The 56,970-nt window shown below is 66.5% G+C and carries 55 protein-coding genes (1 of these 55 only partly in view); 18 read left to right on the forward strand and 37 right to left on the reverse strand.

Annotated elements, in window-relative coordinates:
• The 8 genes from GOOTI_RS16470 to GOOTI_RS16500 form a co-directional block, all read right to left on the reverse strand.
• The coding region (locus tag GOOTI_RS16470) for an NAD-dependent epimerase/dehydratase family protein (protein WP_007239747.1) at positions 1-529 on the reverse strand (529 nt) is incomplete at its 3' end.
• 110 nt (positions 530-639) lie between these two features.
• On the reverse strand, positions 640-741 hold the full coding sequence (locus GOOTI_RS25280; protein ID WP_003402602.1) for a 30S ribosomal protein bS22: 102 nt from the start codon (positions 739-741) through the stop codon (positions 640-642).
• A 271-nt stretch (positions 742-1,012) separates the two neighbouring features.
• The gene (locus GOOTI_RS16475; protein ID WP_007239748.1) at positions 1,013-1,243 is read right to left on the reverse strand and encodes a helix-turn-helix domain-containing protein; all 231 of its coding nucleotides are present in this window, start codon (positions 1,241-1,243) and stop codon (positions 1,013-1,015) included.
• 222 nt (positions 1,244-1,465) lie between these two features.
• The gene (gene proC, locus GOOTI_RS16480) at positions 1,466-2,302 is read right to left on the reverse strand and encodes a pyrroline-5-carboxylate reductase (protein WP_007239749.1); all 837 of its coding nucleotides are present in this window, start codon (positions 2,300-2,302) and stop codon (positions 1,466-1,468) included.
• 35 nt (positions 2,303-2,337) lie between these two features.
• A complete protein-coding gene (locus tag GOOTI_RS16485) occupies positions 2,338-3,189 on the reverse strand; it encodes a thioesterase family protein (RefSeq protein WP_007239750.1) in 852 nt (283 codons plus the stop codon).
• Positions 3,186-4,130: a sugar phosphate isomerase/epimerase family protein gene (locus GOOTI_RS16490; RefSeq protein ID WP_007239751.1), complete on the reverse strand. Its 945-nt coding sequence runs from the start codon at positions 4,128-4,130 to the stop codon at positions 3,186-3,188. Before GOOTI_RS16490 ends, GOOTI_RS16485 begins: the two co-directional genes overlap by 4 nt.
• A gap of 7 nt (positions 4,131-4,137) precedes the next feature.
• A complete protein-coding gene (locus tag GOOTI_RS26190) occupies positions 4,138-5,949 on the reverse strand; it encodes an Rv0497 family membrane protein (RefSeq protein ID WP_007239752.1) in 1,812 nt (603 codons plus the stop codon).
• Positions 5,950-6,057: 108 nt separating this feature from the next.
• Positions 6,058-7,071, reverse strand: coding sequence for a Ppx/GppA family phosphatase (locus GOOTI_RS16500; protein WP_007239753.1), 1,014 nt, complete (start codon positions 7,069-7,071; stop codon positions 6,058-6,060).
• Between the two features lie 128 nt (positions 7,072-7,199).
• Here GOOTI_RS16500 and GOOTI_RS16505 point away from each other — a divergent pair, with 128 nt between their 5' ends.
• The 3 genes from GOOTI_RS16505 to GOOTI_RS16515 all read left to right on the forward strand — a co-directional run bounded on the left by GOOTI_RS16505 (position 7,200) and on the right by GOOTI_RS16515 (position 10,397).
• Positions 7,200-8,024 (forward strand): DUF3109 family protein, encoded by an 825-nt coding sequence (locus GOOTI_RS16505; protein ID WP_039994259.1) that lies wholly within the window; start codon positions 7,200-7,202, stop codon positions 8,022-8,024.
• Positions 8,025-8,089: 65 nt separating this feature from the next.
• Positions 8,090-9,184, forward strand: a complete 1,095-nt coding sequence (locus GOOTI_RS16510) for a GGDEF domain-containing protein (protein WP_233425521.1) — start codon at positions 8,090-8,092, stop codon at positions 9,182-9,184.
• A gap of 94 nt (positions 9,185-9,278) precedes the next feature.
• Complete coding sequence (locus tag GOOTI_RS16515; RefSeq protein WP_051997995.1) at positions 9,279-10,397, forward strand: GGDEF domain-containing protein; 1,119 nt, start codon at positions 9,279-9,281, stop codon at positions 10,395-10,397.
• A gap of 28 nt (positions 10,398-10,425) precedes the next feature.
• On the opposite strand, the gene GOOTI_RS16520 is transcribed toward GOOTI_RS16515, so the two are convergent.
• The 7 genes from GOOTI_RS16520 to mshA form a co-directional block, all read right to left on the reverse strand.
• A complete protein-coding gene (locus GOOTI_RS16520; RefSeq protein ID WP_007239757.1) occupies positions 10,426-11,112 on the reverse strand; it encodes a winged helix-turn-helix domain-containing protein in 687 nt (228 codons plus the stop codon).
• The gene (locus tag GOOTI_RS16525; protein ID WP_007239758.1) at positions 11,109-12,557 is read right to left on the reverse strand and encodes a sensor histidine kinase; all 1,449 of its coding nucleotides are present in this window, start codon (positions 12,555-12,557) and stop codon (positions 11,109-11,111) included. Before GOOTI_RS16525 ends, GOOTI_RS16520 begins: the two co-directional genes overlap by 4 nt.
• 119 nt (positions 12,558-12,676) lie before the next feature.
• Positions 12,677-13,015: a GNAT family N-acetyltransferase gene (locus GOOTI_RS16530; RefSeq protein ID WP_007239759.1), complete on the reverse strand. Its 339-nt coding sequence runs from the start codon at positions 13,013-13,015 to the stop codon at positions 12,677-12,679.
• 121 nt (positions 13,016-13,136) lie between these two features.
• Entirely contained in the window at positions 13,137-13,883 is a 747-nt protein-coding gene (locus tag GOOTI_RS16535; protein ID WP_007239760.1) for a phosphoglyceromutase, read from the reverse strand.
• 186 nt (positions 13,884-14,069) lie between these two features.
• Entirely contained in the window at positions 14,070-15,677 is a 1,608-nt protein-coding gene (locus GOOTI_RS16540; RefSeq protein WP_007239761.1) for an AMP-binding protein, read from the reverse strand.
• Positions 15,678-15,873: 196 nt separating this feature from the next.
• Positions 15,874-16,521 carry a type III secretion system chaperone family protein gene (locus GOOTI_RS16545; RefSeq protein ID WP_007239762.1) on the reverse strand — a complete coding sequence of 216 codons (648 nt, stop codon included), beginning with the start codon at positions 16,519-16,521 and terminating at the stop codon, positions 15,874-15,876.
• Between the two features lie 42 nt (positions 16,522-16,563).
• Positions 16,564-17,901, reverse strand: coding sequence for a D-inositol-3-phosphate glycosyltransferase (gene mshA, locus GOOTI_RS16550; RefSeq protein WP_007239763.1), 1,338 nt, complete (start codon positions 17,899-17,901; stop codon positions 16,564-16,566).
• 183 nt (positions 17,902-18,084) lie between these two features.
• Here mshA and GOOTI_RS16555 point away from each other — a divergent pair, with 183 nt between their 5' ends.
• The 5 genes from GOOTI_RS16555 (at position 18,085) to GOOTI_RS16575 (ending at position 22,757) form a co-directional block, all read left to right on the forward strand.
• Positions 18,085-19,401 carry a cytochrome P450 gene (locus tag GOOTI_RS16555; RefSeq protein WP_007239764.1) on the forward strand — a complete coding sequence of 439 codons (1,317 nt, stop codon included), beginning with the start codon at positions 18,085-18,087 and terminating at the stop codon, positions 19,399-19,401.
• Entirely contained in the window at positions 19,398-19,976 is a 579-nt protein-coding gene (locus GOOTI_RS16560; RefSeq protein ID WP_007239765.1) for a TetR/AcrR family transcriptional regulator, read from the forward strand. Before GOOTI_RS16555 ends, GOOTI_RS16560 begins: the two co-directional genes overlap by 4 nt.
• A gap of 80 nt (positions 19,977-20,056) precedes the next feature.
• Entirely contained in the window at positions 20,057-20,974 is a 918-nt protein-coding gene (locus tag GOOTI_RS16565; RefSeq protein ID WP_007239766.1) for a metal ABC transporter solute-binding protein, Zn/Mn family, read from the forward strand.
• Between the two features lie 32 nt (positions 20,975-21,006).
• The gene (locus GOOTI_RS16570; RefSeq protein WP_051997996.1) at positions 21,007-21,834 is read left to right on the forward strand and encodes a metal ABC transporter ATP-binding protein; all 828 of its coding nucleotides are present in this window, start codon (positions 21,007-21,009) and stop codon (positions 21,832-21,834) included.
• Complete coding sequence (locus GOOTI_RS16575; protein WP_007239768.1) at positions 21,831-22,757, forward strand: metal ABC transporter permease; 927 nt, start codon at positions 21,831-21,833, stop codon at positions 22,755-22,757. The genes GOOTI_RS16570 and GOOTI_RS16575 overlap by 4 nt, the downstream gene beginning before the upstream one ends.
• 827 nt (positions 22,758-23,584) lie before the next feature.
• Here GOOTI_RS16575 and GOOTI_RS16580 read toward each other — a convergent pair.
• Positions 23,585-24,124, reverse strand: coding sequence for a DUF2599 domain-containing protein (locus tag GOOTI_RS16580; protein ID WP_039994247.1), 540 nt, complete (start codon positions 24,122-24,124; stop codon positions 23,585-23,587).
• A gap of 35 nt (positions 24,125-24,159) precedes the next feature.
• Here GOOTI_RS16580 and GOOTI_RS16585 point away from each other — a divergent pair, with 35 nt between their 5' ends.
• Positions 24,160-25,287 carry a hypothetical protein gene (locus GOOTI_RS16585; RefSeq protein ID WP_007239770.1) on the forward strand — a complete coding sequence of 376 codons (1,128 nt, stop codon included), beginning with the start codon at positions 24,160-24,162 and terminating at the stop codon, positions 25,285-25,287.
• 55 nt (positions 25,288-25,342) lie between these two features.
• Here GOOTI_RS16585 and GOOTI_RS16590 read toward each other — a convergent pair whose 3' ends face one another.
• The 4 genes from GOOTI_RS16590 to GOOTI_RS16605 are packed head-to-tail and all read right to left on the reverse strand — an operon-like array spanning position 25,343 to position 32,065.
• Positions 25,343-27,019 carry an ArnT family glycosyltransferase gene (locus GOOTI_RS16590; RefSeq protein ID WP_007239771.1) on the reverse strand — a complete coding sequence of 559 codons (1,677 nt, stop codon included), beginning with the start codon at positions 27,017-27,019 and terminating at the stop codon, positions 25,343-25,345.
• A complete protein-coding gene (locus GOOTI_RS16595) occupies positions 27,016-28,602 on the reverse strand; it encodes a glycosyltransferase (protein ID WP_007239772.1) in 1,587 nt (528 codons plus the stop codon). Before GOOTI_RS16595 ends, GOOTI_RS16590 begins: the two co-directional genes overlap by 4 nt.
• A complete protein-coding gene (locus GOOTI_RS16600; protein WP_007239773.1) occupies positions 28,599-30,137 on the reverse strand; it encodes a hypothetical protein in 1,539 nt (512 codons plus the stop codon). Before GOOTI_RS16600 ends, GOOTI_RS16595 begins: the two co-directional genes overlap by 4 nt.
• Positions 30,134-32,065 (reverse strand): hypothetical protein, encoded by a 1,932-nt coding sequence (locus GOOTI_RS16605; RefSeq protein ID WP_085949809.1) that lies wholly within the window; start codon positions 32,063-32,065, stop codon positions 30,134-30,136. The genes GOOTI_RS16600 and GOOTI_RS16605 overlap by 4 nt, the downstream gene beginning before the upstream one ends.
• Before the next feature lie 286 nt (positions 32,066-32,351).
• On the opposite strand from GOOTI_RS16605, the gene GOOTI_RS16610 reads away from it, so the two are divergent.
• Positions 32,352-33,170, forward strand: coding sequence for an alpha/beta fold hydrolase (locus GOOTI_RS16610; RefSeq protein WP_007239775.1), 819 nt, complete (start codon positions 32,352-32,354; stop codon positions 33,168-33,170).
• Here GOOTI_RS16610 and GOOTI_RS16615 read toward each other — a convergent pair.
• The 6 genes from GOOTI_RS16615 to GOOTI_RS16640 form a co-directional block, all read right to left on the reverse strand.
• On the reverse strand, positions 33,141-34,751 hold the full coding sequence (locus tag GOOTI_RS16615) for a carboxylesterase/lipase family protein (RefSeq protein ID WP_007239776.1): 1,611 nt from the start codon (positions 34,749-34,751) through the stop codon (positions 33,141-33,143). The two genes, GOOTI_RS16610 and GOOTI_RS16615, sit on opposite strands and share 30 nt — an antisense overlap.
• Before the next feature lie 63 nt (positions 34,752-34,814).
• Entirely contained in the window at positions 34,815-35,768 is a 954-nt protein-coding gene (gene rlmB / locus GOOTI_RS16620) for a 23S rRNA (guanosine(2251)-2'-O)-methyltransferase RlmB (RefSeq protein WP_007239777.1), read from the reverse strand.
• Between the two features lie 27 nt (positions 35,769-35,795).
• Positions 35,796-37,184: a cysteine--tRNA ligase gene (gene cysS, locus GOOTI_RS16625; RefSeq protein WP_007239778.1), complete on the reverse strand. Its 1,389-nt coding sequence runs from the start codon at positions 37,182-37,184 to the stop codon at positions 35,796-35,798.
• A gap of 56 nt (positions 37,185-37,240) precedes the next feature.
• Positions 37,241-37,705, reverse strand: coding sequence for a 2-C-methyl-D-erythritol 2,4-cyclodiphosphate synthase (ispF, locus tag GOOTI_RS16630; RefSeq protein WP_007239779.1), 465 nt, complete (start codon positions 37,703-37,705; stop codon positions 37,241-37,243).
• Positions 37,702-38,436, reverse strand: coding sequence for a 2-C-methyl-D-erythritol 4-phosphate cytidylyltransferase (ispD, locus tag GOOTI_RS16635; RefSeq protein WP_007239780.1), 735 nt, complete (start codon positions 38,434-38,436; stop codon positions 37,702-37,704). Before ispD ends, ispF begins: the two co-directional genes overlap by 4 nt.
• A 31-nt stretch (positions 38,437-38,467) precedes the next feature.
• On the reverse strand, positions 38,468-38,956 hold the full coding sequence (locus GOOTI_RS16640; RefSeq protein WP_005204805.1) for a CarD family transcriptional regulator: 489 nt from the start codon (positions 38,954-38,956) through the stop codon (positions 38,468-38,470).
• 353 nt (positions 38,957-39,309) lie between these two features.
• On the opposite strand from GOOTI_RS16640, the gene GOOTI_RS16645 reads away from it, so the two are divergent.
• The gene (locus GOOTI_RS16645) at positions 39,310-40,011 is read left to right on the forward strand and encodes a copper chaperone PCu(A)C domain-containing protein (RefSeq protein ID WP_227918999.1); all 702 of its coding nucleotides are present in this window, start codon (positions 39,310-39,312) and stop codon (positions 40,009-40,011) included.
• Between the two features lie 84 nt (positions 40,012-40,095).
• Positions 40,096-41,481: a DNA repair protein RadA gene (gene radA / locus GOOTI_RS16650; RefSeq protein ID WP_007239782.1), complete on the forward strand. Its 1,386-nt coding sequence runs from the start codon at positions 40,096-40,098 to the stop codon at positions 41,479-41,481.
• 70 nt (positions 41,482-41,551) lie between these two features.
• Here radA and GOOTI_RS16655 read toward each other — a convergent pair whose 3' ends face one another.
• Positions 41,552-42,100: a PaaI family thioesterase gene (locus GOOTI_RS16655; protein WP_039994248.1), complete on the reverse strand. Its 549-nt coding sequence runs from the start codon at positions 42,098-42,100 to the stop codon at positions 41,552-41,554.
• Between the two features lie 66 nt (positions 42,101-42,166).
• Between GOOTI_RS16655 and disA the strand changes: the two genes are divergently transcribed.
• Positions 42,167-43,267: a DNA integrity scanning diadenylate cyclase DisA gene (gene disA, locus GOOTI_RS16660; protein WP_007239784.1), complete on the forward strand. Its 1,101-nt coding sequence runs from the start codon at positions 42,167-42,169 to the stop codon at positions 43,265-43,267.
• Positions 43,268-43,289: 22 nt separating this feature from the next.
• Here disA and GOOTI_RS16665 read toward each other — a convergent pair whose 3' ends face one another.
• Positions 43,290-44,042, reverse strand: a complete 753-nt coding sequence (locus tag GOOTI_RS16665) for a hypothetical protein (protein WP_007239785.1) — start codon at positions 44,040-44,042, stop codon at positions 43,290-43,292.
• A gap of 129 nt (positions 44,043-44,171) precedes the next feature.
• Entirely contained in the window at positions 44,172-44,903 is a 732-nt protein-coding gene (locus tag GOOTI_RS16670) for a carbonic anhydrase (protein WP_007239786.1), read from the reverse strand.
• Here GOOTI_RS16670 and GOOTI_RS16675 point away from each other — a divergent pair.
• Positions 44,902-45,795 carry an HhH-GPD family protein gene (locus GOOTI_RS16675; protein ID WP_039994249.1) on the forward strand — a complete coding sequence of 298 codons (894 nt, stop codon included), beginning with the start codon at positions 44,902-44,904 and terminating at the stop codon, positions 45,793-45,795. The genes GOOTI_RS16670 and GOOTI_RS16675 overlap by 2 nt on opposite strands.
• A gap of 123 nt (positions 45,796-45,918) precedes the next feature.
• Entirely contained in the window at positions 45,919-47,145 is a 1,227-nt protein-coding gene (locus GOOTI_RS27065; RefSeq protein WP_007239788.1) for a hypothetical protein, read from the forward strand.
• 39 nt (positions 47,146-47,184) lie between these two features.
• Here the strand turns inward: GOOTI_RS27065 and GOOTI_RS16685 are convergent, their stop codons facing one another.
• On the reverse strand, positions 47,185-47,994 hold the full coding sequence (locus GOOTI_RS16685) for an alpha/beta fold hydrolase (RefSeq protein WP_007239789.1): 810 nt from the start codon (positions 47,992-47,994) through the stop codon (positions 47,185-47,187).
• A gap of 65 nt (positions 47,995-48,059) precedes the next feature.
• Here GOOTI_RS16685 and GOOTI_RS16690 point away from each other — a divergent pair, with 65 nt between their 5' ends.
• From GOOTI_RS16690 to GOOTI_RS16700, 3 genes are all read left to right on the forward strand, one after another.
• Positions 48,060-48,368, forward strand: coding sequence for an antibiotic biosynthesis monooxygenase family protein (locus tag GOOTI_RS16690; RefSeq protein WP_007239790.1), 309 nt, complete (start codon positions 48,060-48,062; stop codon positions 48,366-48,368).
• Positions 48,369-48,437: 69 nt separating this feature from the next.
• Positions 48,438-49,049 (forward strand): LON peptidase substrate-binding domain-containing protein, encoded by a 612-nt coding sequence (locus GOOTI_RS16695; protein WP_039994261.1) that lies wholly within the window; start codon positions 48,438-48,440, stop codon positions 49,047-49,049.
• 141 nt (positions 49,050-49,190) lie between these two features.
• Positions 49,191-50,684, forward strand: coding sequence for an aldehyde dehydrogenase (locus GOOTI_RS16700; protein ID WP_007239792.1), 1,494 nt, complete (start codon positions 49,191-49,193; stop codon positions 50,682-50,684).
• An 18-nt stretch (positions 50,685-50,702) separates the two neighbouring features.
• Here the strand turns inward: GOOTI_RS16700 and GOOTI_RS16705 are convergent, their stop codons facing one another.
• The 7 genes from GOOTI_RS16705 to GOOTI_RS16735 form a co-directional block, all read right to left on the reverse strand.
• Complete coding sequence (locus GOOTI_RS16705; protein ID WP_007239793.1) at positions 50,703-51,473, reverse strand: glucose 1-dehydrogenase; 771 nt, start codon at positions 51,471-51,473, stop codon at positions 50,703-50,705.
• Positions 51,474-51,542: 69 nt separating this feature from the next.
• Positions 51,543-52,313 carry an SDR family NAD(P)-dependent oxidoreductase gene (locus GOOTI_RS16710; protein ID WP_007239794.1) on the reverse strand — a complete coding sequence of 257 codons (771 nt, stop codon included), beginning with the start codon at positions 52,311-52,313 and terminating at the stop codon, positions 51,543-51,545.
• 263 nt (positions 52,314-52,576) lie between these two features.
• Positions 52,577-53,362, reverse strand: a complete 786-nt coding sequence (locus GOOTI_RS16715) for a hypothetical protein (RefSeq protein ID WP_007239795.1) — start codon at positions 53,360-53,362, stop codon at positions 52,577-52,579.
• Between the two features lie 5 nt (positions 53,363-53,367).
• Entirely contained in the window at positions 53,368-54,042 is a 675-nt protein-coding gene (locus GOOTI_RS16720) for an Rv1363c family protein (protein WP_007239796.1), read from the reverse strand.
• 77 nt (positions 54,043-54,119) lie between these two features.
• Positions 54,120-55,574: an MCE family protein gene (locus GOOTI_RS16725; RefSeq protein WP_007239797.1), complete on the reverse strand. Its 1,455-nt coding sequence runs from the start codon at positions 55,572-55,574 to the stop codon at positions 54,120-54,122.
• Complete coding sequence (locus GOOTI_RS16730) at positions 55,571-56,881, reverse strand: MlaD family protein (RefSeq protein ID WP_039994263.1); 1,311 nt, start codon at positions 56,879-56,881, stop codon at positions 55,571-55,573. Before GOOTI_RS16730 ends, GOOTI_RS16725 begins: the two co-directional genes overlap by 4 nt.
• Positions 56,881-56,970, reverse strand: partial view of an MCE family protein gene (locus GOOTI_RS16735; protein ID WP_007239799.1) — the final stretch only. Its footprint extends 1,185 nt past the window's final position; the window shows 90 of its 1,275 coding nt (coding positions 1,186-1,275); the start codon falls outside the window, past its right edge — the gene reads right to left on this strand; it ends in the stop codon at positions 56,881-56,883. Before GOOTI_RS16735 ends, GOOTI_RS16730 begins: the two co-directional genes overlap by 1 nt.

Raw genomic sequence — 56,970 nt, forward strand, 5'->3', positions numbered from 1 at the left:
CCGACGCGCGAGCCCCTCGCACATACCCCTCGACGTCGAGCATGTCGCGTCCGTAGCCGCGTCGTGGTTCACGTTTGGCCGGTGTCTCCTCGGTGAAGTGCGCAGGATCGCGCGGACTCGCACCGTAGACCATCGCCGTCGATCGCAGGACGAGGCGCTTGACCGAGGGGCTCCGCTGGCATGCTCCGCACACCTGCATCGCGCCGAACAGATTGAACTCCTTGATGGCGGCCGAATGGGGGGCCGTCTCCATGATCGACGTCGCCGCGTGCACCACGGTGTCGACCTCGTAGTGCGAGATGGCCTTGGCGATCGCAGGCCTACGGATGTCGAGACGCAGGAACTCCGCCCGCCCCATGCGACGCATCAGGTCCTTACGCGGCACCCGGGAGTCGACGGCGATGACACGCTCGACGTCCGGATTGGCCACGAGCGTGGCGACGAGGTAACCACCGAGGAAGGTCGACGCCCCGGTGACGAGCACCGTACGTGGGACCTGGCGTATGTCGGAGCGAGAACCGTCGGGCATGGTCGCAAGGCTAGTCGGACAAAAAAGAACCCGCACTCAGGCGGGTTCTTTGGTGCGCGGTCTACTGTGACCGCGATCGAGTCGGTGGCGCGCAACGGCACGCCGCCGACTCACTTACCGAGTTTGCGACGCTGCACGCGAGTCCGACGCAGAAGCTTGCGGTGCTTCTTCTTCGACATGCGCTTGCGGCGCTTCTTGATCACTGAACCCATCGGGGCACTTCCTTACCTACACGGTCTCACGCGGTTTCACGGCACGCTGTCGTCGGCACCCACCTGGTGGTGAGGCCTGCCCGCCGGAACCTTGCGGCGAGATCAGCTACGCGATCATCAACACTACCGGGCGGGGTCGCAAAGAGAAAAATCAGGTCGTATCCGGTGCACACCACAACTCCTGCCGACGACACGCGATGGTCGCTCGACAGGAGTCACGGACACGTCTCGATGCACCGGGCGGGCACGGACAAGCGCACCCGAACGGCAACTAGCCTGCGTCGAAGTAGGACGTCTCCAGGTAGTCGTGCACCGCCTTGGCGTGCACCCGAAACGAACGACCCACGCGCACAGCCGGAAGCTCTCCGCTGTGGACGAGACGATAAACGGTCATCTTCGAGACGCGCATCAGGGATGCGACCTCGGCGACGGTCAAGAACTGCGACCCTGAAGCCGCGTTGCCGACCGCGCCAGACCTGTCACCAGGAGTCTCTGCTGCCATGAGTTACTCATACCTCCGGAGCACGCGTCGCGGCCGCCGGCTTCCCCTCCGGCGGACACCAGACACGCACGTGCTTGAAGCAGCTTAGCGTGGCAGATGTGAAAAAAGCGACGTAAGTGGCCTGGATTTGCATTGTTCAACGCCACTGACCACAACATACTGGGGTTTTGGCAAGAAGAAACCCTAAATATTGGGTACTGGCCGTCGGGCGTGGCAGCCCGATCAGGCCCCTAAACCCTCAACGTCGGGTCGACGTCCCGCGCGTGCGCTGGCCTCCGCACAGGCCTCGGTTGCCCGATACATCGCTGCTCGTGCACCGTTTTCCTCCAGCACGCGGATCGCAGCCGCCGTTGTTCCGCCCGGCGATGTGACAGCCGCACGCAGGTCAACGGGCGAGATCCCGGAGTCGCTGAGCAGAATGCCCGATCCGCGGATGGTCTGCACCGCGAGTTCGCTGGCCTGCACGCGTGTGAGGCCGAGCGCCACACCCGCGTCGATCATCGATTCGGCGAGAAGGAACACGTACGCCGGTCCCGATCCGGAGATCGCGGTGACGGCATCCATCTGCTTCTCGGGTACGACGAGCACCTTGCCGACGCTCTCGAGCAGCCCCACGACGGCGGCGAGCTGCTCGGGGTCGACATGGCGTCCCGGCGACACGGCCGACATCGCCTCGTTGACGAGCATGGGGGTGTTGGGCATGACCCGCACGACCGGCACGCCCGCGGGCAGCGCGTTCTCGTAGCGCGCGATCGGTACGCCCGCGGCGAGGCTGACCGTGACGCGCTCGGTGTCGCCGTTGTCGTCGACGCGTGCGAGTTGACGCAGCACGGAGTCGACGATGTCGGGCTTGACCGCGACGAACACGTACTGGGCACCCTCGACGGCGGTGGGCACATCGGTGACCAGCACCCCGTACTCCTCGGCGAGTTCGCGGGCGCGCGCCTCGTTCGGCTCTGCGACCACCAGGTTCTTGGGCTGGTGCCCCGCTGTGACGAGCCCGGCGAGCAACGCCTCACCGATCTTGCCGCCGCCGATGATGGCGATCCGTTCACTCACGTCGTGCTGCCTTTCTGGTCAACCCGGGGGTCGGTTCAGTCCTGTCGCTGCGGTATCAGTGCAAGCTGACGTGACTGCGCGACCACGGTGCCTGTCGAGTCCACCACGAGATGGTCCTCCTCGAACATCCCGGGTCCCACCTCGGTGCTCGACGCGGCGAACCGCAGCCATCCCGCCGCGAGGCGTCGCCGCACGTAGGTGGTGAGCTGGACAGTCGGCGCCCAGCCGAAGAGCGCGAGGTTCATCACCACCGGTGGTGAGATGTCGCAGACGAGCACCGCGAACTCGACGTCGGGCTCGGTGTTCTTCGGTCGTGTCCACCCGCGGACCACCGGCTCTCCGGTCTCGCCACGGGCGACGGGAAAGCTGGTGGGGTCGAGCACGACGTCGAGGGCCGAACCGAGATGCATGACCTCGGCGATCGGCGACCCGTCGATCTCGATTCCGTCCGACGTCGGTTCGGGCTGCAGGTCGTCGAGGACCGACGGCGACGAGTGATGCGGCGTGCCACTGTCGGGACGTGCGAGCGTCACCGACGACGACACCATCAGTCGTCCGTTCTGACTGAGGCCGACGGTCAGCAGCGTGACGGTGCGACCGCGTTTGCGCAGCCTCACCGCGAGGTCGACGCCGGCGGGATCGGGTGCTGCGAGGTAGTCGCTGGCGATGGCGACGGGTACGAGGTCGCTCGCCGAGGGCCGGGACTCGTCGGCGTCGACGAGGTCGTCGTATGCCGTCAGTGCTGCGCGCGCGACGAGCATCTGCATCGAACCACCGTGCACCTTCGGGCCGATCGTGAATGCCGGGTCGATGACAGCGCGGTAGTTGACGTCGCCGGGACCGTCCGAAGGGTGCAGGGTCAGCAGTTCGGCGATCTTGTCGCTCATTCGGGGTCGGTCTCCTGGTTCGCGAGGTCGGGCTCTGGTGGCGGATTCGTCGGGGTGCGGCCGGCAGGGGGTGAGGTCGGGGCGACCTCTCGGCGCAGATTGGTGCGAGCGAAGTCGAGAGCTCGGGACAGGAGTGCGGCGCGTTCGGGTTTGGTGCGGGCCGACCCCGTGCTGACCTCGAGGATGACGCCGCCCGCGAAGTCGCTCGCGGCGAGACGGCGGCACACCTCGACGCACGGTTGCGAGCCGTCGCCGGGAACCAGGTGCTCGTCGGTTGCCGCGCCGCTGCCGTCGGCGAGATGGAGGTGTGTGAGCCGTGAGCCCATGCGCTCGAACAGCGCGACGGCGTCGACGCCCGCGGTCGCCGTGTGTGAGAGATCGAGGGTGTAGTGCGCGTACCCGTCGTCGGTGGGATCCGTCGACTTGCCGAACGCCGATGCCGCGCGTCCAGGTCCTCCCCCGCGTGCGTTCAGTCGCTGCGCGGACCGCTTGCCCGCGCCGAAGAGTCGGTCGCCGCGCATCGGGAACATGTTCTCCACCGCGACGGCGACGCCGGTGTTCTCCTCCAGTTCCGCCACGAGGTCGTCGAAGGCAGCGGTGTAGGCGCGTTGCCATCGGAAAGGCGGATGCACGACGACGGTCGGCGCTCCGAGGTCCTCGGCAGCCGCGACGGCGCGTGCCAGTTTGGCCTGCGGATCGCGGCCCCACACCCGCTGCGAGATGAGCAGGCACGGCGCATGGATGGACAGCACCGGCACCTGGTACCGCTCCGAGAGGTATTCGACGTGGGCGATGTCCTGACTGACCGCCTCACCCCACACCATCAGTTCGACACCGTCGAAACCCAACTCGGCCGCGTACGCGAACGCCGCCTCGGTGTTCTGCGGATAGACCGAAGCCGTCGACAGCCCGATCGGGATGTCGGCCATGGGGTTGATCATCAGGCGCTCACGTCGCGAGCAACACCAACGGACCGATGGTCACGATCAGGCCCACACCGAGCGCGAGCAAGGTGGTGAACAGATCACGCGAATGCCGGACGGCATGCGTGAACGAGACGATGCCGAAGATCACCAGAACCGCCAACACCAAAGCGAAGTAGACGTTCCAGCGCCAGAGTTCCGTAAATCCCCAGAACAATCCGACACCGACCGCGAGTCCGAGAATCGCCTCGCCGATGACCAGGAGCCATGCCTTCGCGGGCGATCGCTCGGCGGAGCCGGTCTTCGCCGCCGCGGAGTCCGCTGGTGCTGCCTTCTCTGTTGCTCCCCTGTCCGCTTCTCGCGTGCCGGCGGGCGCGTCGGCGGATTCTGTGTCGGCTGACGCCTTGGCCGCCGGCGTGGACGTCTCGGCGTTCTCGTGCGCGGTGGCGTCGACTGTCGCTGCCGAGTCTTCGACGTCGACGTTGCCTGCTACGGTGTCGTCGGCTGCGGTGTTGCCTGCTGCGGTGTCGTCGGCTGCGGCGTCGTCGGATGCGGTGTCGTCTCTGTCGGGATGGGGGTCGAACGCGGAGTAGGCGTACGAGTGCGGGGCGGTCTCGCCGATCCGATCCGCGGCGGGTGTCACGTCGAGCGTGTCCTCGACGATCTCCATCGCCGTCGTCTCCTCCAACTCTGCAGCGCGCCGGCCCTCTCCGGGTTCGTCGTGCCGATCGTCGGCGAGCGGGGCGGCGTCTCCGCTGTCGGCGACGCCAGCAGCCGGGGTCCGCGCGACGGCCGTGTGGACCTGATCGTCGGACTTCCGGTCGCCGGGGGTCTGGGGGTCGGGTGTCTGGGCGCCGGGGGTCTGGGCGCCGGGGGTCTCGACGTTGCCGACACGCGAGTCGGAACCGAGATCGCTGCGAGGCTCGTCGAACCTGTTCTCGGTGGTGCCGGTCCCGGTCGTGGCAGCCTCGGTGGTGTCAGCCTCGCGCTTTGCAGCCTTGCGCTTGGCGGCCTTGCGCGCGAACCATCCGCGCTTCTTCCTCGGCTTGTCGCCGCCTCGGGCGTCCCGCGCGGTGGAGCGCTTGCGACGCTTCGCGTCGGTGTCGTCATCGTCGTACTCCGAGAACGAGCGGTAGGCGTCGAAATCGTCGTCGATGACGTCGGCGAAGCGTCCCGGCCTGGCGGGCGGCGCGTCGAGTTCGACACCCACGAGGTCGTCGGCCTCGACCAGCCGCACGTCCTCGTCGCGCGGGTCCCCACCCTGCAAGTCACCGCCCTCTAGGTCACCGCCGTGCACGTCGTCGCCGCCGACGATCGGGATGATCCCGGTGACGGCATTGGCGTGCTCGTCGTCGGCGGTGTCGGGAGTCCGCGGGGCCGGAGGCGAGGGGCGGACGCCGGACGTGGGCTCGGTGCGCGAGACCCGCTCGGCGACGGCGGCAGCGTTGAAGTCGCGAGTCTGGGGTGGGGCGTCGTAGACCGACCTGTCGAATCCCGTGGTCGACCCCGCGGGGTCGGCCGAATCCTGCAGCGGCCGGCTGTCGGAGGCTCGGCGCGGGACCGGGCTCGACGATCGGGGGAAATGCTCCGCGGCGTCGGACGTGGTCGGCGACGTCGGGGCGTCGGTGATGCGCGGGATCTCTCCGGTCAGTTCCGACACCGACACCGAGCCGTCGCGACCCGCGCGCCGTCTGCCACGTCCCTCGGCGCGCTTCTCACGCTCCTCGTCGGCAATGGCGGCGTCGCGACGCGCGAGGAGTTCGGACACGGAGATCGGGCGCGATTCCGCCGCCGAATCGCCTGATCCGCCAGAGGGTGACCCCGGTTGCTTGGCCATCGAAATTCGCTCTCCGTCCTCGCCGTCGTCGTGACGACCGCTTCGCCGCAGCCGTGTCAACCGCGCCGTCCGTCCGTGCAGGCAGCTCCGGCGCAGCGTCCTGAGCGCCTAGCGGGAGCTGTTGGTCGCGGCTGGTACCGAACCCGCCGACTCTGCAGTCTCTGTCTGTTCTCTGGTGTCCGTGAACTCCGTGTCGAGGAACTCGGTGTCGAGACGACGCAGGATCACACCCTCACGCAACGCCCACGGACAGATCTCCAGTGTATCGACCGACAGTGCGCGCATCGCCGCCTCCGCGACCAGCGCGCCCGCGACGAGCTGACCGGCTCGGTCGGCGCTGACGCCCTCGAGTTCGGCACGGTCGTCGCGGGTCATCCGGGAGATGAAGGAGATCAACTGCCGCAGGCCGCTGGCGGTGAGCTGGCGCTTCACGCGCAACCCTGCACCCGACGGTGCGGCGCCGGTCAGTCGCGCGAGACTTCGGAACGTCTTCGACGTCGCGACCGCGAGGTCGGGTTTGCCGGCCGCACGCAATTCGCGAGCGGGATCCCTGAGCTCCGCGTCGAGCCAATCGCGCAGTACGCCGATGCGTCGTCGGTCCGGCGGATCGTCGGGAAGCCATTCGCGGGTCAGCCTGCCCGCGCCCAGCGGAAGGCTCAGCGCGACGTCGGGTTCCTCGTCGACGCCGTTGGAGATCTCCAGTGATCCGCCGCCGATGTCGAGTGCGAGGATGCGACCGGCGCTCCAGCCGTACCACCGGCGCACGGCCAGCGACGTCAGTCGCGCCTCGTCGCGTCCACTGAGCACCGTCACCCGCACGCCGGTCTTCGCGGCGACACGGTCGAGCACCTCGTCGGAGTTGGTGGCGTCGCGCACCGCCGACGTCGCGAACGCCATGGTCTGTTCGCAGCCGGACGTCGCGGCGATGTGGGTGAATTCGTCTACCGCGTCGACGAGCGACCGGGCACCGCGCTCGGTGAGCCTGCCCTTGCCGTCGATCTGCTCCGCGAGGCGCAGCACCGACTTCGTGGAGCTCATCGGAGTCGGATGTCCGCCACGATGGGCATCGACGACGAGCAGGTGGACAGTGTTGCTGCCCACGTCGAGCACTCCTAAACGCACGGATACACGGTAGTGCGTCGACGATTCGCCACGTTGCGGGGGTGACGGAACACACGAGTGCAGTCGGACGGCGCACCGTCGATGCGGTTACCGTGAACGGCGTGCACAGTCCCACCCGTACCGCACAGATCGCCCCGGCCCCAGAGGTACCGCTCGACTTCGCGCGCGAGTGGTACGAGTTCTTCGATCCCGCGGACCCCGAACATCTCATCAATGCCGACCTGACCTGGCTGTTGTCACGCTGGACGTGTGTCTTCGGCACACCGGCGTGCCAGGGGATCATCGACGGCCGACCCGACGACGGCTGCTGCAGTCACGGGGCCTATCTCACCGACAAGGACGACCGGAAACACCTCGCGAAGAGCGTCGCGATGCTCACCCCTGACGACTGGCAGTTCCACGAGAAAGGTTCCGGCAAGGATGCCCTCGGCAAGAAGGGCTACCTCGAGGAGGGCGACCTCGACGACGAACCCGCACTCAAGACGCGAATCCACAAGGGCGCGTGCATCTTCCTCAATCGTCCCGGCTTCGATCGTGGTCCGGGGTGCGCGCTGCACGCGATGGCGTTGCGCAAGGGCATCGAGCCGTGGAGCGTGAAACCCGATGTGTGCTGGCAACTTCCGATCCGTCGGGAGCAGGACTGGGTGGAGCGTCCCGACGGTACCCAGGTACTCAAGACGACGATCACGGAGTTCGATCGGCGCGGCTGGGGCGAGGGCGGACACGACCTCAAGTGGTACTGCTCCGGTTCGCCCGACGCTCACGTCGGCGCGACGCAGGTCTTCGAGTCCTACGCCCCGGAACTGACAGAACTGCTCGGCAAACCCGCCTACGACGAACTCGCGCGAGCGTGCCGACGTCGCAACGGCCTGGGCATTGTCGCCGTCCATCCCGCCACCGCGGCCGCGACGACCCGCCGCGAGACCGACATCAAATACGAGGAGCTGGGCTGACCGAGCCCGCGTCGGCGAGTAACAGAACGCGCGCCGGGTGTGAATAGAAGACCGTGCGGGTCACAGTGTCTTCCTTTCTTCGCCAGTTGCTGAGCCGTGCGGACTACTCGTGGCTGCTGTCCTACCTCGAGTCCAGGGGATTTCTCATCTGGGTCAGGTGCGCGATCGCGGTCGGCGGGCTCGCGATCAGTCTCACCGCGCTTCTTGCAGCGTTCGCACCGCCAGGTGTGCTGTGGCCGCACGGCAGGAGTGTCATGCTCGCGATGTCGGTGGTGGCGCTGTGCTGGGCTGCGCGCTGGCTGCTGTGGCGCTGGCCGTCGAGAACGCAGTCGTTGGTCATGATGGCCGGAGCCGATATCGGGATCGCGGCAGCGTGCTTCATCCACCGCGACCTCGTACTGGGCATCGCCGCCACTCCGCTCTTCGCAGTCACCGGTGCTTACCTCTCGTTCTTCCACAGCGTGCGGGCCAACCTCTGCCACGTCCTGTTCGCGTTTCTCGTGGCCGCTGCCGCACTCATCGCATGCGGCTACGTCCAGGGCACGCAGTGGCTGCCTCTCGCGGCGAGCAAGGCATTCATCGGCCTTTTGTCGACGGCACTGGTACTGCCGTTCATCCAGGTCGGCTACCGCATATTCCGTTCCAGCGCAGACGAATCCACGTTCGACACTCTCACCGGCCTGCTGAATCGACGTGGACTGAAGCGTGAGGTCGCCAGAACAGAGTTCGACGATTCGCCGCCCCAATCGCCCTGGACGGTCCTGCTGATCGACCTCGACGACTTCAAATCCGTCAACGACACGTACGGTCACGCTCGCGGCGACGACGTCCTCGTCGCCGTCGCGGAGGCGATGACGCGGACCGTCGACCGGGACGCCACGGTCCTGGCCGCGAGATTCGGCGGTGACGAGTTCGTGTTGGCGACACGAGAACCCCCGCTGGTGGGGCGCATCGTCGCCGAACGCATCCGCGAGACGATCGGTGCGCTGACCGACCCCACCGTGTCGGTCAGCGTCGGCGTCGCCGGCGACGACGACGGTCGGCGCGGGGTGTTCGAACTGATCACCGAGGCAGATCGGGCAATGTACAAGGCGAAGCGATCGGGCGGAGATCGCGTGATGAGCGCGGCGAGCAGGTCGGGTCAGGGCCCGGGCGCATGACGGCGCCCGGGGTAACCGGTAGCCGCACATCAGAGGCCCGCACCGGCCGCGCGGGGTAGTGCTCGGTCCGCCGAAACCATTGCACAATGTGCCCATGGAGATCGATGGGGGGCGCGGCGTGCGGGATGCTGCCCGCCAGTGGCTGAGGCAATCCGATGACCGTTGGGTGCTCGACTTCTTCGGGTACCTCAACCTGATCGGCTTCACCAAGATCGTCGTCGCGGGCGGCGGCGTGCTCAACGGTGTGATAGCCGCGCTGTCCCTACTCGGGCCCGACGGTGTGCTGTGGCCCGGTGTCGGCACGACTGCGATGATCGTGGTGGTCGTCCTCTGTCTTGGATGGACGGTGCGCTGGCTCCTGCTCCCCTGGCCGACGCGCTCCGAATCCCTGATGTTGTGTGCCGTCGCCGACGTCGTGATCACCGTCACGGTCTTCGCTCACCAGAACATGCTGCTCGGCATCGCCTCGGCATCACTGTTCGTGGCGACGAGCATCTACCTGACGCTGTTCCACGGCGCCGTAGCCAATCTCTGCCACGTCGTCTTCACCGCGGTGGTCGTCGTGGCCGCTGTCGTCACGTGCTGCGTCGTGCAGGGAACGCAGTGGCTCCCGATCGCCACCGCGGAGGCGGCCATTGTCGTCATGGCCGTCGTGGTGGCGCTGCCCATCCTCCACATCGGATTCAGCATCGTCCGCCGGAGCGCCGTCGACTCGTTGACCGACTCACTGACCGGCCTTCTCAATCGCCGGGGTTTCTACCGGGCCGTCGCCGCGGCGTCGTCTCGAGGCGTGACGACGCCTGCGCCGCACCGCCGTTCACGATGGATCGTCGCGGTCGTCGACCTCGACAACTTCAAGGTCGTCAACGACATCCATGGCCACGTACATGGAGATCGGGTGCTGGTGGACGTCGCGTCGGCGGTACGACGAGCCGCAGAGAGTCACACGATCATCACGCGCTTCGGTGGCGACGAGTTCGTGCTCGCCACCCAGTACGACACCGAGTTACCCGACGCCGACCGGTTCGCGGCCTTCGGCGAACGACTCGTGCGCGCAGTCGTCGAGGCGAGCGGCGGTGCGGTGACGGCGAGCGTCGGAATCGCCAGCGGAGACAACGACGACGACGGACGCATCACCACGGTCATAGCCGACGCCGATCGCGCGATGTATGCAGCCAAGATTCATGGTGGCAACCGGTTCGAACTCGGCTGAGCAGCGTCGGTCGTCGAGTCGTTGCGGGTCAGGGCTCGAGTTTGTAACCGAGCCCGCGCACGGTGACCAGATGCTTGGGGTTGGCCGGATCCGGCTCGATCTTCGACCGCAGACGCTTGACGTGCACATCGAGGGTCTTGGTGTCGCCGACGTAGTCGGCGCCCCACACCCGATCGATGAGCTGACCGCGGGTGAGCACCCGACCCGAGTTGCGCAACAGGTACTCGAGGAGGTCGAACTCCTTGAGCGGCAACGTGATCTGTTGTCCGTTGACGGCGACGATGTGCCGCTCGACGTCCATCCGGACAGGTCCGGCCTCGAGGACGCCGATGGCGAGGTCGTCGTCGGCTGCGTCACCACCGCGACGCAGTACCGCACGGATGCGGGCGATCAGCTCGCGCGCCGAGTACGGCTTGGTGACGTAATCGTCGGCACCGAGTTCGAGTCCGACGACCTTGTCGATCTCGCTGTCACGTGCGGTCACCATGATCACCGGCACACTGGACCGTGTGCGCAGCGACTTGCAGATCTCTGTGCCGGACATGCCCGGCAGCATCAGATCGAGCAGGACGATGTCGGGGCTGACGCGGTCGAAGGTACCGAGCGCCGCCGAGCCGTCGTTGACGACTGTGGCCTCGAATCCCTCCTTGCGCAACAGGAATGCCAGCGGATCGGCTAGCGATTCCTCGTCCTCGACGATCAGAACGTGAGTCACCTGTCGGTTTCCTTCGGTCGTGCGGTTGACGCAGGCGGAAGTGCCTCGTCCTGGACAGCGGCGGGGGCCGCAAACTCAGAGATCTCGATGTCGGGTTCTGCCCAGTCGATCTCGGCGCTCATGTCCTGTGGGATGCACAGGGTGAACGTCGAACCGGTGCCCGGCTTGCTCCACAGGGAGATCAGCCCGCCGTGGTTGGCGGCGACATGTTTGACGATGGCCAGCCCGAGTCCGGTGCCACCGGTACTACGTGAGCGGGCTTTGTCGACGCGGAAGAAGCGTTCGAAGACTCGTTGCTGGTCGGCGGGTGCGATCCCGATCCCACGGTCGGTCACGGCGATCGCGACCATGGGGCGGCCGTCGTGACGGGTCACTCGTCGACTCACCGAGACGGTGGTGTGCGGCGGTGAATACGAGATCGCGTTCACGATCAGATTGTTCAGCGCCGTCAGCAGCAGCATCCTGTCGCCACGCACCGTCAGTCCGGCGGCGGCGTCGGCACGCAGCGAGATCGACGCCGCCTCGGCGGCAACCGAAGCGGACTCGATGGCTTCGTCGATCAGCGAGTCGACGTCGACCAGCGAGAAGTCGGCCGTCTCGCCCTCCTGTAGCCGCGACAATGCGAGCAGTTCGGTGACCATGTTGCCCATCCGAGTGGCCTCGGCGACGACACGGGTGCCGAAGTGCTGCACCGAGTCGGAGTCGTCGGAGGACTCCAGCAGGGCTTCGGCCAGCAGGCTGATCGCGCCGACCGGAGTCTTGAGTTCGTGCGAGACATTGGCGACGAAGTCCCGACGAGTCGCTTCTACGCGCAGATGTTCGGTGTCGTCGACGCCGTACACAACGGCGTAACGCTCATCGCCCTGACGGACCAGCCGCGCGATACAGCTGACCGACTCGACGGTCTTGCTGCGGGTGCGTCCGGTCGACAGGAAGCCCAATGCCGACGCGGGAGGTTCGAAATCGAACCGCCGCTCGACCTCGGTGTCGAGGACCTCTTTGGCGGCTTCCCAGACAGAGTCGTCGAGCAGTCGGTCGCGCACCAGAGCCAGTTCGACGGCCCGGTGGTTGTAGAGCACGACGTCGCGGAACTGGTCGACGACGGCCACCGCGGTGTCGGAGTTGCGCACGATCAGCCCGAGCAGGCCAGCGGTCGTCATCCGACCGTCCTCGGTGGTGCCGTTGACGTCGCTGTCGCGTAGTTCGGCGTTCTCGGGAACCACCCTGGGCCGATCGGCGAGGGTCAGCGTGTACGTGGGCTGGTCGGCGGCGATGTCGGGGACCACGGCGTGGGCCTGGGCGGGCTGCGCCGCGTCGTCGGGATGGTTGACCGCTCCGCGCGGTGCGGCATCGCGACGCCAGAAACGACCGAGCACGAAGCCGACGACGACTGCGGCCACGAGGGCGACGGCAACTGTCACGCCGCCCACGAATACACCGGTCACAACGTCAGCTTACGGCTCACCAAACTGCGGGAACACTCAGCGCTGGAGTGTTCGACCGGTGTTCACACACAGTTCCACCGGCGTCGACCCGAGAGCGGGAGACGTGCGTCCGACGATCCTCACGACGTGACGGACGCCACCATATCGGCGTATTCGGGGTGCTTGTCGATGTAGTGGCGCACGTACGAGCAGACCGGCACCACCTGCTTGCCCTGCGACCGGATGTCATCGAGGACGGCGTGGACCAGTTGTGCGGCGTAGCCCCTGCCGGAATAGGCGTCGAGGATCACGGTGTGGGTGAGGATCACCTGATACGGCTCGGAGACGTAGTCGAGGTAACCCACGAGGTGCTCGTTGGACTCGGTGTCGCGCGGATCGGACTCGGGATCGGTGAGAATCGCCTCGTACCGTTCCTGCGGTGCCGAGTGGACTATGCGGAGGGTTCCAGAGTCGGCCATGCACCTAATGTAACCGCCGTCACACCATTACGTCCGTGACGATTGGGTTACGGACGGTAGGCCGTGGCGATTGTCTCGATGCCCGGACAGCGGGATCTGCTGCCCTCGCTCGCGATACGTCCTACTTCTTGCCCTGAGCTGCGACGGCTGCGGCACCCGCCGCCGCGGCCTCGGGGTCGAGATAGGTGCCACCGGGGTTGAGGGGCTTGAGGTCGTCGTCGAGGTCATAGCGCAGCGGGTTGCCGGTCGGGATGTTGAGTCCGGCGATATCGGTGTCTGAGATTCCGTCGAGGTACTTGACCAGCGCACGCAGTGAGTTGCCGTGTGCGGCGATCAGCACGGTCTTGCCGGCCTTGAGGTCGGCGGCGATGTCTGACTCGAAGTACGGGATGAGCCGCTCGACGACATCCTTGAGGCACTCGGTCAACGGAACCTCGTCGAGGTCGGCGTACCGGGGATCGTGCGTCTGGCTGTACTCCGACTCCGGATCGATCGGCGGCGGCGGGGTGTCGTAGGAGCGGCGCCAGAGCATGAACTGCTCCTCGCCGAACTTCTCGAGGGTGTCGGCCTTGTTCAGACCCTGCAGCGCGCCGTAGTGGCGCTCGTTGAGGCGCCAGTCGCGGACGACGGGAATCCAGAGCCGGTCGGCGGCGTCGAGCGCGATGTTCGCGGTCGTGATCGCGCGACGGAGCAGCGAGGTGTAGAGGACGTCCGGCAACACGTCGTGTTCGACGAGCAGCTCACCCGCCCGCGTCGCCTCCGACCTGCCTTTGTCGGTGAGCGCGACGTCGACCCAGCCGGTGAACTGGTTGGACGCGTTCCATTCGCTCTCGCCGTGCCGCATGAGGATCAGGGTGCCGTTGCTCATGGGACAACAGTTTTCCACACAGCCACGGCCAGCTCTCGGCAACGCCACGAGGATCGGCATACGCGGTCTCGACACACACGCGGCCTCGGTTGGTGAACGCGGCCGGCGTACCGGCCGCGTCCGCCGAACCGGACCGCGTCTGTGCAGTTTTCACACTGTGTAGTTCCTACCGCCGGAATCCGACCCTTACTTGCGCAGATCCTTGCGCAGGATCTTGCCCGACGACGACTTCGGGATCGCGTCGATGAACTCCACGCGGCGCACCTTCTTGTGGGGTGCGACCTTGGCGGCCACGAACTCCATGACCTCGTCCTCGGTCAGCGCGGCGTCGGCCTGCTTGACGACGAATGCCTTGGGGATCTCCTCGCCGCTCTCCTCGTCGATCACGCCGACCACGGCGGTGTCGGCGATCTGCGGGTGGGTGAGCAGCAGCGCCTCGAGCTCGGCGGGCGGCACCTGGTAGCCCTTGTACTTGATGAGTTCCTTGAGCCGGTCGACGATGTACACCGCCCCGGCGGCGTCGACCTGTGCCATGTCACCGGTGTGCAGGAAGCCGTCGGCGTCGATCGTGTCGGTGGTCGCCTGCTCGTTGTTGAGGTAACCGAGCATCACGTTGGGCCCGCGGACCCACAGCTCACCTGGCTCCGACATTCCGTCGCCCGACGCGGCGACCTCCTCGCCGGTGGCTGGATCGACGATCTTGTTCTCCGAGTTCGGGATCGGCCAGCCGACCGAGGAGAGGGGCGGCTCGTCGAGGCCGAGGACGGCCTTCGAATCGAATGGGATCAGGTGGCTGACCGGAGAGAGTTCGCTCATGCCGTAGCCCTGCAGCATGTGCAGGTTCAGCCGCTTGGCGACTGCCTTGCCGAGCTCGTCGTCGAGCGGCGCCGCGCCCGACAGCATGGTGTGCAGCGACGAGAGATCGTAGTTCTCGACGATGGGGTGCTTCGCCAGTGCGACGGCAACCGGGGGCGCGATGAACGCGTAGGTGACCTTGTAATTCTGGATGTTCTCCAGGAATTCGACGAGGTCGAACTTCGCCATCACGACCAGGCTCGCGCGTGCGCGCAGCGCGGCGTTGAGGAGCACGGTCATGCCGTAGATGTGGAAGAACGGGAGTACGGCGACGATCACGTCGTCGTGGGCCATGCCCTGCAGCGGGGCGATCTGTGCGACGTTGGCGACGAGGTTGGTGTGAGAAAGCTTGACGCCCTTCGGATTTCCGGTGGTCCCCGAGCTGTAGGGCAGGACCGCGACGTGCGTGGCGGGATCGAAGGTCACGTCGGGTGCCGGCAGGTTGGGTCCGAGCAGGTCGGCAGCGTTGGGATGTCCCGACGCGTCGGCACCCTCCCCGTCGAGGATGATCACGGCGTCGTCGGCGATCCCGACCTCCTTGGCGGCCTCGAGTGCCTGCGCCGCCATCGGCGAGATGGTGACGAGCATCTTGGCGCCGGAATCGTTGAGCTGCTTGGCGATCTCGCGTGCGGTGAACAGCGCGTTGATCGTGGTGGCCGTCGCGCCCGCCCGCAGCACGCCGTGGAAGACCGTGGCGAACGCCGGGATGTTCGGCGAGAGGATGCCGACGACGTCACCCACTCCGATGCCGCGCGCTGCGAGTGCTCCTGCGGCAGCGTTGATCTGGCCGATCAGCTGACGGTAGGTGGTCTTCGTGTCGGTCTTGGGGTCGATAAGCGCAACCCGCTCGAGATCGTCGTCGGCGATACTGCCGAACAGGTACTCGTAGACGCTGACGTTCGGGATCTCGACGTCGGGGTAGGGACTCTTGACGCTCATGGCACCTCCGTTGGTAAATCAGTCAAATGCGATCGTACCAACGCGCATTGCCACGGTGTGACCTGGGACGCGCGGGATATGCGCAGTGCGCGAAAACGCGAGTCGCCCGACGGCGTTCCACGCATCACGTTTCAGAAACCGCACGTCACCGAGGCTCGGATCACGCATCGAAGATCACTCGTCACCAGCCCTCGACTCAGTCGTCGAGTTGCGCTCCCGTGTCCGGGGCGGTCTGCGCGGCGTCGAGGACCGACGACCCGCCCGTTGCACTCCCGACCGAGTCACTCGTTTCCCCGGGCACGTACCTGCCCGGCAGCGGCTCGCCCGGTGCGGGCAGCGACTCCTTGTCGATGAGGTGCTCGAAGGCGAGCAGGTTACGCAGCGACTCGCCCCGCGACACGCGCCACGCCCATTCACGGCGGATCGACGTCGCGAAGCCGAGCTCGAGGAGCGTGTTGAAGTCGCCGTCCGCGGCTTCGAGGACCTGCCCGAGCACACGGTCGATCTCGTCAGATGTCAACGCATCCACCGAGATCCGCCCCACAAGGTAGATGTCGCCGGTGTTGTCGATGGTGTACGCGACTCCGTAGAGACGACGATTGCGTTTGAGCAGATACCGATACACGGCCTCGTGATTCTCGTCGGCATGCCTGCAGACGAAAGCCTCGACGCGCACACCATAGGGGCCCGCGGTCAGCAACACCGTCGTCTTGAGCTTTTTCTCGCCGGGCAGTTCGAGGACGACGTGTTCGGATTTCGCTCCGCCGGAGCTCTTTCGGCTGTATGGGATGTCGCGCTCGGTCAGCGACTTCTCCAACAGTTCGAGATTCTCGATGTGGCTCACCGCTATCACTCCTGACGACGCTGGGTCGGTTACCTGCTCTGATCAGACATTCGTGCGATGACGACGACGCCACCGCCGCGAAGCGCGCCGCGCCGCGCCGCTGGGGCTCACCCGCGCGCCCGGCGCGGCGGCGAACGAGGCCATCGCTCGGGAGTAGCTCTCCTGTAGCGCATCTGCGGTGTGGTCCCACGAGAAGTTCTCGGCGTGCGCGCGAGCGTGTCGACGCATCGCGGACAGTTCGTCGGGTGAGGCGATCATCTTCTCGATCGCGTTCGTCCAGTCGCCGATCGCGTGACCGTTCACCAGAATCCCACTGCGGCCGGCGGAGACCGCGACGGACAGACCGCCGACGTCGGCAGCGATCACCGGCGTCCCGCACGCCTGCGCCTCGATGGCGACCAAGCCGAACGACTCCGAATAACTCGGCACCGCAACGATATCCGACGCCCGATACACCTGAGCGAGTCGTGCGGAAGGCTGCGGCGCAAGGAAGATCACGTCGTCGGAGATGCCCAGTTGCGCAGCGAGATCTATCAGCGCAGAGGGCGTGTCGAGTCCCGAGCCGGACGGACCCCCGACGATGAGCACACGCACGGGCCGCGCCGTGTCGCGCGACCGCTCGATCAGCGGGGCCGCTGCCCGCAGCAGGATGTCGGGCGCCTTCAGCGGCTGGATACGTCCGACGAAGGTCAACAACGTTGCGTCGGTGGGCAATCCGAGTTCGGCGCGCGCCGCGGCCATCGACCCGGGCGTGTAGCAGTCGAGGTCGGCTCCCGGCGTCACGACGTCGATGCGCGCGGGATCGGCGTGGTACATCGACACCAACTCGTGCGCCTCGGTCTCGGTGTTGGCGACGAGACGATCAGCCTCGTCGACGACCTGCTGCTCCCCGACCACCCGCAGCATCGGTTCGGCGGTGTCACCCGCCGCCAGTGCCGCGTTCTTGACCGCCGCAAGGGTGTGCGCGGTGTGCACCAGCGGCACCCCCCACCGGTCGCGGGCGAGCCATCCGACCTGCCCCGACAGCCAGTAGTGCGAGTGGATGAGGTCGTAGTAGCCGGGCCGCTGCTGCGCCTCCGCGCGCAGCACGCTCGCCGTGAACGCGCACAGCTGCGTCGGCAGATCTCGTTTGTCGAGCCCCTCGAACGGTCCTGCCACCACGTTGCGCACGGTCACGCCGGGCGCGGCCTCCACGATCGGGGCATCCGACGACGCCGTCGCCCTGGTGAAGATCTCCACCTCGACGCCGCGTCGGGCGAGCCGTTGGGCGGTCTGCCACACGTACACGTTCATGCCGCCGGCGTCGCCCGTCCCGGGCTGGGCCAGCGGTGAGGTGTGTACCGAGACGAGCGCGACACGCCGCGGCCCCCTGAAGCTCATCTCTCCACTGTAGAGAACGCGGCGCGGGCGCCGATCGTCCGCACACCAGGACGGTGCAGGTAGACGCGTGGTCGGCTCGAGCGCGTACGGTTCCGCCGACTCGGAGACGGATCGTCGTCGAGTCCCGGCTTCGGCGTTGACAGATAGCAATAGATGACTCACTGTCGAGACATGAGCACCAGTATGTCTCGCAGTGGCACGGCTGGATTCGAGCTCCGCTCCGGAGCGTCGTGGCGCGATCCGTTCGACATGTATGCGCGGCTGCGACGCGACTCGCCGGTGCATCACGTGGTCGACGACGCTCCCGACACGGGCGAGCACCCTGACGATCGCGACTACTGGGTCCTCACCCGGCACGCCGACGTCTTCGCCGCGTCGTCGGACCCGGAGACCTTCTCCTCGGCCGCGGGACTGACCGTGCTCTACGGGGAACTCGACGCGATCGGCCTCGCCGACAATCCGCCCCTGGTCATGCAGGACCCGCCGCAGCACACCGCGTTCCGGTCGCTCGTCGCGCGCGGGTTCACGCCCCGACAGGTCACCGCGATCGAGCCGCGTGTGCGTGAATTCGTCGTCGAGCGCCTCGAACGTCTGGTTGACGACGGCCCCGCCGACATCGTCGGCGAACTCTTCAAGCCGCTGCCGAGCATGGTCGTCGCGCACTACCTCGGTGTTCCCGACGAGGACTGGACCAGGTTCGACCGCTGGACCTCAGCGATCGTCGGCACGATCACGGGACCCACCGAGCCTGCAGATGCGGCGACGGAATCCACGGCGACCACCGGCACAGCCGCTGACGCGGCTGCATCCACCGCCGCTGACGCGGCCGGGGCCACGAGTGAGCTACTCGGCTACTTCGGCGAACTCGTCGAACACCGCCGCGCCCATCCCGGCGACGACACCGTTTCGGCACTCGTCGACGCCGGTGTGGCCGACGACCCGGCGGGCCTGGTGTCGATCCTCGCGTTTGTGTTCACGATGATCACCGGCGGCAACGACACGACGACGGGAATGCTCGGCGGCAGCGTCGACCTTCTGGCCACCCGCACCGACCAGCGCCGACGACTCGTCGACGACCCGACGCTGGTCACCGACGCCGTCGACGAGTTGCTGCGGCTGACCTCGCCGGTGCAGGGGCTCGCTCGCACCACCACCCGCCCGGTGACCTACACCGACACCCCGGACGGGGATGTGACCATCCCGCAGGGCCGAAAGGTGCTGCTCTGTTATGCCGCGGCCAATCGCGACGAGACGGTGTACGGGCCGGACGCCGAGGATCTCGACGTCACGCGCCGACCGCGTCGCATCCTGACGTTCGGTCATGGCCACCACCACTGTCTCGGCGCCGCGGCCGCACGCATGCAGGCACGAGTCGCGCTGACCGAGCTTCTTGCACGACACCCGGAGTTCGACGTCGACTCCGACAGCATCACGTACGCGCCTGGCAACTACGTGCGACGCCCCACGTACGTGCCGTTCTACGCTGGTCGTCGGCGATGAGCGCCCCGGGTACCGACTGGCTCGCCGACGACCGGGCACGGATCGCCTCGACGCGCATCCTCGACACCGCACGCGACCTGTTCGTCGAGCACGGCGTCGGAGCCGTCACGATGCGCGACATCGCCGAGGCCGCGGGGTGTTCTCGCGCAACTCTGTACCGCCATTTTCCCGGCAAACGCGATCTGATGGCCGCCTACGTCGAACGCGAGACGCGGGCGCTGGCACGCGACGACGCGATCGCGAGCTCGGGCGCACCCGACGAACAACTCCTCGCCGCGACACAGGCCGTGCTGCACGGCGTACGCGCGAATCCGGCTCTGTCGGAATGGTTCACCGCCGACATGGCGGCGACGTCGAGTCAGCTCGCGCTGCTGTCCCCCGCCATCGAATCGGTGAGCACCGGATTCCTACGCCGCATCACGTCCGGCGTTTCCGATGCCGACCTCGAGGCGCGGGCCGCATGGCTGGTACGCGTCATCGTGTCGCTACTCAGCGCGCCGGAACCGACCGCCGCTGCCGAGCGCGAACTGTTGACTCGTTTCGTCATTCCGACGCTGGTCACCGCGCCGATCTGACCCCGGAGCGCGTTCGGTCGCGTCGTCGCCTACACTTCTTTCGGTAACGATTGTCATTAGCAGAAGCGGGTAGGCGAACGATGAAACGAGCTGTCCTGGCACTGACCACAGCCCTTGCGGTCGGCGGAGCACTCACACTTGCCGGATGTTCGAGCAGCGACTCGGGCAGTTCGGACGGCAGGCCGACGGTGGTCACCTCGACGAATGTGTGGGGCGCTGTCGCCTCGGCGGTCGCGGGTGACAAGGCGTCGGTGACCGTGCTGTTCAACGACCCGACCGGCGACCCGCATGAGTTCGAGCCGTCGGCGGCCGACTCGGCGAAGGTGGTCGACGCCGACGTCGTGCTGATGAACGGCGGCCACTACGACGAGTACATGGAGAAGGCCTCGCAGAACGCCAAGGGCGCGGTCGTCAACGCGTTCGACACCATGACGAGCAACCACGAGAACACGGTTCCCGAGGCACACGGCGAGACCAACGAGCACGTCTTCTACAACCTGCCCGTCGTCGGCCAGGTGGCCACCCAGCTCGCAGACGACCTGGCGAAGAAGGACGAGGCAAACGCGACCACCTATCGCGACAACGCCAAGGCGTTCAACCAGGAGATCGACGGACTGCGCGGCTCGCTCGCCGAGATCAAGAAGACCCACGACGGGACGAAGGTCGCGCAGACCGAACCGCTCGCCGCGTACCTGCTGACCGAGGCGGGCCTCGACGACGTCGCGCCCGAGGGCTTCACCGCGGCCGTCGAAGAAGGTCAGTCACCTTCTGCGGCCGACCGCGCCGCGATGGAGGACCTGCTCCGCGATCGGACCGTCAAGGTGTTCGTCTACAACACGCAGGCCGTCGACTCGGTGACCGAAGCGTTGCTGTCGATCGCGAAGTCTGCCAACGTTCCTGTTGTGGAGTTCACCGAGACCCTGCCCGAGGGTCAGCACAGTTACACCGACTGGCAGCAGAAGCAGATCACCGCACTAGCGTCGGCACTCTCCGCGTGAGCGACGACGCACCGTCGGCCCACCGCGACAGCGTGAACGGCCGAGCCCGCAGCGGGGCGGCCGAGCGCGAGGCCACGCCCGTCGCATCGTTCCGGCACGCTCGGCTCGCCTTCGGCAACCGGGTGCTCTGGGACGACCTCGATCTCGACATCATGCCCGGGGAATTCGTTGCCGTACTCGGCCCCAACGGCTCGGGGAAGACCTCGTTCCTACGAACGCTGCTCCATCAGTACGAACTCAACGAGGGCACGCTCACGGTCACCGACCGCGTCGGCTACATCCCTCAGCAGCACGCCGACGACGCCGACTCGATGGCCATCCGCGGACGGGACCTCGTCGGATTCGGCGTCGACGGCGCGCGGTGGGGTCTGGGTCTGCGCGGCCGACGGGCGCGCAAGGCAAAGGTCGACGCCGCGCTCGCCGAGGTCGACGCAACCGCATACGCCGACGCCCCGGTCGGGCTGCTCTCCGGTGGCGAACAGCAGCGGTTACGCGTGGCGCAGGCGCTGACCACCGATCCCGAGCTGCTGCTCTGCGACGAACCGCTGGCCAGTCTCGATCCGGCGAATCAGGAGCGGGTCGTCGAACTCATCGACAAGCGCCGCCGGGAAGCCGACACCGCGGTCGTGTTCGTGACCCACGAGATCAACCCGGTGCTGCCCTACGTCGACCGCGTGCTCTATCTCGTCGGAGGTAGGTTCCGCATCGGCACGACGGAGGAAGTGATGAACACCGAGACGCTGTCTGAGCTTTACGGCAGCGACGTCGAGGTACTACGGGTCAACGGCAGGCTGCTCGTCGTCGGCGGCGAAGAGGATGCGCACCACTGCACAGCGCCAGAAGGACTTCCGGCCACATGACAATCGGTTCCGTCGCCCCGGATCTCGCCACGAGCCAGACCGCGGTTGCCGCAGATGTGCGCTGGAGTGATTTCTGGAACTTCTCCGTCACTGCCGATCTGCTCCACTACGACTTCGTCCTGCAGGCCATGCTGGCACTTGCCCTGCTCGGGCTGCTCGGAGGCGTCCTCGCCCCGCTGATCGTGGTACGTCAGATGTCGTTCGCGGTACACGGCGCCAGCGAGTTGTCGGTGACCGGTGCCGCCGCGGCACTGCTCGCGGGTATCAGTGTCAACGTCGGCGGGATCATCGGCGCCGTCGTGGCCGCCGGAGTGTTCGGGTATCTGGGAAACAAAGCGCGCGAACGTGATTCGGTCATCGGCGTGGTGCTGGCGTTCGGACTGGGACTCGGTGTGCTGTTCCTCGCGCTGTATGGACGCATCGGCACCGGGTTCGCCTTGCTCACCGGTCAGGTCGTCAGCGTCGGCGTGCAGGGTCTGACCGCCATCGCGATCACCACCGTCGTCGTCCTCGGGGTGCTGGCGCTGATCTATCGGCCGCTGCTCTTCGCATCACTGGATCCGCGGGTGGCGGAGGCCAACGGCGTGCCGATGCGCGCGTTGTCGGTGATCTTCGCGATCCTGATGGGTCTCGCGTGCGCGCAGGGCGTGCAGATCATCGGCGCGCTGCTGGTGATGTCGCTGATGATCACCCCGGGCGCCGCCGCCGCGCGGTTGACCGCCAATCCCACACTGATGATGGTGCTTTCGGTGATCTTCGCCGAGATCGCCGCCGTCGGCGGACTGATTCTGTCGTTGGCGCCCAAACTGCCGGTGTCGGTGTTCGTGACGACCATCTCGTTCATCATCTACGTCATCTGCCGACAGATCGGCGCGCGGCGCGAGCACACCACGCGCCGCATCATCGACGCGGTGTCTGCGTAGAGCGCGGGTTCGGTTCTTTCCCCTGGTTTCTGGTTTTCTGGCGGTTCGGTCGGGCTGGCTGGCTGGCTAGCTGAAAGTAGGGGAAGGGTTGCGGGCTTGGTCCTTCCCCTGGTTTTCGACGCTTCCGCGCGAAAAAACCCGCGGAAAGGGACGGAACTAGCGGAGGGATCGTTTCCCCTAGTTCTGCACCCGCGACCGGTCTTCGACGATGCGCAGGCCGAAAGTAGGGGAAGGGCTGCGGGCCCGGTCCTTCCCCTACTTTTCGTCTCTTCCCCGCGAAAAAACCCGCGGAACGGCACGGAAATAGCGGAAGGATCGTTTCCCCTACTTTCTGCACCGCCCCGGAGGCGCGTCCCTCAGCTCCAGCAACCGGGCCTCGGTGTCGGCGAGGCCGCACCCAGACCGATCACGCGCACGCCGGAATCACGCGGAAGAGTCTCGGAGGAGCCACAGCCCAAGCCTCCCCCTAGTTTTCGACGTTGCTCGCGGGCTGAAACCCGCGGAAGAGCCGCCGCCCAAGCCCTTCCCCTACTTTCCGACCCTTCCCCGCGAAAAAACCCGTTGAAAGGCACGGAACTAGCGGAAAGATCGTTTCCCCTAGTTTCTGCGTCGGCTCAGAGCCTTCCCCTAGTTCCTGCACCACCCCGCAGCCTTTCCCCTAGTTTCTGCGTCGGCCCGGAGCCTTCCCCTAGTTTCTGCGTCGCCCCAGAGCCTTCCCCTAGTTTCTGCACCGCCCCGCAGCCTTCCCCTAGTTTCTGCACCACCCGGAGCCCTCCCCCGCCTTAGCCCCGACCATGCCGACTGAGCCGGGCGGCCGCCGCGCCCGGTCACTCCTCCGGGCCGCCCGGGTTGCAGCGCGTGGCGATCATCGTCGAATCGTCGACGACGGGACGTCGGGGTTCGATGTTCCAGCTCGGTTTGTTCGGCTCGACGGCCCGCGCGAAATCCCAGTGGCACACGAACTGCGCCTTCATGCCCGGAGTATCGGCGTCGGGGGCCAGCGCGAGCACCTCGCGCCAGGCGACGTCGGCACCGTCGTCGGCGATGCTCGCCCGTCCGTTGGGCGTCGGATAGATCTGCAGGCTCGGTCCCACCGCGGTGTCGACCCACCCGACGTGGTCGATGTAGGGCGGCGGATGCGCCGGGTCGAGCACCGGTGCCGCGCCGGACGCGCCCGCTGAAACAGAACTCGACGGGGAAACAGAACTCGACGGCGACACAGAACTCGACGAGGCGGCGGAGGCAACACTCGACTCGCCGGCAATCGCGTCCGACGGTGATCCGCCCCCGCAGCCCACGAGCACCACCGGGAAGAACGCCACGATCGCCGACATCGTCCCGACCCGCCTCGCGCGCATTCTTCTCATCACCCCGACCGTAGTCGGCGAGTAGGGTTCGATCCGTGACTCTCCGGCGAGCGCTGCGACTCTTGGTGGTGTTCGCACTGGTCATCGTCGCCTCGGCATGCAGTCAGCCGGACCCGACACCGCTGCCCGAGGATTCCGAACCGGTACCGTCGGCCAACCACGACTTCTCCGGTCGGGTGTCGACCACCGATACCGGGCTCATGCTCGACGGCCGCACCTGGTTCCCCGCGGGTTTCAACAGTTACCAACTCGGCACCGACTGGGCACTCAACGCCGGCTGCGGGGCGCAGGTCGACCTCGACGAGTACTTCGCCAAACTCCCGCCGCGAGCCCTCACGCGTTTCAATCTGTTCTCGGCGTTCCTCGTCGACAAGGTCGGCAAGAACAACTACTCACGTCTCGACGCCATCTTCGCCGCGGCCAAGCGGCACAACCAGATGATCCTGCCGGTGCTGACCGGCAGTTCCGGCGCCTGCGAGGACGAGAAGTTCAAGGAGCGCTCGTGGTACCAGAACGGTTGGCAGAAGACCGAGATCGCGGCGGGGATGACCTTCGCCGACTGGCTGAGCACCGCTGTCGCGCGCTGGCATGACGAACCGACGCTCGCCGGGTGGGAACCCGTCGGAGAGCCCGAGGCGAGCAATTGCGGACCGACCGGATGCGCATGGCAGACCCGGACGTGCCCGCCCAACGGGGCGGCAGTACTGCGAGCATTCTTCGACGACGTCGGCGCCCGGATTCGCGCGATCGACGACCGTCACCCGATATTCGCCGGCTTCGTCGGCGGCGATCAATGCGGGCTGACCGGAAGCGAGTACGCACGCGTCGCCGCCTCCCCAGGTCTCGACGTTCTCGACTATCACGACTACAGCGCGGGCGGTGCCGTCGCGCCGGGCGGCAGCGATCTTCCGGCCCGGCTGGCGCAGGCGCGCCACCTCGACAAACCCCTCGTGGTCAACGAGGTCGGCATCGACGCCGGATCGTGTCTGCCTCTCGACACCCGGGCCAAGCAGTTCGGCACCCTGTACGAGACCTATCGGTCGGCCGGGGTCGCCGGGGCACTGCTGTGGGCATTCGTACCCGACCCACGCCCAGCCGAGTGCACCTTCGACATCGGCTTCGACGACCCGGCCTGGCAGGTCGTCGAACGCGAGATCTCCTGAGCCACAGCCGCTCCGACGCAGCCACGCCCGTGCGAATGCTGCGAGCGATGAACCGTCACGACGCCGACGGATTCACCTCGTATACACGCCAGATCGGCATGTTGGCGCCCTGATTGCGCGCCTCGAGCACCAACGTCGACACCTGGCCACCGTTCTCGTAGAGAGTGGGATAGCGAATGTTGAGGGCATCCGACGACCCGCGGCCCGAGCGCGGCACGGCGAGCAGGAACCGCACGCCGAACCTGGCCGGGTCGTTGAGGATTCGGTCGAAGTCCTGATCCGACGGGATGACGAACTGCTTGGGATGTCGCGACTGGACGATGACCGCGAATCCGTACACGGTGTCGGCCAACACACTGCCATCCGGGAGATGGAGCGAGTCGAGGTACTGTGCGAGGGCTCGCTCGGTGGAGAACGACCTCAGCACCCGCGCCTCGTCGAGGTGTCGTTTCTCCGTCGAATCCGGGGTCGGCGCAACGACTGATCGATACGCGAACTCCTGCGGTGCGTACTTCGCTGACGTCATGCCCGCCGCAGTGACCGGCAGCCCGACCGCGAATGCGAGTACCGCGACGGTGCCGATCACGCCGTAGCGCCACCCCCTCCCGGCCCGCGAATCGACCTGCGGCAGTGCGGCGCGCGGACCGAGTCGCAGGTAGGGCTCGACGCGCCGCGCAGGCGTGGCGAGCAACGCCGTCACCGCGGCCAGCAGGATGACGGTCATGTAGAAGCGCAGGAAGCCGAACGTCGTTCCGCGCACATAGCTGTACACCTGGAAAGCGATCACCGCGCCGATGATCAACACGGGAACCACGAGCGGATACAGCCGATGACGGCGGATACGGACCCACGCCACGAGCACGAACAACACAACATACAGCGGCGCGAGGATGAGCAGCTCCGTGATCGCGAAGCGCAGCGAGTCGATACCCGTGTCGCTGCCGGTGCCGCCGGACTGGTCGATGATCGCGGTGTTGCCGTACTGAGAGGTGAACTGCGCGAACGCCTGACCGGTGATCAGCCAACTCGTCACCGCCCAGACGATGAACGCGAGGAGACTCGGTGAGGCGACGAGCACGACATCGAGGAGAGCGCGCTGCACGCGGAGTCGGCGACCGAATGCCTTGTCGGAGCGTCGATAGGTCACGAAGGCGACGAAGCAGCCTGCAACGAAGGCGGCCACGGCACCGTCGTACCTCGTGAGGTAGGCGAGTCCCAAAGCGATTCCCGCAACGATCAATTCGTGAACGTCGTCGGTGTCGACCCATCGGATGAGTCGACGGACCGCCCACGCGAGGAAGAAGATGTACGGGGCCTCACTCATCCCGTTGGCGGCGTAGAGCACGATCATCGGGTTGAGAGCGAACACCAGGGTCACGACGATCGCCATGGTCCTCGGCAGCGCACGGTCACGCGCGATGCCCGACACCTGCACTACGGCGCCCGCCATGAACGCCGACGACATGATCGCGGCCGACAACGCGTCGGTGGTCATCTGCGGCCACCACACCGACAGTGCGGTGAGCGGCAGCTGTACCAGCGCAGTCAGCGGCGTGAAGATGAAGCCGATGGCAGCGAGGTGGGGATCCCGACTGAACAGCACGCTCTGCGCCGCCTGGACCCGCGACAGCGAATCACCGAAGTAGACGTGCAGGCCCGCAGCCAGATACACACCGAACGCCAGATAAGCCAGCCACACCACCAGCCACAGAGCGACCGACCGGCGAGTCATCGGGCCGCCTGCGGCGAAGTGCTCGACGACCCCGACGTTCCGTCTGCGTTGGCGGACGAATCGTCGGCACCGCCACCCGCCGTCGGCGTCGCATCAGAGGTGAGACCGTGGGCTGTCTTCTCCCAGTACGACGGCCGGAACAGCAACTGCCACATGCCCTTGATCGCCGCGATGCTCATCATCACCCAGTAGAACGGGACGATCAGACCCGACCAGAGCAGTTCGCCGCGATCGTCTTCACGGTTGGCGACGAGCGTCATGTAGATCGCGGCGCTGTTGCCGAGGACGAACGAGATGAGCGACAAGTAATAGATGGGGCCGGGGAACAGCTCGGCGATGAACGACGGCTGCCCGGCGATCCACACGATCAGGATCAACCAGAAGATCATGTTCATGCAGGCGATGAACGGTGTGCCCGCGATCAGCAGGGTGAAGCGCAACATGCCGAGAAGTCCCATGAAGTGGAACAGCCGTCGCGGCCTGCGCATGTGGACGAGCCACGTCTGCATGTAGCCCTTGTACCAACGTGAGCGTTGCCGAATCCAGTTGATGCCGTCGACGTTCGCCTCCTCGAGGGTCACCGAGTCGAGCACCGCGGTGCGATAACCCTGCCCGGCGATGCGCACTCCGAGGTCAGCGTCCTCGGTGACGTTGAACGGGTCCCACGCGCCGAGTTCGACGAGCATGTCCTTGCGAAAGTGATTCGACGTGCCGCCCAACGGAATCGTCGCCTTGCTGACCATGAGCCCCGGCAGCAGGTAGCCGAACCAGATGCCGTAGTCGGCTGTGAACCACTGTGTGAGCACGTTGTCGGTGACGTTGTAGAAGTTCAATTTGCCCTGCACACAGATGACGGAGTCGTCGTCGAGTTGCCGCAGTGTCGCGACAACCCTGCGCAGCTGCAACGGGTCGGGATGGTCCTCGGCGTCGAAGATCGTGACGATATCGCCTGTGGCGAAGTGTAATCCGTAGTTGCAGGCCTTCGGTTTGGTCCGCGGGTCGCCCGGCGGGGTCAGCACTGAGGTGATGATGGGCGACGAATCGACCGCATGCGCGGCCTCGATGGTCGGTGCGTCGTCCTCCTCGAGCAGCAGCAGCACCTGCAACTTGTCCTGTGGGTACTCGAACGACTCCATCGCCTCGATCAACTGGCCGACGACCTCCGGTTCACCGTAGGCGGGCACGAGGACGGTGTAGCGCGGCAGTTCGTCGTCGGGGATGGCTCGGGCGTCGTCGTCGGAGATCCGGATCGCGCCGTTGACGAGGCCGAGACGAAATGTGTTGAGGCGCTCGATGAGCGACACGATGTAGATCAGCGTCGCGATCGAGACCAGCGTTGCCGCGGTACCGACCGGCCAGAACACGAAGCCCACCACGATGACGGCGAGTACGACAGCGCCGATGACCTTCTGCGCGCGACTGAACGCCACCGATGCGGTCATCATCGGGTCCTCGCGGCGCAACCGGTTGATCGCGTCGTCGAGCGCCGCTGTGCGGTACTTCTCGTCCGAGAGCCGTTGGTCTACCTCCGCTTTCGTCGTCGGCGAGGTGAAATCGAAGTGACCGGGCACGGATTCGGTCATGGCTGGTCCTCTCGCCGGACGCGGGAGAGTTGTGCGTTGACGACGTCGCGTCCCGCGTCGAGCACCAACTGGCGGTCCTTGAAGTCGGGCTGGTCGTCGCGGATCACCGCGTCGCCGCGCAGCGTGACGTTGAACAGCTGGCGCAGGTTCTTGAGGATCGTTTGATCGGGTTGGGGGAAATAGGCGTCCGGCTCGTGGTTGTCGACCGACCACAGCGCCACTTTCTGCGCGTGCTCGCCGTTGCCCCACTGCCACGACAGCACGGTGTAGGTCAGGTACCGGGTGTCGTCGAGGATCACCTCGAGGACCGCGGGAATGCCGTGCGGCAGCATCACCAGCACCGGGGCGGAGAAGCGGTCTCCGAAGAGGTCGTATGTGAAGACCAGCGGGTAGAGATCGAAGCGAAACGGATACCGCGTCTCGATGGTGTCGGCAATCAGCTTGCGTGGGCGGGCCTCCTTGTCGAACGCCACGTCACCGGTCTGTTGCAATAGATTCTGGCGTGCCAGCACGGCGCCGGGACCATAAAAGTCTCCGACCCAGTCGTAGCGCAACGTCGGCCCGTCCTGTCGCCAGGCGTCGGGAACGATCAGCGGAGCCCTCGTGGTCAGACCCGCGATGGTCGGAGTAGGAGTCACCACCACCCGCTGATAGGGCAGGAGCAGCGTGATGACTGCCGAGACCACCAGAACTGCCGCCGCCCCGACCTTGACGCGGTCGACTCCCGGCTCGTAGAGCGGCCGGTCGAATGGACGCGGCGAAGTGCGCCTGCGCCGACGCAGATAGGCGATCAGACCGACGACGAAGACGCTACCGACGGCCGGCAGTGCCTGATAGACGAGCAGGGGTGCGCTCGGACGGACGGCTCGCACGACCGCGATGATCACCAGCCCCACGACGCCCGCAGCGACGAAGCCGACGAGTGCCGACCTGCGATCACGACCGACGGCGATGGCTGCCGCGAAGGCACCGAGAGCCGTCATCACGATGCCCGCCGCCACCTCGTTTCCGCCCAGCGACAGCAGCGCGATCCGATAGACGATCGGAGAGGCCGCCAGTCCGAACAACCAGACCCAGTGATAGCGCATCGCCGGCCGTAACCCGAACATCAGGATGCAACCACCGAAGAAGAAGGTCCACAGCCCGAGGAGATCGAGGTGTGTCAGCAGATACAGCGATCCGGTGAACCTGTTGGTCAGCGCTCCGGCGAAGCAGAACGACAGCAGCATGACGATGACGCCGACGATGATGTCGGTCTGCCGGTCCCGGATCGCGCGTTCCTCGCTGCGTCGAAGCGTCACCCCGTAGGCGGCCATGGTCGCGAGGACGAGCACGACGACGATGTAGTCGAGATCGGAGCCCAGTATGACGATCTCGCGAGCGATCTGGCCCAGGTTGTGCCAGTACGCGAGCACCGTCAGAGCGATCAACGCCAGCCAGCGCCACAGCAGCCGCACCACGATCGACCGCCCGGCGCGCCTCGACTCGTCCGACGACGCGTCGGGTGATTCCTCGGGTGCTGCGGTGACGGTCATCGCTCGCTGTCGTCGCCTCGGTGCCGGCGCGCCACGAGCTTCACCGCCGCGGCGACGATCAGGACCAGGATGACCGCGCCCAGCAGCACACAGACGACGATCAGCCACGCGAGCGGGTGACCGGTCGAGGCCTCCGAGTGGTCACCGGCGTCGACAGTGATCGGATCGCGGCCGGCGATCTTCAACGCCGCGTCCCCGGAAGCGCCCGACGCGTTGTCGGTGTCGGAGAACCAGCGCAACAGGTCGTCGAGGTCTGTTGCATCGTCGGTCGAAGTGGCCACCAGCACGCTACGGCCATCGGCCCGTATCACCTGCAGGGATCCGAATTCGACCTGGGGGCTGAGCGTGACCTTCGACGTCGCACCCGATGCGGAACGGACGGTGATGGTGCCGGACTTCTGCGTCACCGGCAGCGAGAGGCCGCCGGGCAATCCGGACCCGTCGGCGGCGATGACCACCGCGGGCTGGGTCGACGACGAGACGTCGGACATCGACACCACGTCGACGCCGATCGGTACGGTCGACAACCGCTGCATCGTCGTCATGAGCGACACAGCACGCGCGACGTCGGGGACGTCACCCTTGGTCCATGCCACTTGTGTTCGCGGCATCAGCGCCTGAGGCATCGAGCCCAGTCCCGCGGGCAGCGGCTCGTCGGCTTCGGTGCTGCGGACCTCGCCTGCGGCCGAGACGCTCAGCGATCCCCGGGTGCCGTTGCCACATCCTTCACGGACGTCGCCGCGCTCGAGAGTCACGACCAGTTCGTTGTACCTGCTCAAAGCATTGTTCGGGAGATCGACCCACTGGTTGAACGATCCCGATGCGCCGGTCTTGATCGTCGCGATCACACGCTGCCCCAGGCGTACCGACACCACCGGCGACGACCCGTCGGCTGCCGGTGTTGCCGACCCGATGAGCTGCACACGGATGTCCTTCGACGGTCTGCCCAGTCGTGTCTGGTCGATGCCGAGCGTGATCGACGGCCACGCCGACGACGTGACGATCTGATCGGTGATTCCCAGATCGGCCAGTGTCTGGACGTCGGGGCTGAGCTGCGGTGCGCTGTGCAGCGGCCCGGCGACAGCCGACGAACTCTGGGTGATGGCCGACAAGTTCGAGGTCAGCGCGCGGGCCTGCGTTGTCAGCTGATTCGGTTGGCCGCCGATCGTCAGATACGCGGACCCGTTCTGATCACGTACCGTCAGGCCCTCCGGGGCGGCGCTGCTGATCACGATCTGGCGTTCCAGTGAATCCGGCTGACCGGTCGGTGCGATCGACCCCGCCGGCAATGCCTCGACGTCGACGTCGAAATCTGCGGTGCCGTAATTCGCGGCGACGGACGTTGCCAGACCGACTGCTGCCGCCCCTTCTTCTCGCGACGGTTTCTGTGGGACGAAGATCGTCAGTTTCCGGAGGATGGGTGGGAGGAACTCGGCAACGTTCCGCGGTATCGCCTCACGGCCGGTGAACGAGACGGTCGCGTCGCGGATGTGGAATGCGTTGTCCGGATCGAACTGACAGATGCCACTCACAGTCAGGTACGCACGCAACGTGATGTCGGCCGCGTTCCTGGCGACGGTGGCACCGGAGAGTGACAGTTCGATGGGCGAGTTCGGCGCGGGATTGATCGGCGTACGCGAGATCACCCGGTCTCCCTGCATGACGTCGACGGTTCCGCCGGTCACGAAGGGAGGCACCGAGACGGTTCCGCGCAGCTTGTCCGGCGAGAGATTCTGCGGCACCGGAATCGACATGCTGACCTGCGCCTGCTGTCCCGCGAATGTGATGTCGTCAGCCGCGCCGATCGACCGCAGGCTCAATGGGGGCGGAGTGTCGCCCTGCGCAGCGAGCGCCTGACCGACGCCGGACAATGCGAGTACGGCACACAATGCCGTGGCGATCACGAGAACCCGACGGCACGCGCTCAATCTTCACACCCAATCTCCCGTGACGGGGATCCACCAACCTCTTCGTGACACGCTTCTGACCGACAAGCAAGCACTTACACGTTCGAGGCTAATGGTGCTCTGATCCGCCTGTCAGGCAACACACATCACCATGTCAGCGTCGCAGTGGTTGACCTGCGGCGTGTGTGCTGCCGTTGCGCTTTCGAGTCCTTTCCGTGTCCACACGCCCGACGGTCTCTGGAAGCATGGGCCGCATGTCCAACGGCAGTTGTCGCCGCCTGGGAGGGTTGGCCGGAGTCTTGAGCGGATGATCGACACGCATTTCCGCGATGCGCCACCGAGTGTCGGCGACCGGGTCGACGGCGGAACGTTCGTCGACATCGACGGCGACCTCCTGTGGCATTTCCAGGGTGGCGATCCGATGGGACCGCCGACGGTCCTGTTGCACGGCTCGTTCTCATCGGCGTCGAGCTGGGGCGCCCAGTTCGGCGATTTCGCCGACGCCGGTCTACGTCTGTACGCGCCTGAGCGCAGCGGCCACGGTCACAGTCCCGAGCGTGCGGGCCCGTCCAGCTTCTCCTCGATGGCCGACCAGGTGATCGTGTACCTCGAGAACGTCGTGCGCGAACCCGCGAACATCGTCGGTTGGAGCGACGGTGGTGTGGTCGCGCTGATGATTGCCCTGCGTCGCCCCGATCTCGTCGCGCGGATCGTCACGACGGGCAGCTACGTCAATCGTCGCGGCCTGGCGCCGATCGATGACCCCGACGACCACGACGGCGACGACGACCACGACGCTGTCCTCGTCGAGTGCCTACGTGAGGGCTTTCTGCACAGCGCTTCCGGGACCGGTGAGAGCTTCGACAAGACCATCGCCATGCTGCGGGTCGAACCCACCTTCGAGACCACCGATTTCGCGGCGGTGACCGCCCCGACCCTCGTGGTCGCCGCCGACTGCGGCATCGTCCGAATCGAGCATTCCCTCGACCTCGCGTCGACTCTCCCCCACGGCCGACTCGCCGTCCTTCCGGGCACACACATCCTGCCGCTCGAGTCGCCGCATCTGTTCAATCCGCTGGTGCTGACCTATCTGGCGTCAGATCCCCCGAGCAGCGTCGAATTCTGATCCGAGCTCTTCGGCCTCCTCGAGGACCCCGTCAGCGACGATGCCTGTGCCTTCATGCCACGCGAGGCGACGCTCGCCGTGCGGATCCGTCTCGATGTGGTCGGTCCGGTCGATGACCAGGATCTCGCGCGTGTCCTCCGAGTAGCGAGGCCAGTCCGAACCCGGCACACCGGTACGTGCGAACGCCCCCCACCGTGACTGCACGTCGGCGGTGACCCGTGCGACGGCGCGCCAGTCCCCGACGCTCAGGGGCGCGCCGAGCGCGGACCGGAACGCGCCGAACACCGCGAACAACTCGGTTGCGTGTGTCGCGCCGACGCCCAGCTTGCCGAGCACCTTGGTGAAGAAGTCGTAGCGATAGGAGAAGGTCGGCGCTGTGCGGCTGTGCCCGTCGGCGAAGGCAACCGTCGGCGCCCAGAACGTGGCGTCGGCCGAGAGCCGCAGTCTCTCGCCCGGACCGGTGTAGAGCGCCGATATCTGCTCACGAGCTCCCTCGTCCTCGACACGTAGCAGCATCCGTTCGGCGTCGGGCAGCATGTTCCAGAGCTTCTCGAAGAGCTTGCCCTCGTCCCTGTTGCCGCCGACGATCAGCGGAACCGGATGTGTGGTTCCTTCTCTCGCTGCCACGACAGGCAGTTGCGGCAGGAGCCTGCTACCGGCGACGGGTGCGAACGGCACCGGCTCCGGCGTCTGCGCCCGCGACGCGAAGCGCATCAGACGATTGCTCGCGCGGAAGATCTCCTCGGTGCTCGCACCGTCGAGGAGTCGACGGGCGAGGGCGGGATCGATCGCCGCGCCACGATCGTCGACGCCGCTGCTGCGTCGGTCGGGGTCGCGCAGGAGACGCACGAACTCGTCGGCGAACACCGTGGCACTCGATTTGTCGATGACCAGCTCCGGGGCGGGACTCTCTGCGATGGCGCGTGCGAACAACCCCTCGGCGTCGGGGGTCGCGAGCAGTGTCAGCACGGCAGAGCCGCCGGCGCTCTCGCCGAACACCGTGACGTTGTCCGGATCGCCGCCGAAGGCCGCGATGTTGCGTTGCACCCAGCGCAGCGCGGCGAGCATGTCCGACAGCCCGGGGTTCTCGTCGAAGGTGCGGTCACTCGTCGAATACTGGCTGAAATCGAGCAGTCCGAAGGCCCCGAAGCGGTACTGCACGGTGACGACGACGACGTCCTGGGCACGTGCGAGCAGCGAACCGTCGTACAGCGGCGTGGCAGCCGTGCCGAGGATGTAGGCACCTCCGTGGATGAACACCATCACCGGCCGCGGCGTCGACGGCTCGGTCTCCGGCGAGAAGACGTTGAGTGTCAGACAGTCCTCACTGGTCGGGGCGTATCGCCCGGGCCCGGTTGCGGTGAATCGACGCTCCTGGACCGCGGCGTTACCGAACTTCGTGCAGTCACGCACGCCTGGCCACGGCGCGACCGGCTGCGCCTCCCGGAACCGGCCCGCACCGACGGGCGGAGCGGCGAAGGGGATGGCTTTCCAACTGATGGTGCCGCGTCGCGCGAGCTTGCCCCTGCGCCCGCCGACGAGCCCGTCGGCAGTGGTCACGATGGTGTCGATGAGCGTCATGTACACCAACCTAACGAATGCTCGGGCGCGCTGGTGACGGGCCTGACCTCCTACCGGTCGGGACTACTGTTGCCGACGCTGCCGCGCGAACTCTGCGAGCACCACGCCCGCCGCGACCGAGGCGTTGAGGCTCTCGACATCGCCCGCCATCGGGATCGACAGGATCGAGTCGCAGGTCTCCCGGACGAGGCGCGACAGGCCCTTGCCCTCCGAGCCGACGACGATCACCGTCGGGCCGGTGCCCTCGTAGTCGTCGAGCGTCACGTCGCCTTCCGTGTCGAGGCCGACGATCTGCGCACCTGTCTCCGCCCAGTCTTTGAGCGTGCGGGTCAGATTCGAGGCCTGGGCGACCGGCAGACGGGCGGCTGCGCCCGCGCTGGTGCGCCATGCGACAGCCGTGACACTGGCACTGCGGCGCGCCGGGATGACGACGCCGTGCCCGCCGAACGCGGCGACCGAACGGATCACGGCGCCCAGGTTGCGCGGGTCGGTGATGTTGTCGAGCGCCACGAGCAGCGGCGGTGTGCCCGATTCGATGGCATCACGCATGAGATCGTCGGGATGGGCGTAGCGGTACTCGGGCACCTGCAACGCGATGCCCTGGTGGAGTCCGTTGGCCGACATGCGGTCGAGTTCTGGCTTGCCGACCTCGAGGATCGCGATGCCATTGTCGGCAGCGAGTTTCACAGATTCCGCGACTCGGTCGTCCGGTTCGCTGTTGACTGCGATGTAGAGTGCCGTCGCCGGAACCCCGGCACGCAGACACTCGAGGACCGGGTTGCGGCCGAGCACGTACTCCGGACCGTCGTCCTTGCGACGCGGATTCGGCCGTCCCGCAACACTTTTCCCAGCCGCCTTCGCCTTCTTGTGGGCCGGATGGTACGGACGGTCGACGGCCTTCGGCGTCGCTCCCCGACCTTCGAGTCCGCGTCGCCGCTGGCCGCCGGAGCCGACCGTCTGGCCTTTCTTGCTGCCCGACTTGCGCACCGCGCCTCGGCGTTTGGAGTTTCCGGCCATCGTTGTCGTCCCGTCCGCTGGAGTTGCTTACTTGCCCTTGAGCGCCCAGGTGGGGCCGTCGGGGGTGTCGGTGACCTCGATACCGGCCACCGACATGCGGTCACGTACGGCGTCGGCCGTGGCCCAGTCCTTCTCTGCGCGAGCCTGTGTCCGCCGGTCGAGTTCGGCGTGCACCAACACGTCGAGCGCCGACATCGCGTCGGTCTCGTCTCCGCCCTCCGCCCAGTGTTCGTCGAGCGGATCGACGCCGAGTACACCCATCATCGTGCGCACCGATGCCGCAGCGGCGAGTGCCGCCTCGCCGTCCCCTGCTTCCAGCGCCGTGTTGCCCTCACGCACGACGTTGTGGATCGTCGCCAACGCCGCAGGGACGCCGAGATCATCGTCGAGAGCCGCCGCGAAGTCGGGATGGATCTCCCCGAGCGGGACTGCCCCCACGCGCGAAACCACCCGGCCGACAAACGATTCGATCCGCCGATAACCGGCGGCGGCCTCGGTCAACGCGCCTTCTGAGTACTCGAGCATCGACCGGTAGTGCGCACTTCCGAGGTAATAGCGCAGTTCGACGGCCCGCACCCGCTGCAGCATCGCCGGAATGGCCACGACGTTGCCGAGCGATTTGCTCATCTTCTCGCCCCCCATGGTGACCCAGCCGTTGTGCAGCCAGTACCGGGCGAACGGGTCGCCGGCGCCGTGCGCCTGCGCGATCTCGTTCTCGTGGTGCGGGAAGATCAGATCCATTCCACCGCAGTGGATGTCGAACTCCGACCCCAGCAGCGACGTCGCCATCGCCGAGCATTCGAGGTGCCAGCCCGGCCGACCCGGCCCCCACGGCGTCGGCCACGAGGGTTCACCCGGCTTCGCCGCCTTCCACAGGGTGAAGTCCTGCGCGTTGCGTTTGCCGGTGCCCGCGCTCTCGCCCTGGTGCATGTCGTCGAGCTTCTGTCCCGAGAGCGCCCCGTAGTCGGGGAGACTGCGCACGTCGAAGTACACGTTGCCGTCGGAGGCGTAGGCGTGCCCGCGCGCGATGAGACGCTCCATGTACTCGACCATCTGCGTGACGAAGCCCGTGGCGCGCGGCTCGGCCGACGGCGGCTGCACACCGAGTGCGTCGTAGGCATGCGCGAACTCGCGCTCGTGCGTTGCGGCCCACTCCCACCAGGGGCGCCCGGCGTCGGCTGCCTTGCGGAGGATCTTGTCGTCGATATCGGTCACATTGCGGACGAACAGGACGTCGTTGCCCTTGTACTCGAGCCAGCGCCGCAGCACGTCGAAGGCGATGCCGCTGCGCACGTGACCGATGTGCGGGACACCCTGCACGGTGGCACCACACAGGTAGATCGTCACTCGGCCGGGGTGCAGCGGAACGAACTCGCGCACCTCTCGAGCAGCGGTGTCATGTAGGCGCAGGGTCACGACGTGCGATTCTACCGGTCGCAGATCTCAGACCTGCGCCGGTGAGCCCGGTCGGCTCAGCCGCGGGTGACCAACGCCGTCGCAACCGCGGCGACACCTTCGCCGCGACCTGTCATGCCGAGTCCGTCAGTTGTCGTGGCCGAGACCGACACCGGAGCGCCGAGGGCGTTGCCCAGGGCGTCCTGTGCTTCCGCCCGGCGCGGGCCGATCTTGGGCTTGTTGCCGATGACCTGCACCGCTCCGTTGACCACCGTGAACCCGGCGTCGGAAACCAATTGCGCGACATGCGCGAGCATCGTCGTGCCAGAGACCCCGTCCCACTCGGGGCGTCCTGTACCGAAGACCGATCCGACATCGCCGAGACCCGCTGCCGACAGCACGGCGTCGCACAGCGCGTGCGCGCCGACGTCACCGTCGGAGTGCCCGGCGCATCCGGGCGTGTCGGGAAAGAACAACCCCACCATCCAGCACGGGACGGTCGGGTCCAGGGCGTGTGCGTCGGTACCGATACCGACCCTCATGAACGGACTCCTTGCGAGAAGACGCCTCCGTCAGACGAGCTCTCCGGTCGCGTGTTCGCCACACGGAGACGTTCTGCCACCAGGTCACGTGCCACACGAAGGTCCCACGGTGTGGTGATCTTGAATGCCAGTGGATCGCCGACCACGACGTGTACGTCGATGCCTATCCGCTCGACGAGTCCTGCGTCGTCGGTTGCGAGACCCGCATCGTCGGCGTGGGCTGCCGCCAGGGCTTCACGGGCGAACCCCTGCGGAGTCTGGACCGCGCGCAGCGGTTCACGGTCGACGGTGTCGAGAACCCGTCCGTCGTTGTCCACACGCTTGAGCGTGTCGGCAACGGGCAGTCCGGGGACCACCGCCCGATGTCCGGAGAGGACCGCGTCACGCACCCGGCGAAAAACGGCGGGAGGTGTCAGCGGCCGCGCCGCGTCGTGCACGAGCACGATGTCGGCGTCGCCGCTGATAGCGAGCCCGGCTCGCACCGACTCGGACCGGTGCGCTCCCCCGGCCACCACGATGGCAGACGGAACGAGCTCGGCTGCGCGCTCGACCAGATCGGCAGGAACGACGACGACGATCTCGACGTCGACGCTCCAGTCGCGGACGCCCGCCACACAGTGCTCGAGGATTGTCGAACCGCCGAGATCGACGAACGCTTTCGGTTGGTCGAGTCCCAACCGTGTGCCCGATCCCGCGGCGGGGATGATGACCCTCGTCGTCGGCGCGGTCACAGCCGCCACATCGGTCAGTTGATCGTCAGCGTCACGACGCTGCGGCCAGCACCTCGTCGAGAATGCTGGTGGCCCTCTCGTCGTCGGTGTTCTGCGCGAGGGAGAGTTCGTCGACCAGCACACGACGAGCGCGGGTCAGCATGCGCTTCTCGCCTGCGGACAGACCACGGTCCTGCTCGCGACGCCACAGGTCGCGAACGATCTCGGCCACCTTGATGATGTCTCCGGAGATCAGCTTCTCCTGATTGGCCTTGAAGCGACGAGCCCAGTTGGTGGGCTCTTCGGTGTGGGGCGCCCGCAGCACCTGGAACACCTGGTCGAGACCCTCTTCACCGACGACGTCTCGGACGCCGACGTATTCCAACTTGGTCGAGGGAATCTGAACGGTCATATCACCATCGGCAACCTTCAGAACGAGGTATTCGATCTGCTCACCCTTGATGGTCCGGGTAACGATGTCTTCGACCCGAGCAGCACCGTGATGGGGGTAGACAACGGTGTCGCCAACTTTGAAATTCAATGTTCCATGCCCCTTTCGAGTAGGCCCAGTCTAGCACGGTGGTCATTTGGGTCACATCCAACGGTGCAGGTCAAGGCACTACTCCGAGCCCGCAGCCCAGCTCGGACCGGTGTTAGGGCAGGTGAGCGGGTGAGGCCATAACAGCCTCGGAGACAACACGCAAGAGCTCGTTTCACAGCCTCCGGAAGCGCGCTTCCGGAGCCGCCGACGCCCCGCCCGCGGGCGACGTCGAACACGGCTCGCAGATACCAATCCGGTACCCCGTCGGGCTTTTGACGCGCCCGCCCACTACGCTGCGTAGTGCAGGGTTCGCGCCAAGCGATTTCGGCCTTTCGATTACCTGGGAGGAACGGGTGTCTGTGTCATCGCTCAAGGGGTCAACCGACGGTGGATCCACCCGACCGAGTCGTCGTGTGCGTCGCCTCGGCCAGGCCACTGTCATCGCCGCCGTCGGAATCGCGGTCGCTTTCGGCACAACCGGCTGCGGAGCGGGCCAGATCGCCCAGACGGCCAACCAGTTGCCCGCGGTCAACGGCAACAGCGCGAACCTCGGCAAGATCGAGCTGCGCGACGTGCAGATCATCTACCCCGCGCAGAATGCGGCGTCGGTCTTCGACAACGGCGGCCCGTTCGAACTGTCCTGGGTGATCGCCAACCAGAGCGAGATCGACACCTACCGTCTGACCAACGTGACCGCGCAGCAGGGCAACGTGACGCTCGAGGACAAGTACGACCTCCTACCGGGCAAGGCGCTGCGCGCGGGTGAACCCGCTGCGCTGATCCAGCAGACCGACATCCCCAACCCCGTCGAGGAGAAGCGCATGACCGCCACCCTCGACGGGACCGGCAAGTCCGTCGCTGTCGGACTGACCACCAAGCTGACCTTCAGCTTCGAGAAGGTCGACGCCAACGGCGCTACGACGCCGGTGGGTTCGGTCACGGTCGACACCCCGGTCGACTCCGGCACCTTGCTCACCCGCCAGGACAAGGTCCGCGAGGCCGAGAACCCTGCCGACGAGCACGCCGAGGAAGCCCCGAACGTCCTGCCCAACTGACACTCACCGCCACACGCATTCCTCACACAAGCCCCGGAGCAACCGCTCCGGGGCTTGTCGGTGCACTGCCCTAGTCTTGTCTGCGTGGCCAAACCCAAGTCGTCGTACCGTTGCTCGGCCTGCGGCCATACCGTCGCCAAATGGGTCGGCCGATGTCCAGAATGCGGCGAATGGGGCACCGTCGACGAGGTCGCGGCTCTGCCGTCGGCCACCGCATCGCACAGCGCCGTCGCACCGTCGAGTCCGGCGGTTCCCATCACCCAGGTCGACGCCGCGTCGTCGAATGCGATCCCAACGGGCATAGGCGAATTCGACCGCGTACTCGGCCGCGGTGTGGTCCCGGGGTCGGTGATCCTGCTCGCGGGCGAGCCGGGGGTCGGGAAGTCGACGTTGCTTCTCGAGACCGTCAAGCACTGGGCTCGCAGCGGGCGTACCGCGTTGTACCTGACCGGCGAGGAGTCCGCCGGGCAGGTTCGGTTGCGCGCGGAGCGCACCGACGCTGTCCACGAAAACGTCTATCTCGCAGCCGAAACCGACCTCGCGACCGTACTCGGCCATGTCGACGCCGTCCGACCCTCCCTCCTCGTGGTCGATTCGGTACAGACGATGGTCGCCACCGGAACCGACGGCGTGACCGGCGGGGTGACGCAGATCCGCGCGGTCACCACGGCACTCGTCTCGCTGGCCAAGAATCGCGGGATCGCCGTCATCCTCGTCGGGCATGTCACCAAAGACGGCGCGGTCGCCGGACCGCGGTCGCTCGAGCATCTCGTCGACGTCGTGCTGTCGTTCGAGGGCGACCGCCACACGTCGCTGCGCATGGTCCGCGGCATCAAGAACCGTTTCGGTTCCGCCGACGAGGTCGGGTGTTTCGAGCAGCGCTCCGACGGCATCCACCAGGTCACCGATCCGTCGGGACTCTTCGTGCACCACCACGATTCGGATGTGAGCGGTTCGTCGGCGATCGTCGCGATGGACGGCAAGCGCGCTCTGGTCGGTGAGATCCAGGCGTTGCTCGCCGACTCGAAGATGGCCAACCCACGGCGTGCGGTGTCGGGTCTCGACTCCGCGCGTGCCTCGATGGTCCTCGCGGTGCTGCAGGGTCGGTCCGGGCTGCCTCTCGGCGAACGAGAGGTCTACCTGTCAACCGTCGGCGGCATGAAGGTCACCGAACCCGCCGCCGACCTCGGGATCGCGCTCGCGGTGAACTCCTTCATCAAGAACAAGCCGACGCCACGTACCACGGTCGCGATCGGCGAGGTGGGTCTCGCGGGTGAGGTGCGTCGTGTCTCCGCGGTCGGGCGTCGGGTGGCGGAGGCCAAACGATTGGGTTTCACGCACGCGATCATCCCGGCAGGCTCAGACGATCAGCTTCCCGAGGGCATCCGGATCACCCGCGTCTCGGTGCTCGGCGACGCGATGCGTGCTGCATTCGTCACCCCGGTCGACGCCTCCCGCGCCCCGTTCTGACCCGTACCCGTTCAGATCGGTGTAGAGCTGGCCCACACGCCGCCGTGCTGAGTTGTGGCTTTCGGACGACTCATGGCCGGGACATGCGCTGCTTGTACTCGTCGGCCATGGCGCTGTTGTCGACGTGCTGCGCGAAGTGTTGGCGCGCATCGATGGTCACGAAAATGCTGTGCCCCGCCACGACCGGCTGCGACGGGTCGCCGAGGTGTCCCACGGCCTCGACATAGACCTTGCGGCGCTGCCTGCCGAGGATCTCCGCGCGCAGGTACAGCGTCGAACCGATCGGAACGGGCGCGACGAAATCGACCTCGAGGTGCACCGTGACCGCCGACGGTCCGACCAGCAGCGGGACGGTACCCATGACCTCGTCCATGGCCGTCGACAGGATGCCGCCGTGGATCACCCCCGGGCCGCCCTCGAATCGTGGCTCGACGCGCATCGACGTCTCGACCGCGAACCCGTCGGACGCGCGCACCTCGAGGTGCAGTCCCTGCGCCGATTCCGCACCGCAGCCGAAACACAGCGGATTGTGCATGCGGATCACCTGGCCGGGGGCAGCGGCCTTCGGGTGGCGTACCAGGGGGTCGAGGTCGGTGGGCACCACGAAGTCACGTCTCACGTGCCGTTACCCTAGTCTGCGACGGACCGCGACCTTCATGCGCGGCCGTGGAGAAGGGACCTGAGCATGAGCGACGTCGCGCGAACCGAGCCGGGCGCACGCTCTGAGCTGATGCGTGAGACGCTCGCCCGGGTGGCTCCCGGGACGGGGCTGCGCGACGGACTCGAGCGCATCCTCCGCGGCGGCACCGGCGCGCTGATCGTCATCGGACACGACTCCGATGTGGAGAAGATCTGCGACGGCGGCTTCCACCTCGACGTCGAATTCGCACCGACGCGTCTGCGCGAGCTCGCCAAGATGGACGGCGCGGTGGTGTTGTCGACGGACGGCAAGCGGATCGTGCGGGCCAACGTCCAGCTCGTCCCCGACCCGTCGATCCCCACCGAGGAGTCGGGTACCAGGCATCGGTCGGCCGAGCGCACCGCCATCCAGACCGGGCATCCCGTGATCTCGGTGAGTGCGTCGATGTCGATCGTCAGCGTCTACGTCGACGGACTGCGCAAGGTGGTCGAGAGTCCCGACCCGATCCTCTCGCGCGCCAACGTCGCATTGTCGACGCTCGAGCGGTACAAGGCGCGACTCGACGACGTCAGCGCCGCATTGTCGCGGGCCGAGATCGAGGACTACGTCTTGTTGCGCGATGCGATGTCGACCGCTCAACGGATGGAGATGGTCCGTCGGGTCTCGGCCGAGATCGACGACTACGTGCTCGAACTCGGCGTCAACGGTAGACAGGTGAGCCTGCAGCTCGAGGAGCTCATCGCCGAGAACGACACGATGCGCGAACTGTTGGTGCGCGACTACTACGCGAGTCCGGAACCTGCGACAACCGAGGAGGTCCGCAGCTCGCTGGAGGCAATCGAGGAACTCTCCGACGCCGACCTACTCGACCTCAGCCTGCTGGCGGGAGCGTTCGGGTATCCGACGACGATCGAGGCGCAGGACACCGCGATGAGTCCGCGCGGCTACCGCCTGCTGGCAGGTATCTCGCGGCTGCAATTCGCACACATCGATCGCCTCGTGCGCAGCTTCGGCACGCTGCAGGCACTGCTCGCGTCGTCTGCCGCCGACCTCCAGGCCATCGAGGGCATCGGTGGTATCTGGGCGCGCCACATCCGCGAGGGCCTGTCGAGACTGGCCGAGACGAGCATCGAGAGATTCGACTAGCGGCGACGCCCTGATCGGATGGCTACTGCTGGGCGGGTGCCACCACGTTGAACGTGATCGGCGCCGACTCCTTCTCGCCGATCTTGCCGATGGCCTGATACGAACCGACAGGCACCTGCACGCGCGGCTTGTCGCAACCCGGATTGCTCGTGGTCCCCGACCAGGTGATGGTGTCCTTGGCCTGCTGCTGCGGCTGCAACACAACGGTGTTCACATCCTTGAGCGGCGAACAATCCTGCGCCGCCCACAGCGTGCGCGTGCCGTCGAGGGTTCGCACCACGACGTTCTGTGCCGCCTTCCCGACGTCGCGGGCGCACGCGGTCAGTCCGGCGTTGGTGGTGACGATCGTGAACACGGGCTGATCGCCCACGGTGTAGGTCGGCTTGTCGGTGTAGAGCACCACGGCGATGTTCTGGTCCGGGCACAGCGGCGTGCCGTCCGCTCCGACGGCCGGAGCCGCTGCGCTACCCGACGCCGGCGACGCACCCGGCTGGCCGGAGGCGCCCGCGGCCGCGCCGCCCCCTCCGCCCGTACCGCCACCCGACACCGCCCCACCGGACGGCGCGCCCGAGGATTCCGACGATCCGTACGCCGGACTCGTGGTGGTCGACATCGACGATGCCGATGCCGTGTTCGACGGCGACTTGTCGCCGCCGGAGGTCGTCCACACGATCAGACCGATGACCAGGGCGAGCGCGGCAACCGCGACACCACCGGCGACGATGCGACGACGCCAGTAGATCTCAGACGGAAGCGGGCCCTGCGGTTCGATCACGCGTCCACGCTAACGGCCAGTTTCTGCAGCACGGTTGACCCGATGCGGCGTGTCGCCGAGAAAAGCGCGCCTGACCGGCGCAAAGTCTAAAGGTTCACTTAAGCTGCGGCGTCCTGCCGCCGGCGCTCATCAGGCCGAGGCAGCCTCGTCCACGGTAGCGCCGTCCACTGCGGCCGATGCCGCGTCGGACGCTTCGTGGTGACCCTTGTGCACGTGTCCCTCGGGTCCGCCGATCTCGACGTAGCCCTGCCCGATGTCGCCGTAGGCACCCCGCAGCTGCACTGCGCCCTCGTTGAGCGCGTACGTCAGACCCACGATGGCGAGTTTCCCGTTGGCCACGCGGTCGGCGATGATCCGACTGCGCTGCATCAGCAACCGCCCCGTTTCGACGACGTGCCGTGCCTCGAACTCGTCGACCCTGGTCAGCCCCTCGCTGCGGCCCGCAAGGATGCTCGGCGTGACGCGTTCGACCACGTCGCGGATGTACCCGCCAGGAATCTGCAGGTCGTCGAGGGCGTCGAGCGTCGCTTTGACCGCACCGCAACTGTCGTGGCCCAGAATCACCACCAGCGGCACCTCGAGTACCTCTGCCGCGTATTCCAACGATCCCATCACCGCGGAGTCGACCACGTGGCCTGCCGTGCGGACGACGAACATGTCGCCGAGCCCCTGGTCGAAGATGATCTCTGCGGCGAGACGAGAGTCCGCGCAGCCGAACAACACCACGTGAGGGTGCTGGCCCGCGACGAGTCGCGCGCGGTCCTCGATACCCTGACTGGGATGTTCAGACTCTCCGTTGATGAAGCGCCGGTTGCCTTCGCGCAGCACGTCCCACGCCTGTTTCGGGGTCAATCCGATCATGCCGTTTAGTCTGCCACCTCAAGTGCTCTTGGGTTGGTTCGACGCCAACGAACGCGACCTCCCGTGGCGTGAGCCCGGGCTCTCCGGCTGGCAGATCCTCATCAGCGAGATCATGCTCCAGCAGACCCCGGTCTCGCGGGTAGTCGAACCATGGCGCGAGTGGGTGCGACGTTGGCCCGTACCGTCGGCGATGGCAGCGGCATCACCCGGCGACGTGCTGCGTGCGTGGGGCAAGCTCGGTTACCCGCGGCGCGCGCTGCGGCTGCACGAATGTGCGCGCGTGCTCGCCACCGAACACGACGACGTCGTGCCCGCCGACGTAGCGACGATGCTCACTTTGCCGGGCATCGGCGACTACACAGCCAGGGCCGTGGCCTGTTTCGCGTACGGACAGGCTGTGCCCGTCGTAGACACCAACGTCCGGCGTGTGGTCGCCCGAGCGGTCCACGGACGTGCGGAGCCCGGTAATCCGTCGAAGCGGGATCTAGCCGACACAGACGCCCTGCTCCCGCGGGATGTCGACGGCGACTACGCGTCCTCGGCTCCGCGCTTCAGCGCTGCACTCATGGAGCTCGGCGCTCTCGTCTGCACCGCCAGAAAGCCCGATTGCGCAGCCTGCCCACTGACCTGCGCCTGGGTCGAGGCAGGCAGACCCGCGCACGCGGGGCCGCCCCGAAGGGTGCAGAAGTTCGCGGGCACCGACCGTCAGGTTCGCGGCTTACTGCTCGACGTCCTGCGCGGCACCGACGAGCCGGTCGTACGCGACAGGCTCGACGTCGTCTGGCTGACCGACACCGCCCAGCGCGACCGCGCACTCGACTCACTGCTGGTCGACGGGCTGGTCGAGATCACTGCCGACGGTCGTTTCTGCCTGGCAGGCGAGGCGGGATGAGCAACGTGCGCCGTGACGTGCCGTGAGGTTCGGAGGACCGTGGCTCGAATCGAGTCGCGACACGGCGAAGCTTTGGCCCGTCTATGTATTCACCTGGACGCCCGGTGTTGCTAATTTTGCTGGATGACTGAGCCGCCGAACGAGTCGACGCCTTCATCCACACCCGATCCCGACAAGCCGTACGGGACTGACCCCGCGCCGGGCCAGCCGCAACCGGGCCAACCCGGAGCAGGCCAGCCTCAATACGGAAATCCCCAACACAGTGATCCCCAACCCGGAGATCCCCAGTACGGAAACCCCCAGTACGGGCAGCCCGGCACGGGGCAACCGTCCTACGGGCAACCCCAGTACGGGCAGCCCTCCCCCGGACAACCGCAATACGGTCAGCCCGCCCCGGAACAGCCGCCATACGGACAACCCCAATACGGGCAGCCCCAGTACGGACAACCCCAGTACGGGCAGCCCCAGTACGGACAGCCCGGCCCGGAGCAGCCCCCGTACGGGCAACCCCAATATGGGCAACCCCAGTACGGGCAACCGCAATATGGCACCCCGGCGCCGGGCTCGGTCCCCCCGGGCGGTACACCGCCGCCTCCCGCGAGTCCCTACGGCGCCGCACCCGGCTACGGCGCTCCCGTTCCCGGTGGTCCCGGCACACCGTTCAGCGTCGGTGAGAGCTTCAGCTGGGCATGGAGCCAGTTCAAGGCCAACCCCGGCCCGATGATCCTCCCCGGCGTGATCATGGCAGTTGTGGCACTTGTGTTCTGGGGTCTCGCGTACTGGGCCTTCTCGTCAGCCTCGGACACGGTGACCACGTATAACTACGAGGACGGCTACAGCACGAGCGCCAGCCTCGGCGGAGGAGCAGTCGCCGGACTCACCGTCGGCTACATTCTGGGCCTGCTGGTCTTGCTATACATCGAAGCTTCGATTCTCTCCGGAGCGGTCCGTGTGGCAAACGGCGAAGCTGTCACCGCACAGTCGTTTCTGGTGCCCATCCGCTTCGGCCCCGTCATCGGAACCGCGATTCTCGTCGCGATCATTACCGGCGTCGCTTCTCTCTGCGTCGGTGTCGGCGGCCTCATCGCGGGGTTCCTCCTGCAGTTCGCCGTGCTCGCGACGATCAGTGAGGGCAAATCGCCGGGAGAAGCGCTCACTCGATCGTTCCGCATCACCACCAACCGAATCGGTGACTCGATCCTCACCCTGATCGTCGTGTGGCTGACCAACTTCGTCGGCGCGCTGCTCTGCGGCATCGGACTGATCGTCTCCGCACCGCTCGCGGCGCTCTTCCAGGTGCACGCGTACCGACGCATCGTCGGCGAGCCGATCGCCCCGCCCGCTCCCTGAGCGACCCGACAACCCGAATCAGATACGACGCCGAGCCGGTCAGCGATACGGCAGAGCAGAGAGAAACGCTTCGACGGCGCCCCGGAAGACCTCCGGGGCGTCGTCGTGTACGAGGTGACCCGATCCGCTGATCCTCAGGTGCGCGGCGTGATCGTTGATCGAGGCCATCTTCCGCATGTGTCCCTCGGGGGTGACGGTGTGCTCCGCCTCGATCAACAGGCTCGGGACCGGTACGGCACGCCACTGTTCCCAGAACTCGCGCACACCCCACTCCTGCGCGATGGCCGTCCACGTGGCGAGCTGTCCGTGCAGCCTGCCGTCGTCGAATGCCTCGTAGAAGTATCGGCCCGCAACATCACCGAACATCTGACGCGCGTGCTCGAGCGAGTCGAACCGCTCGGGCCACGAATCGAACCACGGCGCCCACTCGTTGGTGGTGCGTCCACGGAAATCCGGGGCCATGTCCTCGACCACCAGCGCACTCACGAGTTCCGGGTACTCCGACGCAGCGCACCACGCGTGCAGCCCGCCCATCGAATGTCCCACCAGGACAGCAGGTCCGAGATCGATCCAGGTGAGTATCTCGGCGAGGTCGGCGACGAACCGCTCGGTCGAGATCTCCGCCGGGTCGGACATCGACGCAGCGTCGGCGCCGGTGTGGAACGCGGCGTCGAATGTGAAGACACGACCGTATCTGCGCAGCCACGGCACCTGGCGACGCCAGGTCCGACCGCGACCCATCAGGCCGTGCAACAGCACGATCGGTCCGACACCCGACCCGTCCGACGACTGCTGCGTGTCGAGGCCACGGTCGGGACCACCGTGGTCGAGCAGTCCCGTCTCGGCCATCGCGTACGCAGTCACAGGAAACGAGGTTAATCAAAAGCGCGCGCAATCCGAACTAGGCTGAGGACATGACTGTTGTGAAGATCAACGCAATCCATGTCCCCGAGGGCGCGGGCCCCGAACTCGAGAAGCGTTTCGCCAACCGCGCGCACTCGGTCGACGGCTCGAAGGGCTTCCTGGGATTCCAACTGCTGCGGCCGGTCAAGGGAGACGAGCGGTACTTTGTCGTGACCCAGTGGGAGACCGAGGAGGATTTCCAGGCGTGGGCTGCCGGACCCGCCCGCGAAGCCCACTCCGGTGAGCGCGCCAAGCCTGTCGCGAGCGGCGCCGACCTTCTGGAGTTCGAGGTCGTACTCGACGCGAAACCGTCTGCCTGACAATACGTGTCGCGGCACCCGCGTCGCGTTGATCCACCCTCCAGGGAGAGCCCGATGAGCGCACTGCCGATGTTCCCGCTCGGGACTGCGCTGCTGCCCGGCGAGGTATTGCCACTGCGGATCTTCGAACCGCGGTACCGACAGATGCTCGATGATTGCCTCGCGGTCGACGACGGCGCGCCCCGTTTCGGGGTTGTGCTCATCGCGCGTGGGTGGGAGGTCGGTGGCGGCGACGTCCGACACGATGTCGGAACGTTCGCGACCATCGACCTCGTCACCCGAGACCCCGATGGACAGTCGTTTTTGCGCGGCGTCGGCACCCGACGTTTCCGGGTGACGGAGTGGCTACCTGACGACCCGTATCCACGGGCGGAGGTTTCAATCCTCGACGAGCCCGGCTTCGACAAGGCATCGCACGCCGAGGCGATCGCGCTCGGCGTCCGCATCCGGGAGGTCGTGGTCGACGCCTTCATCCGACGCGGCACACCCGTCCCCGACGACCTCCCGTCCTTCGACGCCGCAGATCTCCACGACGCGGGCCTGTTGGGGTGGGCGGCCAGACTCCCGATCGGCCCCGCCGACCGTCAGGCGCTTCTCGAGGCAGCCGACACCCCCGAACGGATCGCGGTGCTCGACGATGCGGTCGAAGGTCTCGCCGCCCGCATCGCATTCGAGTCCTGATCTCGACACCAAAGTTAGAACGTGTTCTAGTATTGGATGTGCGGTGGTTCACACCTGTCCGCACCCTCCCCGGGTCGAGTTCGATCATCCGCAGCGGGTCGAGTCGAGGGAACACATCGGGTACCAACTTCAGGAGCACGCATGACCCAGACCGTCGAATCACGTTCATCGAGCGACGCAGGCACGCCCGACGACCGCACGCAGCTCTACATCGGCGGCGAATGGGTACAACCGCATTCGACCGAGTCCCTCGAGGTGTTCTCGCCCGCAACCGGTGAGCGGGTCGCGTCGGTGCCACTCGCCGACGAGGTCGACGTCGATACCGCGGTGCGCACCGCGCGCGCGGCCTTCGAGTCAGGAGTCTGGTCACGGAAGTCCGCAGAAGAGCGCGCTGCGGTGCTCGACAGGGTCGCCGACATCATCGACGAACGCGCCGAAGCGATCTCCGCGCTGGTGTCGTCGGAGATGGGGGCGCCGCCAGCCGCCGTCGACATGTTGCAGAAGCTGCCGGGTACAGGCGTGCTGCGCTCGTATGCCGAAGCGGCCAGGAACTATGAATGGACCGAGTACCGCACCGGCCTGTTCGGCACCACCCGCATCACCCGCGAGCCGGTCGGCGTCGTCGGGGCGATCACCGCGTGGAACGTCCCACTCTTCCTGGTCTGCAACAAGCTCGGCGCAGCGCTCGCAGCGGGTTGCTCCGTGGTGCTCAAGCCTGCACCCGAGACCCCGCGGACGGCCAACGCTGTCGCCGAGATCTTCACTGAGGCAGGCGTTCCCGCAGGCGTGATCTCGGTCGTCCCCGGCGGACCCGAGACCGGCAAGGCCCTCGTCGCACATCCCGACGTCGACAAGATCACTTTCACCGGCTCGACCGCTGCGGGCCGTCAGATCGGTGCGGCGTGCGCCGAATCGCTCAAGCGGTGTTCGCTCGAACTCGGCGGCAAGTCCGCCGCGATCGTCCTCGACGACGTCGACATCAACAACATCCCCATGATGGTTTTCCTCGGACTGTTCAACACCGGCCAGGCGTGTGTCGCACAGACCAGGGTCCTGGTGCCTACGAGTCGTAAGGACGAGATCGTGGCGGCGATGATCGAGGCGGCCAAGGCCATGAAGGTCGGTCTACCCAGCGAGGCCGACAGCCAACTAGGACCGGTGATCAACAAGCGTCAGCTCGAGAAGATCGAGGGCTACATCGCCAAGGGCAAACAGGAGGGCGCCACCGCCGTTCTCGAGGGCGGGCGCCCCGAAGGACTCGACGCCGGCTACTTCCTCTCGCCCACGATCTTCACCGACGTCACCAACGACATGACCATCGCCCGGGAGGAGATCTTCGGCCCGGTGCTCTCGGTCATCGCCTACGACGACGTCGACGACGCGATCGCCATCGCCAACGATTCCGACTACGGCCTCGCGGGTACCGTCTGGACCGCCGACGTCGAACGCGGCATCGAGATCTCGGAGAAGATCAGAACCGGCACGTTCGGGATCAACTTCTACGCCATCGACCCCGGCTCGCCGTTCGGTGGCTTCAAGAACTCCGGGATCGGCCGGGAATGCGGCCCCGAGGGTCTCGAGGCATTCGTCGAACACAAGTCGACGATGCTCCCGATGGGGTACCAGGTCTCCTGACACCGCTCTCGATGCCGCTTAGAGCAGCGAACTCACGAATCCGCCGTCGAGCACGAGGCTGCTGCCGTTGCACCACGACGACTCGTCCGAGGCGAAGAACGTCACCGCTGCGGCTACCTCTTCCGGCGTTCCGTAACGTCCCTGCTTCTGCGCCATGACTGCGTCGAAGCCGCCTTCCGGTAGTCCGAGGGCGGCTTCGAACAGCGGGGCGGCGGTGGTGACCAATTTCGTGTCGATGAAGCCCGGAAGCACGGCGTTGACCCGGATGCCGTGGGCCCGGAACTCCGCGGCGGCGGTCTCGGTGAGATTGCGTACGGCAGCCTTGGCCGCGGCATACGGCGCAATCAGTGCAGAGCCCGCGGTCGCTGTGATCGAGCTGATCGTCACGATCGAACCGCCGCCGGAGGCGATGATCGCCGGTGCGGCGTAGCGGATCGAGAGGAACACCCCGTCGAGATTGACCGACGTGGTCTTCCGCCAGTCGGCGTAGGACATCTCCGCGATGGGCTGCACGGAACCGACTCCAGCGTTGGGAACCATGATGTGCAGCGCGCCGAAGTGTTCCTGCGTGTCGGTGATCAGTTGCTGCACCTGTGCTTCGTCGGTGACATCCGTTGTGCACGCGATCGCGCCGTCGATCGAGTAGGCGACCGACTTGGCGGCGTCGGCGTCGATGTCGGAGACCACAACGCGCGCACCCTCCTGCCCGAACCGCCTGGCGATCGCGGCGCCCAGTCCTGCGCCTGCTCCGGTGAGGACGGCAACGCGGCCATCTAGTTTCTGTGCCATGGATCTGTCTTCTTCCTCTACGGGTGTGACGTTTGTCTACGTGTGGTCGGAGTGGATCGAGATACGAAGTCAGACAAGGGATGCGGTCAGTCCACCGTCGAGGACGTAGTGGCTTCCGGTTACCCAGCTCGCGCGGTCGGATGCGAGGAAGCACGCGACCTCCGCGATGTCTTCCACGGTTCCGAGCCGCCCCTGTTTTGCCGCAACCAGGTCACCGAAGGGGGCGTCGGTCGCGGCTTCGAACTCGGGGGCGAGCCGGTCGACCATGGACGTATCCGCAAATCCGGGACAGACGGCGTTGACGCGGATTCCGGTCTGGCGAAGTTCGACCGCGAACACGCGGGTGAGCTGGATGAGCGCCGCCTTGGTGGCGCAGTACGAACCGAGCAACGGACTTCCGCCAACCCCCGCGACCGATGCGATGTTGACAACGTTGCCCTTGCTTTCGGCAAGCGCAGGCACGGCAGCCTTGGTGGCCACGAACGGTCCGCGGACGTTCACCGCGAAGATCTTGTCGAAGCTCTCCGTCGACTGCATCGCGAGCGGGGCCGCGACCTCGATGCCTGCGTTGTTGACCAGCACATCCAGCCCACCGAGCAGCTCCTGCACACGAGCGATCGCGTCGACGACGCTCGCCTCGTCGGTCACGTCGCAATTGGCCACGCCTGCCGCACCCAGATCCGCTGCCGTTTTGTGCGCCGCGTCCTCATCGAAGTCACTGATCACGACCTGCGCGCCGCGGTTAATCGCCAGCTCGGCGATTCCCCGGCCGACACCGCGTGCAGAACCGGTGATGAAGACTCGCTTACCCTGCAATTCCCCATTGGATGTTCCCGACATTTTCACGGACCCCTCTCGAATCTGTTGGCACAGTGCACAACAGGCGCAACGACCGTCATCAAGCGGACCGAAAGACGCCGAATCCGACGACGATGTCGTGGACCATCGCGAAAGTCATTGCGGCGGAGGCAAACTCGCGCCGGCTATGCCGACTCACCTGTGTGCCACACGACACTATCGAGGTCGGAGTGACCTACGCCATGTCCTTTCGACATGAAGTCCGCAGATGGATTTGGTTCGTCCGCACAAAGAGGACGACGCCGCTAACCGGCGGGGGGTGCCGACGGCTCGGTCGGGACGATTGACGAATCAGAGGGCGACGGGCTTGCAGATGACGGGCCAGGGAGCGGGACCGCACCCGCGGGTGGAGTCGATGTCTGCTCGATACGACTGCGGAACGAGTCGTCGGTGATGATCTCGATCTTGTCGATCATCCAGGTGCCGTCATGCTGGACCATCGAGAACGTGAGTCTGCTCGGGTCGACCCGTACGAGGTCCTTGCCGTTGCGGCTGACCGATTGGTTCATGAAGATCAGCACGGTCGAGGTGTCGCGCGTGTTGGTCACGACACCCGCATCCTGAATCACCGCCTGCGACACCACCCGCTGCTTACGAACCCCTTCGACGAAGTCGTCGTTCTCGTTCGGGAGCGGTTTGGCAATGAGGCGGTCGTACTCGGCTTTCGCGTCACCGGTGACAACGCGTTGGGAACGCTGCACGTGGTCGGCGACGTTGACCGGGTCGTAGCCGAACATCGTGGTGGCGTAGTCCCGTGCGGCCTCGAGCGACGACTCCCGCGAGTTCTCGGTGGCACGGGCGTCCCAGTACCTGAACCCGAGAAACCCTGTCAGGACAGCGCAAGCCACGGCGACGACGGCAAGGCCCACCCCGACCAGACGTCCCGTGGTGATCACGGTTCTCGTCGACGTCTTTGTCTTTGTCTCTGTCTTTGTCTCTGCGTTTGTCTTTGTCTTCGTCTCTGTCACAGGCTTGGCGCCCGCCGTGTCCTCGGCGGGTGCGGTGTGCTCGGACCGTTCCGTCGTGTTCATCGTGCTCAGATCACCCACTCGAAGTTGGTCATCTTGAGATCGTCGTTGATGCGCGTGATGTCGACCCGCCAGCGGAACGTCTGGACGACAGTCTCCTGCTTCGGATCCTGCGACTTCATCTCCCAGCCGTAGACCACGATCACCGAGCCCTCGTCGTCGGTCGCCTTGGTGACCGCATCGGTGATCACCGACGAGGTGACGGTCTGGTTCTGCGTACGAATGAGGTCTGTCACCTGGGCCATCGACTGTCTGATCCGTTGCTGTGCGGGACCACTCGTCTTGTCCTGCACGGTCTGGAGCGCCTTGTCGACATTGCCGGGATTGAGAGAGGTGAGGTCGATGGTCATCTGACGCGCGAACGTCGAGTACGACGCACGCAGGTCGTTGCGGTGGTCGAGTCGACTGGTGCCGACGGCGAACAGCGTCGACGCGATCAGACACGCGACGATGAACACTCCACACACCGCGCCCGCGACGATCCACCTGAAGTTGCGGCCCCGGCTCACCCGAGCGCGCCGCACGGGTTGACGCTCCGCGGTTCGCTGCCGCCGCGCACGCCGCTCGCGGTAGCTGACGGGCTGTGCTGCGGTGCCGTCGGCGACATCTGCGCTGCCGTCGGCTTCCGCGGTGCCCTCGGCGACGTCCGTGCTGCCGTCGGCGGGAACCGCGGTGCCGGCCACCGGCTCGTCGATGCTACGTCGGCTCCGTCGCCTGCGTAGGGGCGCGGAGCGTACGGGTCGCGATGCCGTCTGCCGACTCACTCGTCCATCCCGCTGGTGATCAGTCCCTGCCACGTGCCTCTATTTCCCTGGTCGACGCTGTGCCCCTGACCGTTGCTCTGTCCTCGAGTGTCTGTGCCGGTTCCGGCGTTGTATGTCTTGCCGTCGGGGCCGATGAAGTCGCCCGTATCCGGATCGTACGTGGTGCCGTAGACGGCGGGTCCCGGCTCGTACGAGTCCGGGGTTGCCTGCGTCGTGTATCCGGCGGGGGCGGGCACGAGACCGGGGATTCCGTTGGGCAGGGCGACGTTCTTCTTGGTGCTCGCCTGGAAGCCGGTGCGACACTCTTCCGGTGTCGGTGCGCGTCTGCCGGGAAACTCGGCACAAGGGAAGTTCCTGGCGCCACGGACGGCGATCTGCGAGTCCTGCGGCAGCCGACACAGCAAACCCGGTGGGAGTTCCTGGGCGGTCTGAACAGCCGGACTGCGCCACTGATCCGACGGGAGGAATCCGACGGTGCACGGCGGTGGATCCTGGAAGCCGAGCGAGAACAGGACGCTGGGACCGTACTCGGCCGATCCCTGGTGCACGGCCGTCAGCAGCGCACTGATCAGCCGCGGATAGATCACCACGACCTGCTGCAGATTCGGCAGGTACACCGCGAGCGTCTTCGACGCGACGCCCAGATTGTTGATCATCATCGGCAACGTCTGATCCATACTCGCGAACAGTTGCTGCGACTTCGACGCTGTCGACGGCCCCTTCTCGAGGATGTCGGTGATCTCGGGTTTGTTCGCCCGCAGTTGATCGGTCACCTTGACCGCGTCGGCAGTCCAGGCACGGATCGAATCGGCGGTCCTGTTCTGGGTTTCCAGCAGGGGGCCTGTCTGCTTGATCAGGTCGATGGTCGCGTCGACGTTCTTGTCGGCGTCGTCGACGAGAAGTGTCATCGAGTCGAGTAGTCGCCGCAGGTCCTCCCCCGTTCCGTTGAACGCGGTGAACGCCTCGTCCATGACATCGCGCAACCCGGTGTCACCCACCTTGTCCAGCAACGCGTTGGCCTGTTCGAGCACAGATGAGATCTCCACGGGTACGTCGGTGCTGCGCACGACGGCACCGTCGCCGAGGTACTCGCCGCCCGCCCCGGACGCCGGCGTGAATTCGACGAACTGCTCGCCGACGGCCGAGACACTGCGGATCGACGCCTGTGAGTCTGCGGGGATCTTCGCCGAGGACTCGATCGACAACGTCGCCGCAACACCGTTCTCGGTCAAGCGCACCTGCGTCACCTTGCCGACGTTGACGCCGCGATAACTGACGTTCGCGTTCGTGTAGATACCGCCCGTACTCGGCAATTCGAGGGTCACGGCGTACCGTCCGACACCGGCCATCGCGGGTAGCCGCACGTAGTACACGGCCATCGCAACGAGCGCGACCACGGTGACGATCGCGAAGATGGTGAGCTGCATGCGCACGAACCTGGTGATCTTCATCGTCCGCCCCCGCTCGGGGATGAGGATGTCGGGGACGGCGTCTGCGTCGATGCCGACGTTCCCGTCGCGGTCGATTCCGGCGATCCCGCGGGAACCGGGTCGGTGCTGTCCGGCCGCTTCTCACCGCCCGGAACGAGCGGCGAGGTGAACGGATCGAGTCCGCGTTTCGCCGCGCCTGCGGGCTGACCTGTCACGCCCTCAGGTCCCACCAGTCCCGACGTCATCAGGATGGTCTGCTTGAGTCGGTCGACGGTCAGATCGAGCACGAGGTCGGAGTTGACGTAGTCGCCCTTGACGATCTGCGGAATCGTTTCCTCGAGGAACGGGAACGTGAACAGGATCTTGGTCGCCGCGGGCAGCGCCGGGCCCGCCGCTGCGAGCGCGCCGAGCGTCGGGTTCAGATTCGCGACGATGGTCTTGATGTCGGCGGTGTTGGCGCGCAGCACGTCGTTGACCGTCCTCGACAGGCCACTCAACGCCGACAGTGCCCCGGTGAACTTGTCCCGCTCGTCGTTGAGCATGCGAAGGATGTCGGGTCCGTCGGCGAGCGCCTTCTCGACGGTCGGCTTCTGCTGATTGATCGTGGTGCTCAACCTGTCGAGCCCGTTCATCGCGTCGATGATGTGACCCGATTGACCCGCGAGGTCGGAGACGAGCGTGTCGAGACGCGGCACGAGTTGTCTGATCGAGTCGGCGTTGCCGCCGAGGATCTGGCTCAGCTCGTGGGTGACGTCACCGAGCTGTGAGAGGCCACCGCCGTTGAGCACCACCGACAATGCACTGAGCACCTGCTCGGTGGTCGGGAACGCACATTGGGGCACCTGCTGCGCGGAGTTGACGTCGGCGACTCGTTGACCCGACGGCTGGGCGATGTTCTTCTGCTCTGGGCACGACGGCAGCGGGATCTGATCCCCTGCATGCAGATAGCCGGCGGTCACCTGCTGCGGTGGGACGATCTGCAGATGCGTCGAACCGAGCACGCTCGTCATTCCGACCTTGACGTACGAACCGCGGGGCACCTGCACCCCGGGGTTCAGTCGAATCGGCAGTTTCGCATGCCAATCGGTGTCCACATCGATGTCTCCGACGCTGCCGACGGTCACGTCGTTCAGCATGACCGGCGAGTTGTTGGTCAGCCCTGCCGCGGTCGGGATGACCGCCGAGATCTCCCACGATCCGTTGCCCGTTCCCTGGGCTCCCGGCACCGGTAGGCTGTCGGCGCCGTCGAATCCGCACGCCGTCGCGACTGTGGTGACCACGGCGACCATGAGCGCGGTACGCCACCCACGAGTGAGCCTGTGCCGCATCATCCCTCACCTCCCCAGGGCACGAGGAGATCGCCGAGTCCACCACCGTTGCCGCGTCGGGTTGCGGCGTCCTGGTCACGGATTCCCTG

The sequence above is a fragment of the Gordonia otitidis NBRC 100426 genome (assembly GCF_000248075.1).
GTDB lineage: Bacteria > Actinomycetota > Actinomycetes > Mycobacteriales > Mycobacteriaceae > Gordonia > Gordonia otitidis.

Coding starts and splice junctions, on each gene's coding strand:
- GOOTI_RS16610 (WP_007239775.1), top strand. CDS start 32,352: ATGATCGACACGCATTTCCGCGATGCGCCACCGAGTGTCGGCGACCGG.
- GOOTI_RS25280 (WP_003402602.1), bottom strand. CDS start 741: ATGGGTTCAGTGATCAAGAAGCGCCGCAAGCGCATGTCGAAGAAGAAG.
- GOOTI_RS16590 (WP_007239771.1), bottom strand. CDS start 27,019: ATGACTCGCCGGTCGGTCGCTCTGTGGCTGGTGGTGTGGCTGGCTTAT.
- GOOTI_RS27065 (WP_007239788.1), top strand. CDS start 45,919: ATGACTGAGCCGCCGAACGAGTCGACGCCTTCATCCACACCCGATCCC.
- GOOTI_RS16490 (WP_007239751.1), bottom strand. CDS start 4,130: ATGATCAACCCCATGGCCGACATCCCGATCGGGCTGTCGACGGCTTCG.
- GOOTI_RS16690 (WP_007239790.1), top strand. CDS start 48,060: ATGACTGTTGTGAAGATCAACGCAATCCATGTCCCCGAGGGCGCGGGC.
- GOOTI_RS16670 (WP_007239786.1), bottom strand. CDS start 44,903: ATGATCGGATTGACCCCGAAACAGGCGTGGGACGTGCTGCGCGAAGGC.
- GOOTI_RS16475 (WP_007239748.1), bottom strand. CDS start 1,243: ATGGCAGCAGAGACTCCTGGTGACAGGTCTGGCGCGGTCGGCAACGCG.
- GOOTI_RS16695 (WP_039994261.1), top strand. CDS start 48,438: ATGTTCCCGCTCGGGACTGCGCTGCTGCCCGGCGAGGTATTGCCACTG.
- GOOTI_RS16675 (WP_039994249.1), top strand. CDS start 44,902: ATGCCGTTTAGTCTGCCACCTCAAGTGCTCTTGGGTTGGTTCGACGCC.
- ispF (WP_007239779.1), bottom strand. CDS start 37,705: ATGAGGGTCGGTATCGGTACCGACGCACACGCCCTGGACCCGACCGTC.
- disA (WP_007239784.1), top strand. CDS start 42,167: ATGAGCGACGTCGCGCGAACCGAGCCGGGCGCACGCTCTGAGCTGATG.
- GOOTI_RS16530 (WP_007239759.1), bottom strand. CDS start 13,015: ATGGCCGACTCTGGAACCCTCCGCATAGTCCACTCGGCACCGCAGGAA.
- GOOTI_RS16560 (WP_007239765.1), top strand. CDS start 19,398: ATGAGCGCCCCGGGTACCGACTGGCTCGCCGACGACCGGGCACGGATC.
- GOOTI_RS16565 (WP_007239766.1), top strand. CDS start 20,057: ATGAAACGAGCTGTCCTGGCACTGACCACAGCCCTTGCGGTCGGCGGA.
- GOOTI_RS16575 (WP_007239768.1), top strand. CDS start 21,831: ATGACAATCGGTTCCGTCGCCCCGGATCTCGCCACGAGCCAGACCGCG.
- GOOTI_RS26190 (WP_007239752.1), bottom strand. CDS start 5,949: ATGGCCAAGCAACCGGGGTCACCCTCTGGCGGATCAGGCGATTCGGCG.
- GOOTI_RS16580 (WP_039994247.1), bottom strand. CDS start 24,124: ATGAGAAGAATGCGCGCGAGGCGGGTCGGGACGATGTCGGCGATCGTG.
- GOOTI_RS16555 (WP_007239764.1), top strand. CDS start 18,085: ATGTCTCGCAGTGGCACGGCTGGATTCGAGCTCCGCTCCGGAGCGTCG.
- GOOTI_RS16700 (WP_007239792.1), top strand. CDS start 49,191: ATGACCCAGACCGTCGAATCACGTTCATCGAGCGACGCAGGCACGCCC.
- GOOTI_RS16535 (WP_007239760.1), bottom strand. CDS start 13,883: ATGAGCAACGGCACCCTGATCCTCATGCGGCACGGCGAGAGCGAATGG.
- GOOTI_RS16715 (WP_007239795.1), bottom strand. CDS start 53,362: ATGAACACGACGGAACGGTCCGAGCACACCGCACCCGCCGAGGACACG.
- GOOTI_RS16615 (WP_007239776.1), bottom strand. CDS start 34,751: ATGACGCTCATCGACACCATCGTGACCACTGCCGACGGGCTCGTCGGC.
- GOOTI_RS16485 (WP_007239750.1), bottom strand. CDS start 3,189: ATGAGCGACAAGATCGCCGAACTGCTGACCCTGCACCCTTCGGACGGT.
- GOOTI_RS16730 (WP_039994263.1), bottom strand. CDS start 56,881: ATGCGGCACAGGCTCACTCGTGGGTGGCGTACCGCGCTCATGGTCGCC.
- GOOTI_RS16600 (WP_007239773.1), bottom strand. CDS start 30,137: ATGACCGTCACCGCAGCACCCGAGGAATCACCCGACGCGTCGTCGGAC.
- GOOTI_RS16540 (WP_007239761.1), bottom strand. CDS start 15,677: ATGAGCGTCAAGAGTCCCTACCCCGACGTCGAGATCCCGAACGTCAGC.
- GOOTI_RS16685 (WP_007239789.1), bottom strand. CDS start 47,994: ATGGCCGAGACGGGACTGCTCGACCACGGTGGTCCCGACCGTGGCCTC.
- GOOTI_RS16705 (WP_007239793.1), bottom strand. CDS start 51,473: ATGGCACAGAAACTAGATGGCCGCGTTGCCGTCCTCACCGGAGCAGGC.
- rlmB (WP_007239777.1), bottom strand. CDS start 35,768: ATGGCCGGAAACTCCAAACGCCGAGGCGCGGTGCGCAAGTCGGGCAGC.
- GOOTI_RS16515 (WP_051997995.1), top strand. CDS start 9,279: ATGGAGATCGATGGGGGGCGCGGCGTGCGGGATGCTGCCCGCCAGTGG.
- GOOTI_RS16595 (WP_007239772.1), bottom strand. CDS start 28,602: ATGACCGAATCCGTGCCCGGTCACTTCGATTTCACCTCGCCGACGACG.
- GOOTI_RS16725 (WP_007239797.1), bottom strand. CDS start 55,574: ATGAAGATCACCAGGTTCGTGCGCATGCAGCTCACCATCTTCGCGATC.
- mshA (WP_007239763.1), bottom strand. CDS start 17,901: ATGAGCTTCAGGGGGCCGCGGCGTGTCGCGCTCGTCTCGGTACACACC.
- GOOTI_RS16710 (WP_007239794.1), bottom strand. CDS start 52,313: ATGTCGGGAACATCCAATGGGGAATTGCAGGGTAAGCGAGTCTTCATC.